The 50,851-nt window shown below is 72.2% G+C and carries 51 protein-coding genes and 1 pseudogene; 30 read left to right on the top strand and 22 right to left on the bottom strand.

The genetic code is table 11. The features are described 5' to 3' along the window. Positions 1-127 precede the first annotated feature (127 nt). Complete coding sequence (locus tag ACZ4NT_RS33735) at positions 128-1,024, top strand: MaoC/PaaZ C-terminal domain-containing protein (RefSeq protein WP_467728890.1); 897 nt, start codon at positions 128-130, stop codon at positions 1,022-1,024. Here the strand turns inward: ACZ4NT_RS33735 and ACZ4NT_RS33730 are convergent. The 8 genes and pseudogenes from ACZ4NT_RS33730 to ACZ4NT_RS33695 all read right to left on the bottom strand — a co-directional run bounded on the left by ACZ4NT_RS33730 (position 1,021) and on the right by ACZ4NT_RS33695 (position 7,541). Continuing rightward, entirely contained in the window at positions 1,021-1,665 is a 645-nt protein-coding gene (locus tag ACZ4NT_RS33730) for a TetR/AcrR family transcriptional regulator (protein WP_121405406.1), read from the bottom strand. The two genes, ACZ4NT_RS33735 and ACZ4NT_RS33730, sit on opposite strands and share 4 nt — an antisense overlap. A gap of 51 nt (positions 1,666-1,716) precedes the next feature. Then, positions 1,717-2,019 carry a DUF4229 domain-containing protein gene (locus tag ACZ4NT_RS33725; protein WP_121405405.1) on the bottom strand — a complete coding sequence of 101 codons (303 nt, stop codon included), beginning with the start codon at positions 2,017-2,019 and terminating at the stop codon, positions 1,717-1,719. A 130-nt stretch (positions 2,020-2,149) separates the two neighbouring features. Continuing rightward, positions 2,150-2,671, bottom strand: a pseudogene (locus tag ACZ4NT_RS33720) (GNAT family N-acetyltransferase); the annotation flags it as partial. Positions 2,672-2,678: 7 nt separating this feature from the next. Beyond that, positions 2,679-3,842: an aminofutalosine synthase MqnE gene (mqnE, locus tag ACZ4NT_RS33715; RefSeq protein WP_121405403.1), complete on the bottom strand. Its 1,164-nt coding sequence runs from the start codon at positions 3,840-3,842 to the stop codon at positions 2,679-2,681. A gap of 86 nt (positions 3,843-3,928) precedes the next feature. Continuing rightward, positions 3,929-4,384 carry an Lrp/AsnC family transcriptional regulator gene (locus ACZ4NT_RS33710; protein ID WP_121405402.1) on the bottom strand — a complete coding sequence of 152 codons (456 nt, stop codon included), beginning with the start codon at positions 4,382-4,384 and terminating at the stop codon, positions 3,929-3,931. Positions 4,385-4,469: 85 nt separating this feature from the next. Next, a complete protein-coding gene (locus ACZ4NT_RS33705) occupies positions 4,470-5,156 on the bottom strand; it encodes a UbiX family flavin prenyltransferase (protein WP_121405401.1) in 687 nt (228 codons plus the stop codon). Positions 5,157-5,187: 31 nt separating this feature from the next. Next, positions 5,188-6,090: a menaquinone biosynthesis prenyltransferase MqnP gene (gene mqnP / locus ACZ4NT_RS33700; protein ID WP_121405400.1), complete on the bottom strand. Its 903-nt coding sequence runs from the start codon at positions 6,088-6,090 to the stop codon at positions 5,188-5,190. Then, positions 6,087-7,541 (bottom strand): menaquinone biosynthesis decarboxylase, encoded by a 1,455-nt coding sequence (locus ACZ4NT_RS33695; protein WP_467728886.1) that lies wholly within the window; start codon positions 7,539-7,541, stop codon positions 6,087-6,089. The genes mqnP and ACZ4NT_RS33695 overlap by 4 nt, the downstream gene beginning before the upstream one ends. A 189-nt stretch (positions 7,542-7,730) precedes the next feature. On the opposite strand from ACZ4NT_RS33695, the gene ACZ4NT_RS33690 reads away from it, so the two are divergent. The 6 genes from ACZ4NT_RS33690 to ACZ4NT_RS33665 all read left to right on the top strand — a co-directional run bounded on the left by ACZ4NT_RS33690 (position 7,731) and on the right by ACZ4NT_RS33665 (position 13,649). Then, positions 7,731-8,123: a PLD nuclease N-terminal domain-containing protein gene (locus ACZ4NT_RS33690; protein ID WP_121405398.1), complete on the top strand. Its 393-nt coding sequence runs from the start codon at positions 7,731-7,733 to the stop codon at positions 8,121-8,123. Beyond that, positions 8,120-8,317, top strand: a complete 198-nt coding sequence (locus ACZ4NT_RS33685) for a hypothetical protein (RefSeq protein WP_183116976.1) — start codon at positions 8,120-8,122, stop codon at positions 8,315-8,317. The genes ACZ4NT_RS33690 and ACZ4NT_RS33685 overlap by 4 nt, the downstream gene beginning before the upstream one ends. 31 nt (positions 8,318-8,348) lie before the next feature. After that, the gene (locus ACZ4NT_RS33680; RefSeq protein WP_467728883.1) at positions 8,349-8,807 is read left to right on the top strand and encodes a nucleoside deaminase; all 459 of its coding nucleotides are present in this window, start codon (positions 8,349-8,351) and stop codon (positions 8,805-8,807) included. 61 nt (positions 8,808-8,868) lie between these two features. Next, a complete protein-coding gene (locus ACZ4NT_RS33675) occupies positions 8,869-9,819 on the top strand; it encodes an isopenicillin N synthase family dioxygenase (RefSeq protein WP_467728892.1) in 951 nt (316 codons plus the stop codon). A gap of 162 nt (positions 9,820-9,981) precedes the next feature. After that, a complete protein-coding gene (locus ACZ4NT_RS33670) occupies positions 9,982-12,099 on the top strand; it encodes a hypothetical protein (RefSeq protein WP_467728881.1) in 2,118 nt (705 codons plus the stop codon). Next, positions 12,099-13,649, top strand: coding sequence for a hypothetical protein (locus tag ACZ4NT_RS33665; protein ID WP_467728879.1), 1,551 nt, complete (start codon positions 12,099-12,101; stop codon positions 13,647-13,649). The genes ACZ4NT_RS33670 and ACZ4NT_RS33665 overlap by 1 nt, the downstream gene beginning before the upstream one ends. Position 13,650: 1 nt before the next feature. On the opposite strand, the gene ACZ4NT_RS33660 is transcribed toward ACZ4NT_RS33665, so the two are convergent. From ACZ4NT_RS33660 to hemL, 8 genes are all read right to left on the bottom strand, one after another. Then, positions 13,651-14,049: an SRPBCC domain-containing protein gene (locus ACZ4NT_RS33660; RefSeq protein WP_121405393.1), complete on the bottom strand. Its 399-nt coding sequence runs from the start codon at positions 14,047-14,049 to the stop codon at positions 13,651-13,653. A gap of 83 nt (positions 14,050-14,132) precedes the next feature. Further along, a complete protein-coding gene (ccsB, locus tag ACZ4NT_RS33655; protein ID WP_121405392.1) occupies positions 14,133-15,209 on the bottom strand; it encodes a c-type cytochrome biogenesis protein CcsB in 1,077 nt (358 codons plus the stop codon). Further along, the gene (gene resB, locus ACZ4NT_RS33650; protein ID WP_467728876.1) at positions 15,206-17,071 is read right to left on the bottom strand and encodes a cytochrome c biogenesis protein ResB; all 1,866 of its coding nucleotides are present in this window, start codon (positions 17,069-17,071) and stop codon (positions 15,206-15,208) included. Before resB ends, ccsB begins: the two co-directional genes overlap by 4 nt. A gap of 3 nt (positions 17,072-17,074) precedes the next feature. Next, complete coding sequence (locus ACZ4NT_RS33645; protein WP_467728874.1) at positions 17,075-17,866, bottom strand: cytochrome c biogenesis CcdA family protein; 792 nt, start codon at positions 17,864-17,866, stop codon at positions 17,075-17,077. A 1-nt stretch (position 17,867) separates the two neighbouring features. Next, positions 17,868-18,500 carry a TlpA disulfide reductase family protein gene (locus ACZ4NT_RS33640; protein WP_121405390.1) on the bottom strand — a complete coding sequence of 211 codons (633 nt, stop codon included), beginning with the start codon at positions 18,498-18,500 and terminating at the stop codon, positions 17,868-17,870. 66 nt (positions 18,501-18,566) lie between these two features. After that, the gene (locus tag ACZ4NT_RS33635; RefSeq protein ID WP_467728872.1) at positions 18,567-19,844 is read right to left on the bottom strand and encodes a polysaccharide deacetylase family protein; all 1,278 of its coding nucleotides are present in this window, start codon (positions 19,842-19,844) and stop codon (positions 18,567-18,569) included. 227 nt (positions 19,845-20,071) lie between these two features. Then, positions 20,072-20,773: a histidine phosphatase family protein gene (locus tag ACZ4NT_RS33630; RefSeq protein WP_121405388.1), complete on the bottom strand. Its 702-nt coding sequence runs from the start codon at positions 20,771-20,773 to the stop codon at positions 20,072-20,074. Then, a complete protein-coding gene (hemL, locus tag ACZ4NT_RS33625) occupies positions 20,770-22,086 on the bottom strand; it encodes a glutamate-1-semialdehyde 2,1-aminomutase (RefSeq protein ID WP_467728869.1) in 1,317 nt (438 codons plus the stop codon). The genes ACZ4NT_RS33630 and hemL overlap by 4 nt, the downstream gene beginning before the upstream one ends. 364 nt (positions 22,087-22,450) lie before the next feature. On the opposite strand from hemL, the gene ACZ4NT_RS33620 reads away from it, so the two are divergent. The 5 genes from ACZ4NT_RS33620 to ACZ4NT_RS33600 all read left to right on the top strand — a co-directional run bounded on the left by ACZ4NT_RS33620 (position 22,451) and on the right by ACZ4NT_RS33600 (position 26,022). Then, complete coding sequence (locus ACZ4NT_RS33620; RefSeq protein ID WP_003974483.1) at positions 22,451-22,888, top strand: hypothetical protein; 438 nt, start codon at positions 22,451-22,453, stop codon at positions 22,886-22,888. A 325-nt stretch (positions 22,889-23,213) separates the two neighbouring features. Continuing rightward, the gene (locus ACZ4NT_RS33615; protein WP_003974279.1) at positions 23,214-23,417 is read left to right on the top strand and encodes a cold-shock protein; all 204 of its coding nucleotides are present in this window, start codon (positions 23,214-23,216) and stop codon (positions 23,415-23,417) included. Positions 23,418-23,699: 282 nt separating this feature from the next. Beyond that, positions 23,700-25,268 (top strand): DEAD/DEAH box helicase, encoded by a 1,569-nt coding sequence (locus ACZ4NT_RS33610; protein ID WP_121405385.1) that lies wholly within the window; start codon positions 23,700-23,702, stop codon positions 25,266-25,268. A gap of 58 nt (positions 25,269-25,326) precedes the next feature. Then, positions 25,327-25,704, top strand: coding sequence for a CBS domain-containing protein (locus ACZ4NT_RS33605; protein WP_467728866.1), 378 nt, complete (start codon positions 25,327-25,329; stop codon positions 25,702-25,704). 6 nt (positions 25,705-25,710) lie between these two features. Beyond that, positions 25,711-26,022 carry an SCO5918 family protein gene (locus tag ACZ4NT_RS33600; protein ID WP_467728864.1) on the top strand — a complete coding sequence of 104 codons (312 nt, stop codon included), beginning with the start codon at positions 25,711-25,713 and terminating at the stop codon, positions 26,020-26,022. Between the two features lie 72 nt (positions 26,023-26,094). Here the strand turns inward: ACZ4NT_RS33600 and ACZ4NT_RS33595 are convergent, their stop codons facing one another. Next, positions 26,095-26,469 carry a hypothetical protein gene (locus ACZ4NT_RS33595; protein WP_467728862.1) on the bottom strand — a complete coding sequence of 125 codons (375 nt, stop codon included), beginning with the start codon at positions 26,467-26,469 and terminating at the stop codon, positions 26,095-26,097. A 482-nt stretch (positions 26,470-26,951) separates the two neighbouring features. Between ACZ4NT_RS33595 and ACZ4NT_RS33590 the strand changes: the two genes are divergently transcribed. Beyond that, on the top strand, positions 26,952-27,290 hold the full coding sequence (locus ACZ4NT_RS33590; RefSeq protein ID WP_121405382.1) for a MerR family transcriptional regulator: 339 nt from the start codon (positions 26,952-26,954) through the stop codon (positions 27,288-27,290). A 28-nt stretch (positions 27,291-27,318) separates the two neighbouring features. On the opposite strand, the gene ACZ4NT_RS33585 is transcribed toward ACZ4NT_RS33590, so the two are convergent. The 5 genes from ACZ4NT_RS33585 to ACZ4NT_RS33565 form a co-directional block, all read right to left on the bottom strand. After that, a complete protein-coding gene (locus ACZ4NT_RS33585; protein WP_467728860.1) occupies positions 27,319-28,845 on the bottom strand; it encodes a sensor histidine kinase in 1,527 nt (508 codons plus the stop codon). Positions 28,846-28,857: 12 nt separating this feature from the next. Continuing rightward, entirely contained in the window at positions 28,858-29,589 is a 732-nt protein-coding gene (locus tag ACZ4NT_RS33580; protein ID WP_183116975.1) for a response regulator transcription factor, read from the bottom strand. Between the two features lie 196 nt (positions 29,590-29,785). Beyond that, complete coding sequence (locus tag ACZ4NT_RS33575; RefSeq protein ID WP_121405381.1) at positions 29,786-30,421, bottom strand: CE1759 family FMN reductase; 636 nt, start codon at positions 30,419-30,421, stop codon at positions 29,786-29,788. After that, positions 30,418-31,515 (bottom strand): LLM class flavin-dependent oxidoreductase, encoded by a 1,098-nt coding sequence (locus ACZ4NT_RS33570; protein ID WP_121405380.1) that lies wholly within the window; start codon positions 31,513-31,515, stop codon positions 30,418-30,420. Before ACZ4NT_RS33570 ends, ACZ4NT_RS33575 begins: the two co-directional genes overlap by 4 nt. 166 nt (positions 31,516-31,681) lie before the next feature. Further along, positions 31,682-32,779 (bottom strand): LuxR C-terminal-related transcriptional regulator, encoded by a 1,098-nt coding sequence (locus ACZ4NT_RS33565; protein ID WP_147464381.1) that lies wholly within the window; start codon positions 32,777-32,779, stop codon positions 31,682-31,684. A 154-nt stretch (positions 32,780-32,933) separates the two neighbouring features. On the opposite strand from ACZ4NT_RS33565, the gene ACZ4NT_RS33560 reads away from it, so the two are divergent. The 17 genes from ACZ4NT_RS33560 (at position 32,934) to ACZ4NT_RS33480 (ending at position 50,743) form a co-directional block, all read left to right on the top strand. Next, positions 32,934-33,113 carry a hypothetical protein gene (locus tag ACZ4NT_RS33560; protein WP_121405378.1) on the top strand — a complete coding sequence of 60 codons (180 nt, stop codon included), beginning with the start codon at positions 32,934-32,936 and terminating at the stop codon, positions 33,111-33,113. Between the two features lie 143 nt (positions 33,114-33,256). Then, a complete protein-coding gene (locus ACZ4NT_RS33555) occupies positions 33,257-34,369 on the top strand; it encodes an N-acetylneuraminate synthase family protein (protein WP_121405377.1) in 1,113 nt (370 codons plus the stop codon). Continuing rightward, positions 34,359-35,162: an SDR family oxidoreductase gene (locus ACZ4NT_RS33550; RefSeq protein ID WP_121405376.1), complete on the top strand. Its 804-nt coding sequence runs from the start codon at positions 34,359-34,361 to the stop codon at positions 35,160-35,162. The genes ACZ4NT_RS33555 and ACZ4NT_RS33550 overlap by 11 nt, the downstream gene beginning before the upstream one ends. 28 nt (positions 35,163-35,190) lie before the next feature. Further along, complete coding sequence (locus tag ACZ4NT_RS33545) at positions 35,191-37,140, top strand: transketolase C-terminal domain-containing protein (RefSeq protein WP_121405375.1); 1,950 nt, start codon at positions 35,191-35,193, stop codon at positions 37,138-37,140. 34 nt (positions 37,141-37,174) lie between these two features. Further along, on the top strand, positions 37,175-37,849 hold the full coding sequence (locus tag ACZ4NT_RS33540) for an RraA family protein (protein ID WP_467728854.1): 675 nt from the start codon (positions 37,175-37,177) through the stop codon (positions 37,847-37,849). Beyond that, positions 37,849-38,844 (top strand): dTDP-4-dehydrorhamnose reductase, encoded by a 996-nt coding sequence (gene rfbD / locus ACZ4NT_RS33535; protein ID WP_467728852.1) that lies wholly within the window; start codon positions 37,849-37,851, stop codon positions 38,842-38,844. Before ACZ4NT_RS33540 ends, rfbD begins: the two co-directional genes overlap by 1 nt. Continuing rightward, positions 38,841-40,166, top strand: a complete 1,326-nt coding sequence (locus ACZ4NT_RS33530) for a D-arabinono-1,4-lactone oxidase (protein ID WP_121405372.1) — start codon at positions 38,841-38,843, stop codon at positions 40,164-40,166. Before rfbD ends, ACZ4NT_RS33530 begins: the two co-directional genes overlap by 4 nt. 4 nt (positions 40,167-40,170) lie before the next feature. Then, on the top strand, positions 40,171-40,848 hold the full coding sequence (locus ACZ4NT_RS33525) for an HAD family hydrolase (RefSeq protein ID WP_467728850.1): 678 nt from the start codon (positions 40,171-40,173) through the stop codon (positions 40,846-40,848). Next, on the top strand, positions 40,845-41,828 hold the full coding sequence (locus ACZ4NT_RS33520; RefSeq protein WP_121405370.1) for a branched-chain amino acid transaminase: 984 nt from the start codon (positions 40,845-40,847) through the stop codon (positions 41,826-41,828). The genes ACZ4NT_RS33525 and ACZ4NT_RS33520 overlap by 4 nt, the downstream gene beginning before the upstream one ends. Then, on the top strand, positions 41,828-42,805 hold the full coding sequence (locus ACZ4NT_RS33515; protein WP_467728847.1) for a quinone oxidoreductase family protein: 978 nt from the start codon (positions 41,828-41,830) through the stop codon (positions 42,803-42,805). The genes ACZ4NT_RS33520 and ACZ4NT_RS33515 overlap by 1 nt, the downstream gene beginning before the upstream one ends. Positions 42,806-42,836: 31 nt before the next feature. Continuing rightward, positions 42,837-43,697 carry an aldo/keto reductase gene (locus ACZ4NT_RS33510; RefSeq protein WP_121405368.1) on the top strand — a complete coding sequence of 287 codons (861 nt, stop codon included), beginning with the start codon at positions 42,837-42,839 and terminating at the stop codon, positions 43,695-43,697. Then, on the top strand, positions 43,694-44,956 hold the full coding sequence (locus tag ACZ4NT_RS33505) for an ATP-grasp domain-containing protein (RefSeq protein ID WP_121405367.1): 1,263 nt from the start codon (positions 43,694-43,696) through the stop codon (positions 44,954-44,956). Before ACZ4NT_RS33510 ends, ACZ4NT_RS33505 begins: the two co-directional genes overlap by 4 nt. Positions 44,957-44,970: 14 nt before the next feature. Next, a complete protein-coding gene (locus ACZ4NT_RS33500; protein WP_121405366.1) occupies positions 44,971-45,933 on the top strand; it encodes a TauD/TfdA family dioxygenase in 963 nt (320 codons plus the stop codon). Between the two features lie 134 nt (positions 45,934-46,067). Further along, on the top strand, positions 46,068-47,315 hold the full coding sequence (locus ACZ4NT_RS33495; protein ID WP_467728844.1) for an ATP-grasp domain-containing protein: 1,248 nt from the start codon (positions 46,068-46,070) through the stop codon (positions 47,313-47,315). 25 nt (positions 47,316-47,340) lie between these two features. Beyond that, positions 47,341-48,615 (top strand): MFS transporter, encoded by a 1,275-nt coding sequence (locus tag ACZ4NT_RS33490; RefSeq protein WP_467728842.1) that lies wholly within the window; start codon positions 47,341-47,343, stop codon positions 48,613-48,615. Next, positions 48,612-49,388, top strand: a complete 777-nt coding sequence (locus ACZ4NT_RS33485) for an SDR family oxidoreductase (RefSeq protein ID WP_467728840.1) — start codon at positions 48,612-48,614, stop codon at positions 49,386-49,388. The genes ACZ4NT_RS33490 and ACZ4NT_RS33485 overlap by 4 nt, the downstream gene beginning before the upstream one ends. Beyond that, a complete protein-coding gene (locus ACZ4NT_RS33480; protein ID WP_121405363.1) occupies positions 49,388-50,743 on the top strand; it encodes a hypothetical protein in 1,356 nt (451 codons plus the stop codon). The genes ACZ4NT_RS33485 and ACZ4NT_RS33480 overlap by 1 nt, the downstream gene beginning before the upstream one ends. Positions 50,744-50,851 lie beyond the last annotated feature (108 nt).

Below are 50,851 nucleotides of genomic sequence, written 5' to 3'. Positions count from 1 at the left end.
CCGTCGAGACGGGGCCACACCCCACCGAGGAACGCTGGTGACGGACGGAGGTGCCCGACCAGCGACGGGCGGATGTACCGGCACGGCCCCGACCCCCACCCCACCGACAGCGCACCCTAGGAGACCCGTGCAGAACCGCACCGTTCTCGCCACTCCCCCCGCCCTCACCCCGCTCCTCGCGCGCGGCGCCGCCCTCTCCCTGGTGAAGCGGCGCCCCCACCCGGGGGCGCCCTTCCCGCCGACGCGCCTCGTGCTGCCCGGCGTCCGGATCGACCTCGCCCGGCTCGCCGCGTACGAGCGGGTGTGCGGGTTCCCGACCGGCGCCGACGCGCTGCCCGTCACCTACCCCCACGTCCTGGGATTCCCGCTCGCCATGCGGCTCATGGCGGCCCGCGCGTTCCCCCTCCCGCTCCTCGGGCTGGTGCACACCTCGATCGAGATCACCCGGCGGCACGACCTCACCGCCACGGGAGAGTACGAACTGTCCGTGCACGTACAGGAGTTGAGGCCGCACCGCCGCGGCACCGAGGCGATCGTGGTGACCGAGGCCCGAGCCGGCGACACCATCGTCTGGACATCGGGCAGCAGCTATCTGGCCCGGCACCGCACACACCGGCAGGCCCCACCCGAGACGTCACCCGACAGGGGACGGCTTCCCGTGACGGCCACCTGGAACCTCGGCGCCGACGTGGGCCGCCGCTACGCCGCCGTCTCCGGCGACCGCAACCCCATCCACCTCCACCCCCTCACCGCCCGCCTCTTCGGCTTCCCCCGGGCCATCGCCCACGGCATGTGGACGGTCGCGCGCTGCCTGGCGGAACACCCCGCGGAGGGATCGGTGCACGTACGCGCCGAGTTCAGGGCCCCCGTCCTGCTCCCGAACACCGTGACGTACGCGTCGAAGGGCCCCGCTTTCGAACTCCGGGGCGGCGACCGCCTGCACCTCGCGGGAGAGGTGCACCCCCTCACCACCGACCGCGACCCGGACCCCGACCCCGACCCCGCCCCCGACTCCGACCGCTAGTGCTCCGGCGCCGACCAGGGGCGCCCTTCCATCAGCTCCCCGAGCCCAGCCCAGGCGAAGTTCATGAGGGTCGCCGCCGCCTGCCTGGCGGAGACACCCGGCGTGGCGTTGGCCCAGGCCGCGAGGGACTCGGCGGCGCCGACGAGCGCCTCGGCGAGCCCGGCGACCTCGCGCTCGGCCAGCGACGGATCCCGGTGCGCCTCCCGCGCGGCGATCACGATCAACTGCGTGACGAACGCGACGAGTTCCTCCCGCATCGCGGTGACCTCGGCGGCGAACGGCTCACCGTGCGTCCGGGCCTGCCGGTGCAGCACGGACCACCCGTCGGGGTTCTCCGCGGTGTGCGTGAAGAACGCCCGCAGCCCCTCCCAGAGTTGGCGGTCGGCGGCCAGCCCCGGCCGCACCCCCGCGCGCACCGCCGCGGTCAGCGCCTTCGCCTCACGCCGGATGCATGCCGTGAACAGGTCTTCCTTGGAGTTCAGGTACAGATAGACCAACGGCTTGGACACACCCGCCAGATCGGCGATCTCGTCCATCGACGCGGCCCGGTACCCCCGCTGACCGAAGGTCCGTACGGCGGCGTCGAGCATCTGCTGCTCCCGCACCGCACGCGGCATCCGCTTGTTCTTCACAGCACCCATACGGGCAAGCGTACGATCGCGGCGCTCGGCCGGGCGGCACGGAACGGAACGTCAGGAAGCCCGGCCCTGCGCACCGCGGGCGGCGTCGTCGACGACGTCCTCCTGGTTGCGGTTGCGCTCCAGGTTGGCCTTGGCACGGTCGACCCGGGCCACCACCTGCGCGGAGGCGCGGTCGCGCTCGCCGCGCAGGACGACGAAGCTGATCGGCGCGGAGATCACCAGGGCGAGCAGGACGACCCACATGTAGTTGGAGTCGCCGAGGCCGCGCGGGGCGATCCCGGAGTAGACGAGGCCCCAGACGACCACGAGGCAGCCCACGAAGATCCCAAGGCGCATCAGTGTGTAGCGGAGCATCTCAATCCACTCTTTCGTTCCGTGCACGTCCCCGCCCGGCGGACCCGGGACCGCGGGGGACTTCCGCTGGGGCACTGTCCAGTGAAGCACGGCCCAAAGCGGATCTTTCGGCGGGGGCCGCCCCCCGGGGCGCGAGCGGCAGCAGCATCGTGATGTCGTCCCGGTCGTCGCCGGGCGCGACCCGGATCGCGGCGGGCACCCGGCCGACCTCTTTGTAGCCGCAGGAGGCGTAGAAGCGCTCCAGGCCCTCCCCGCCCCGGCAGGTGAGCCGTACCGCCTCGATCCCGGGGCAGGAGCCGGCGGCCTCCTCGACGGCGGCCAGCAGGTCCCGCCCGTACCCCCTGCCCTGGTGCCGCGGGTGCACCATCACCGTGTACAGCCACAGCCAGTGCCGCATCAGCCGGTGCGTGTTGAAGGCGAGGAAGGCCGTGGCGGCGACGGCGCCGTCCTCGTCGACGCCGACGAGGAGGCGCGTGCGCCGCTCGGTCATCGCGGCGAGGTGCTTGAGCCACTCGGGCCGGATGTCCTCGGCCGTCACGGGGGGCACGAACCCGACGGAGCCGCCCGCGTTGGAGACGTCCGTCCACAGCGCGAGGACCCCGTCGCGGAGTTCCGGACCCAGGGGCGGGTCCAGTCGGAAGGTCAGTCCCATCGAACGGTCAGACCCGCATCGGCTGGGGGGCCTCACGACGCGCCGGGTCGGGGCCGTCGTACTCGCGGATGATCTCGTACCGCGTGTTCCGTTCGACCGGGCGGAAGCCGGCGTCGCGGATCAGGTCCAGCAGGTCCTCGCGGGTCAGCTTGTTCGGCGTGCCGTAGTTGTCCGCGTCGTGCGTGATCTTGTACTCGACGACGGAGCCGTCCATGTCGTCGGCGCCGTGCTGCAGGGCGAGCTGGGCGGTCTGCACACCGTGCATGACCCAGAACACCTTCACGTGCGGCACGTTGTCGAAGAGCAGCCGGGAGACCGCGAACGTCTTCAGGGCCTCCGCACCGGTCGCCATCTGCGTGCGCGCCTGGAGCCGGTTGCGGACCTTGCCGTCCTTCACGTCCACGAAGTCGTGCTGGTAGCGCAGCGGGATGAAGACCTGGAAACCGCCGGTCTCGTCCTGGAGTTCGCGCAGGCGCAGCACGTGGTCCACGCGGTGGCGCGGCTCCTCGATGTGGCCGTACAGCATCGTGCACGGGGTCTTGAGACCCTTCTCGTGCGCGAGGCGGTGGATGCGCGACCAGTCCTCCCAGTGGGTGCGGTGGTCCACGATGTGCTGGCGGACCTCCCAGTCGAAGATCTCGGCGCCACCGCCGGTCAGCGACTCCAGGCCGGCGTCGATCAGCTCGTCGAGGATCTCCGAGGCGCTCAGCCCGGAGATGGTCTCGAAGTGGTGGATCTCCGTCGCGGTGAACGCCTTGAGCGAGACGTCCGGCAGGGCCTTCTTCAGCTCGCTCAGGGAGCGCGGGTAGTAGCGCCACGGCAGGTTCGGGTGCAGGCCGTTCACGATGTGCAGCTCGGTGAGGTTCTCGCCCTCCATCGCCTTGGCGAGGCGGACGGCCTCCTCGATGCGCATCGTGTACGCGTCCTTCTCGCCCGGCTTGCGCTGGAACGAGCAGTACGCGCAGGACGCGGTGCACACGTTCGTCATGTTCAGGTGCCGGTTGACGTTGAAGTGGACGACGTCGCCGTTCTTCCGCGTCCGCACCTCGTGCGCGAGACCGCCGAGCCAGGCCAGGTCGTCCGACTCGTACAGCGCGATGCCGTCCTCGCGGGTCAGCCGCTCACCGGCCCGGACCTTGTCCTCCAGCTCGCGCTTGAGCCCGACATCCATGCGTGTACCTCTCCCTGTGACGAACCGTGTCCACGGTACTCCCCCGCACTGCGCGGGCGAGCGGCCCCCATCAGGCGCTTCGCGCCCTACTCCTCCTCCGGCAGCTCACCGACGCGGTTCTCCCACTTGGTGGAGAGCACGATGGTGGTCCGGGTCCGGGAGACGCCCTTCGTGCCGGACAGCCGGCGGATGGTCTTCTCCAGACCGTCCACGTCGCTGGAGCGCACCTTGAGCATGAACGAGTCGTCGCCGGCGATGAACCAGCAGTCCTCGATCTCCGTGAGGTCCTTGAGCCGGCGTGCCACGTCCTCGTGGTCGGCGGCGTCGGAGAGCGAGATGCCGATCAGGGCGGTGACGCCGAGACCGAGCGAGGCGGAGTCGACCGTCGCCCGGTAGCCGGTGATGACACCGGCGGCCTCCAGCCGGTTGATGCGGTCGGTGACGCTGGGTCCCGACAGTCCGACGAGGCGTCCCAGCTCCGCGTAGGAGGCCCGGCCGTTCTCCCTCAGGGCCTGGATGAGCTGCCTGTCCACCGCGTCCATGCGATCGATAGCCTTCCGCTGAAGAGATCCTGAAAGTACTGAGGTGCTGTGTTCGGGTGGTGCCGTGCTCGGGGTGCTGCCGTGCTCAGGTGGCGCCGCGGGAGCCGCCGCCGAGTTCGCCCTCCCAGCGGCGGTAGAGCCGGTGCTCGACGCCCGCCGCGTCGAGGACCCGGCCGGCGACGAAGTCCACCAGGTCCTGGATGTGGGTGGCGCCCGCGTAGAACGCCGGTGAGGCGGGGACGACGGCCGCGCCCGCGTCGTCCAGCGTGACGAGGTGGCGCAGCGTCTGCCCGTTCAGCGGGGTCTCGCGGACCGCGACGACCAGCCTGCGCCCCTCCTTCAGGGTGACGCTCGCCGCCCGCTGGAGCAGATCCTTGGAGAGGCCGAGGGCGACTCCGGCGACGCAGGCGGTCGAGGCGGGCACGATGATCATGCCTTTCGAGGCGTACGAGCCGGAGGACGGCCCGGCGGCCAGGTCCCCGGCGCTCCAGTGCCGCACGGCGTCGATGCGGTCCTCGAAGGCGTCGAAGGTGCCGGGCTTGCCGTCGGCCCCGCGGGCCAGCCAGGCCCGCAGGTCGTCCTGCCAGTGGGCGTCCCGGAAGGCGAGCCCCGTCTCGTCGAGCAGGGTCAGCCGGGAGGCGCGGGACACCACCAGGTCGACGCTCTCGCCCGCCGCCAGCAGCGCCCGCAGCACGGCGGCCGCGTACGGCGTACCGGAAGCGCCCGAGACCCCCACGATCCAAGGCCGGCGCTGCGTCTGTCCTGGCTTCATGATGTCGAGCCTATCCGGCGACCGCGCGGAATCAGACCGTGAGCCCGCGCACCAGCAGGTCCAGCAGGGCGCAGACGAAGAGCGCGATGCCGATGAAGCCGTTGACTTGGAAGAACGCGCGGTTGAGGCGGGACAGGTCGTGCGGGCGCACGATGGAGTGCTCGTAGAGGAACGCGCCCGCCACGATCACCAGGCCGAGCCAGAAGAAGGCGCCGGCACCGGTGGCCACCCCGTACCAGACGAAGAGGGCGGTGGTGACGGCGTGACAGACCCGGGCACCGTGGATCGCGGCCGGGATGCCGAAACGCGCCGGCACCGACTTCACCCCGACCTCGCGGTCCGTCTCGACGTCCTGGCAGGCGTAGATCAGGTCGAAGCCGCCGATCCAGATGCCGACGGCGAGGCCGAGGATCACCGCGTCCCAGGACCACTGGCCGGTGATGGCCAGCCAGCCGCCGATCGGACCCATCGCCTGGGCCAGACCGAGGATGGCCTGCGGGAAGTTCGTGAACCGCTTGCCGTACGGGTAGACCACCATCGGGACGACGGCGATGGGGGCGAGCGCCAGGCAGAGCGGGTTGAGCAGTGCCGCGGCCCCCAGGAAGAAGACCAGGGCGACCAGCGCGCCGGTCCAGGCGTGCTTGACCGACATGGCACCGGTGACCAGTTCGCGGTGCGCCGTACGGGGGTTGCGGGCGTCGATCTCGCGGTCGATGATCCGGTTCGCGGCCATGGCGAACGTCCGCAGCCCGACCATCGCGACGGTGACGAGCAGCAGCCGCCCCCAGTGGATGTTCCCGTCCAGCTCGAACATCGCCGTCAGCGCCGCGATGTACGCGAAGGGCAGCGCGAAGACGGAGTGCTCGATCATGACGAGGCGCAGGAACGCCTTGGTGCGCCCCGGCTGCGGGATCGCGGCTGATGCGCTGCTCACGAGAGTCCGTACTCCTTCCAGCGGCGGTCGACCTTCGCCGCCGTCTCCGGGTCCGACAGCACCATCTCGGGCCAGCCGCCGTCCCGGGTGTAGCCCTCCTCGGGCCACTTCCTCGTCGCGTCGATGCCCGCCTTGCCGCCCCAGAACTGCTGGTACGAGGCGTGGTCGAGGTGGTCGACCGGGCCTTCGACGACGGTGAGGTCGCGGGCGTAGTCCGTGTTGCCGAGGGCGCGCCAGGCGACCTCGTGCAGGTCGTGGACGTCGCAGTCGGAGTCGACGATCACGATCAGTTTGGTCAGGGACATCATGTGGGCGCCCCAGACGGCGTGCATCACCTTCTGCGCGTGCTTCGGGTACTTCTTGTCGATCGAGACGATCGCGCAATTGTGGAAGCCGCCCGCCTCGGGGAGGTGGTAGTCCACGATGTCCGGGACGATGATCTTGAGGAGCGGCAGGAAGAAGCGCTCCGTGGCCCGGCCGAGCGGACCGTCCTCGGTGGGCGGCCGGCCGACCACGATCGACTGGAGCAGCGGCCGCTTGCGCATGGTGACGCAGTCGATGGTCAGCGCGGGGAACGGCTCCTGCGGGGTGTAGAACCCGGTGTGGTCGCCGAACGGCCCCTCGGGCAGCATCCGGCCCGGTTCCAGCCAGCCTTCGAGCACGACCTCGGCCTGGGCCGGCACCTGGAGCGGCACGGTCTTGCAGTCGACCATCTCGATCCGCTTGCCCTGCACGAACCCGGCGAAGAGGTACTCGTCGATGTCGCCCGGGAGCGGGGCGGTGGAGGCGTACGTCACGGCGGGCGGGCAGCCGAAGGCGATCGCGACCGGCAGCCGCTCGCCCCGCCGGGCCGCCACCTGGTAGTGGTTCCGGCTGTCCTTGTGGATCTGCCAGTGCATGCCGATGGTGCGCTTGTCGTGCCGCTGGAGGCGGTAGAGCCCGAGGTTGCGGATGCCGCTCTCCGGGTCCTTGGTGTGGGTCAGCCCGAGGTTGAAGAACGAGCCGCCGTCCTGGGGCCAGGTGAAGAGGGCGGGCAGCGCGTCGAGGTCGACGTCGTCACCGTGCAGGACGACCTCCTGGACGGGGGCGTCCTTCACCTTCTTCGGCGGTACGTGGGTCATCGCGCCGAGCTTGCCGAAGGCCTCGCGCACACCGACGAAGCCCTGCGGCAGCTCGGGCCGCAGCAGTCCGCCGATCTTGTCGCTGATGTCGGCGTACGACTTCAGGCCGAGGGCCTTGAGCAGGCGCCGGTCGGTGCCGAAGACGTTCATCGCGAGCGGCATCGCGGAGCCGCGCACGTTCTCGAAGAGGAGCGCCGGACCCTGGGCCTTCTGGACCCGGTCGACGATCTCCCCCACCTCCAGGTACGGATCGACCTCGGCCTTGATGCGCTTGAGGTCGCCCTCGCGCTCCAGCGCCCGGAGCAGGGAGCGAAGATCGTCGTAAGCCATGTGTCCCAGTATCGCCGAGGCCCCTGTCCCGCCCGCGCGCGCCCCACCCGGCGCGGGGCGGAGCGTGTCGGCGCGGTGCGCGGGAACCGGGGGCAGCGGCCCCGGCGGCACGGCGGCCACCCGCTACCCTGTGGCCGTCACCGGGGCCCCGCGTCGCCCCGCCGTCGTTCAGTGGGGGATCGTCCGGCCATGCTGAGGTATCTGCCGTTCCTGTTGGTCCTGGCGTTGTGGATCTACGCGTTCATCGACTGCCTGAACACGCCGGAGGAGGAGGTCCGCGGTCTGCCGAAGGTCGTCTGGGTCATCATCATCCTGCTCTTCGGCGAGGTGCTGGTCGGTCCGATCGCCTGGCTCGTGGCCGGCAAGGTGCGCCACTCCCCCGCGAACGGCTCCACCCCCTCCCAGTGGCACCGCAACCACCGCCCCCGGCAGCTCGCGCCCGACGACGACCCCGAGTTCCTGGAGTCGCTCAGGGCCGACAGCGGGAAGGACGAGGCGCTCCTGAAGGACTGGGAGGCCGACCTGCGGCGCCGCGAGGAGGAACTGCGGCGGCGCGAGCGCGAGGAGGACGGCAGGCAGTGACGGGCCCGGGGGCGGACGTGCACCGGGAAGACCGCGGCCGCCGTGCGCCCGGCGGCTGCCGGGCCGAGCGCCGCCGCGCCCCGAAGGGCCCGCGGCCCAGGGGCGGCGTCGTCGCGCAGGACGAGGGCGAGGAGACCCGGGAAGCGGGCGTCGGACTCCGCCCGGCGCAGACGGGGCGGGCGCGGCGCCGCTGACAGCGCCGCCGGGGCCGGGGAGAGTGGACGTATGCAGCGCATCGACCGGGCACAGGCCCGCGCCTGGCTCGCCACCGCCGTCGAGGAGGCCCGCGCCGGGCTCGCCGAGGGCGGCATCCCCGTAGGCGCGGCCCTGTACGGCGCGGACGGCACCCTCCTCGGACGCGGCCGCAACCGCCGCGTCCAGGACGACGACCCGTCCGTGCACGCCGAGACGGCGGCGTTCCGGGCCGCCGGACGGCAGCGGACGTACCGCGGTACGACGATGGTGACCACCCTCTCGCCGTGCTGGTACTGCAGCGGCCTGGTGCGCCAGTTCGGGATCTCGCGGGTGGTGGTCGGCGAGGCGGAGACCTTCCACGGCGGTCACGACTGGCTCGCGGAGCACGGCGTGCGGATCGTCCTCCTCGACGACCCCGAGTGCGTCGCCCTGATGCGCGACTTCGTCCGGCACCACCCGGCTCTGTGGAACGAGGACATCGGTGAGTGACCCCCGGGCCGTCGAGCCCCCGCACACGTCCCCCGCGACCGGGGCCCGCGGCGCCCCGCGCATCCCCACGATCGACCTGCGCCCCTGGCTCACCGGGGACGCGGACACCCGCGCCCGGACCGCCCGCACCGTCGACGAGGCCCTGCAGACCGCCGGCTTCCTCCTGGTCACCGGGCACGGCGTCGACCCCGGTCTGCGCGCCCGGATCCGCGAGGAGGCCCGCGCGTTCTTCGCGCTGCCCGCCGCGGTCAAGCAGCCCTACGCCGCCCGGGTCGGGGGCCGCGGCTGGCTGGGCCCGGGAGCAGAGGCCAACGGCCACGCGGAGGGCACCGCGACCCCGCCCGACCTCAAGGAGTCCCTGACGTTCGCGACCCACGAGCCGTTCGGCGACCCGGCTCTCGACGCGGAGTGGTGCGCACCGAACGTCTGGCCCGCGGAGGCCCCCGGGCTGCGGGGGCCCTGCGAGGAGTACCTCGCCCGAATGGGGGAGCTGGAGCACCGTCTCCTGGTTCTCCTCGGTCAGGCGCTGGGCCTGGAACCGGACTTCTTCACCCGGCACATGGCGCACCCGACCTTCGGGTTCAACATCAACTGGTACCCGGGCACGGAGGTCGTCGGCGAGCCCGAGCCCGGCCAGTTCCGCATCGGCCCGCACACCGACTTCGGCACGGTCACCATCCTGGACCGCGAGGCGGGCCGGGGCGGACTCCAGGTCTTCACGGACGAGGGCGGCTGGGAGGACGCGCCCTTCGACCCGTCGGCGTTCACCGTCAACATCGGCGACCTGATGGCGCGCTGGACGGGCGACCGGTGGCGCTCCGGCCGGCACCGCGTGCTGCCCCCGCCCGCCGACGCCCCGGCGGAGGAGCTGATCTCCCTGGTGTACTTCGGCGAGTGCACTCCGGGCACCCGGGTCGAGTCGGTGCCCGCCCCCGTGGGCCGCGTCGCCCACGACCCCGTCGACTCCCACGTGTACCTGCGGGAGAAGCTGAACTCGATCACAGTCGGTTGATCGGCGAAAGCATTTCGTGACCCAACGGACATCAGGCGCCCTAGTCCGAAACAACTCCCCCTTTTTACACTGCTGTTGATACACCTCACTTCAGCTATGACTGGAACAGCAGCGGGTTCGACGGCGACCGGTGGGGCTTGGACCGCAACAGGGGGAGATGCGGTGCACAGAGGGCTGCACGGGCGGGGGGCGCTCTTCGACGCGGAACCACCCGGGCTCGCGCCACGGCTGGTCGGCCTGCGGCCGTACCAGCACCGCTCGACACCGCCGGAGCATCCGCGGGACCTCCCGTTCGTGGTGCTGGCGGGCGGCCGGGGGCTCGGCAAGAGCGCCGTCCTGGGCGAGCTGCGGGCCTCGTACCGGGGGCACACCCCGGTCGCGCTGATCGACGGGGAGGAACGGCAGTTCGCCGCGCCGCCGCCGGAGCGCCCGCCCGAGTCCTGGTCGCCGGTCGCGCACGCCCTCACCACCGTCGCCGAGCAGCTCGCGGAGCCGGTGACGGGCGCCGGCCGGATCATCTTCCCGCGCCTGGCCTCCGGGCTCCTCGCGGTGGCGGCGGGCGGCTGGAGCGACCGCGACGTGACGCGCATCCGGCAGGAGGCCGAGCGGATCCTGCTGCTGAACGACTCGGGTTCCTGGCTCTCCGGGTTCGCCGGACGCTGGGTCAGCAAGGTCGTCGCCAAGCTGATCGCCTCGATGTCCGGCACCGGACCGGTCGTGGAGCCCATCATCGAAGCCACCCTGGAGGCCTTCTCGGAGGGTGTCTCCCCCACCCACCTGCGGCTGCGCAAGGGCGCCACCTGGTACCGGGACTACCCGAACGCGGGCGGCAACCCCAAGCTCGGCCTGATCCTGCTCTCCGGGCACTTCCGGGCCGGCGGCGACTCCCGCACCCACGCCGAACGCCATCTCGTACGGGCCCTGCTGGCCGACCTCGACGACGCCTACGCGGGACCGCTGCAGCGCTCCAAGCGGATCGGCCGGCCCGTCGTCCTCGTCGACAACGTGCAGGCGCCGCCGGGCCGCGGGCTGATGGAGGCGGTACTGCGCGACCGCGCCGACGGCATCACCGACCACACCGTCTTCTTCGCCGCCCTGCGCGGCGGCGCGCACCCGGCCCTGCGCAACGCCGTACGCCGGACGCTCCCGGAGCTCGCCCGGCACAGCGACTGGACGCCCGGCACCTCGCCGTCCTCCCGCGCACTGCTGGTCTCCCTGCCGCCCCTGACGTCCGACGACACCCTGCACATCGTGGGCGCCGCCTGCCGGGAGGTCCCGGTCCCGCCCCAACTCCCGCACGCCACCCACCGGCTGACCGGCGGCAGCCCGCTGGGCATCGCCCTGCTCGCCGAGTCCGCCCGGCAGAACCTGCCCGCCGCCGCCTCCCTGGGCGCGCTCCTGACCGCCGACGTCGCCGTGCACGAGGACCACGCCGGCCGCCCCGCCTACCAGGAGCTGCTCGACCGGCTCGTGCCCGGCGGACGGCTCGACGAGCTCACCGTGCTGGCCGCCGCCCACGACCGGGACTCGGCCCGTGTCCTCGCCGATGCGCGGCTGCCCGACGACTTCGGCGCCGCCGGCGTGCTCGACCTGGAGGAGCGGCTCGCCCGGGAGGGCAGGCCCGCGAGCCCCGGACAGTTCGTCGGCGACCCGTTCCTGCGGGCGCTGCTGCTCCTGCGGCTGCACCACCGCGACCCCGACCACGCCGAGTGGCGGGCCACCCACCGCACACTCGTCGACCACTACACCGACCCGCCCGGCGACGAGGACGAGCCGGGGCGCACCGGCCGCGCCCGCTGCCGGCTGCACCACGAACTCGCTCTGGGCGACGCGGGACCGGCGGTCGCCCACCTGCGCGACACCTTCCACCACGCCGACACCCGGGGCTGGCTGGCCTCGCTGGTGTTCATCGCCTCCGCGCCGTACTACCACGCACACGATCCGGACGGACGCGACTTCGACGGCCACGACCACCGCACGTCGGTCGCGCTCGGCCGCACGGACGCCGCCGAGCGCCCGCCGGACGGGGCCGACGCCACCCTGCACCTGCGGGTCCGGCGGCTGCTGCACGCCGTCTGGCAGTCGACCGACCCGCTGGTGCTGCCGGACCCGAAGGTGACCGAGCGGCTGCGGTTCGAGCTGGAGCAGCTGTCGAACCTGCGGCCCGCGGGCAACGCCCTGCTGTGGCAGGCCTCGCGCGACTGGCCCGCGGACGCCCTGGCCGGCCGCCCGTTCCGTATCCCGGGCGCATCCGACGACGACGGGGACGGAGACCGGTGATGGCGCGCATATGGGTGTGGCTCCGCGAGGACGTCTGGGAGATACGTTTCCGGAGGTATCTCGCCCTGACTCTCGCGGCCGTTCTGGTGGCCCTCGGGATCTGGGGCGGCCGGACGCTCGCCCACGAGGACCGCTCCTGCGCACCGGGCGTCGTCCGGCCGGAGGGCAGCGACGAGTGCGTGGGCGTCTCCGCCACGGCCTACGCCTTCGGCCGTCCCCAACTCGCCGAGACCGTACGGGCGATCGACCGTGAGAACCACCGGCTGCGGCCCGGCAGCCAGGTGACCGTCGCCCTGTTCGAACCGTTCACGGCGACCGACGCGGACAACCTGGGCGACGTCCTGCACGAGCTGCAGGGCGCCTATCTGGCCCAGTACCGGGCCAACCACGACTCCAACGACCGGACCCCGAAGATCCGGCTCGTGCTCGCCAACCCCGGCGCCGACGGCACCCACTGGAGACACACGGTGGACCAGCTGGCGCGGATGACCGAGGGCCCGGACCTGCTGCGCGCGGTCACCGGGGTGGGGCTGAGCACCGACAACAACAAGAAGGCCGTCAAGGAGCTGACCCGGCGCGGCATCCCGGTGATCGGCACGTCCATCACGGCCGACGACCTCGCCAACGGCGGGCAGGGCGGGGAACCCTACCCCGGGCTGGCCCGGGTCTCCCCGACCAACACCGACGAGGCCCGCGCGCTCGCCTCCTTCGCCAAGGTGTCGGCCGACCGGGCGTTTCTGGTCTACGACAAGTCGGGCGACCCCTACACGCGCACGCTGCAGACGTCGTTCGGGAAGCTGCTGAAGGGCTCGCCGTACGAGCCGCAGCCCTTCACCCCGCCCCACGACCGCAGCAAGGAGGGCACCACCGCCAACACCTTCGAGCAGATCACGCACGTCCTGTGCGACACCGCGCGCGGCACGGACACGGTGCTCTTCGCCGGCCGTCACACCCAACTGCGCCAGTTCATCAACGCCTTGGGCGACCGCGGCTGCCAGGACCGCCGCTTCACGCTGCTCACCGGCGACGAGGGCTCGTACCTCACGGGCGACCGGGAACTGGACCGCAGTGCTCTCGGCCCGCGGCTGTCGGTGCGCTACACGGCCCTCGCCCACCCGGACGCCTGGCCGGAGGACTCCGCGCGGACCGGCGGCAGCGCCGCGGACGCGAAGGAGCTGGAGGGGACGCTGCGCAGCAGCGCGGGCGCGCCGGTCGGCCCGATCGGCCCGATCGCCCTCGACGACGGACAGCTGATCATCGCCTACGACGCCATGCGGCTGGCCGTGCACGGCATCCGCGCGGCCACCCCCGAGGGGAGGAAGGTCCCGGCGCTGCGGGACGTGGGACTGCAGTGGCCGCAGGTCAAGGGCCGGCAGCTGAGGGTGAACGGCGCGAGCGGCTGGATCTGTCTGGACGTCCACGGCAACCCGTACGACAAAGCCGTGCCGATCGTGGAACTGACTCCGGACGCGACCTCCCGCTTCGTGCGGATCGCCTGGCCGGAGGGGAAGCCGCCGGCCAAGGAGTGCCTGCCGCCCGGCTCGGGGTGAGTCATCGGCCCCGGTCGAGGGCGGCCACGAGCCGTTCGAGGCGGGGGCGCCAGCCGGGCTCCTGGCCGCCCTCGGACTCGTGGGTGAATCGCACCGTGGTGCCGCCCTCCGGTGCCGCCTCCAGGTGGAACCGGATCCGCCCGCGCCCCTCCACCGTGTACTCGGCGACGCGCTCCACGTCCCACGCCGTGACGTGCCCGGCGCCCGGCTCGCCGAGGTCGACCGCTCCCCCGAGCCGCGGCTCGACGGCCTCGGCGCCGGTGAGCCATTCCCGCAGACCCTCCGCGGTCGCCACCGCGGCCCAGACGTCCTCCACCGGCCGGGGGAGACGCAGCAGGTAGTGCAGCAGACGCAGACCGTCCCGGGTCTCGGGGGTGCCCTCTTCGATGACGTCGCTCATGACACCAGCCTGGCGCGGGACCGGGGGATCCGCACCCCCCGGGCACCCGCCGGCCGGTTCCGCCGGGCCGGGGCCCGGGGCGGTCAGACTCCGGCGTAGGAGTGCTTGCCGGTGACGAAGATGTTGACCCCGTAGTAGTTGAACAGCCAGCAGGCGAAGGCGATCAGCGCGATGTAGGCGGCCTTGCGGCCCTTCCAGCCGGCGGTGGCCCGGGCGTGCAGGTAGCAGGCATAGGCGACCCAGGTGATGAACGACCAGGTCTCCTTGGGGTCCCAGCCCCAGTAGCGGCCCCAGGCGTCGCCCGCCCAGATCGCGCCCGCGATGATCGTGAACGTCCACAGCGGGAAGACGGCGGCGTTCACGCGGTAGGAGAACTTGTCGAGGGAGGCAGAGGCGGGCAGCCGCTCCAGCACGGAGGTCGCGAAGCGGCCGGGCTTGCCGCCGCTCGCCAGCTTGCTCTCGTAGGAGTCCTTGAACAGGTACAGCAGGGTGCCGACGGCGCCCACGTAGAAGACCGCGCCGCAGAAGATCGCGGTGGAGACGTGGATGTACAGCCAGTACGAGTGCAGCGCGGGGACCAGCTGGTCGCTTGCGGTGTACAGGACGGTGACGGCGAGACCGAGGTCGAGCAGGACCGTCGTGACCAGCGGCAGGCCGAGCCAGCGGATGTTCTTCTTCAGCGCCAGCAGCCCGAGGTACACCCCGACGGCGACGGTGGAGAAGGTGATGTTGAACTCGTACATGTTGCCCCACGGCGCCCGCTCCACCGACAGGGCGCGGGCGAGCACGCCCGCCGCCTCGACGGCGAAGGCGAGCACGGTGAGGGAGACGGCGATCCGGCCGTAGAGGTCGCCCTGCTCGTCCCCGCCGTGCGCGCCGGGGCCGTCCGGGACGTCGCGGGCGCCGGCCGCCGAGCGGACGACGACCTTGGGCCGCTCCAGGACGGCGGTGCCGCCGGCCGACTGCACGGTGACCGCGGGCGCCTTCGCGCCGCTCTGCCGCGTGAGCGCGGCGGCGGTGCGGCCCACCTTGCTGCGGCTGCCGAAGAGCCATTCGGCGATGTACGCGAAGAAGGCCAGGGTGTAGACGGCCATCGAGGAGTAAATCAGCGTATTGCTGATGCTGGCGAGGTTTTCGTTCGTTGCGGCGGCGAGAGTCACTGCTTCTCAGCCCCTTCGGCGGCAGGTGCGGCGTGAGGTTCGGGGGTGCCCGGATCGGGCCGGTGGGTGTCGGGGTCGGGTGCGGTCGGTGCCCGGTCGTGCACGAGGGCCGCCAGTTCGCCGAGTTCCTCGGGGAGCTTCGCGGACTCGCTGCGGCCGAGCCCGGCCATCTCGACGACCGTCACCCCGTCCGCCCCGGTGGTGGCGCGCACCCAGACGCGGCGGCGCTGGATGAACAGGGAGGCGGCGAGACCGAGGATCGCGGCGATCGCGCCGGCCAGCGCCCAGTCGCTGCCGGGCTGCTGGGTGACCTGGAAGCCGGCCCACTCCTTGATGTCCTTCTCGAAGGTGATGGACCCGGCGCCGTTCGGCAGCTTCATGGTCTCGCCGGGCATCAGCCGCTGCTTGAGGATGTCGCCCTTGGCGTCCTTGAACTGCTTCAGCTTCGAGGTGTCCAGCTGGTACACGTTCTGCGGGATGCCCGAGTCGACGCCGAGGCTGCCGTGGTACGCGGACAGCGCGAGCACGGGATAGTCCAGCGCGGGGAACTGGGAGAACATCGTGCCCTTGCCGGCACCCGCGAAGGTCGGCACGAAGAACGCGGAGAAGCCGAGCTGCTCCTTGCCGCCCTTGGCGTCGCGGTAGCCGTCGAGCACCTTGATGGCGCCCTGCGAGGTGACGTTGGAGTCGAGCGGCAGCATCGGCACCGGCTGGTGGAAGACGACCCGGCCCGTGCCGTCCCGCACGGTGACGACGGGCGCATAGCCGTGGCTGACGAGGTAGACCTTCGAGTCGCCGATGACCAGCGGCTCGTTGACCTGGACCGAGGTCCGCCGGGTCGCGCCGTCGGCGCCCTCGCTGTAGGTGAGGTCGGCCTGGTAGGTGCGGGGGGTGCCCTTGTTGGGGCCGGTCCGCTCGTAGGTCCCCGTGAACTTCTTCAGGTCGAAGCTGAACGGGGTCAGGTCGTCGACGTCGAAGAGGCTGCCGGACTTGAAGTCGTCGTACTGCAGCAGCGTGTTGGAGAAGCCGTCGCCCTCGACGACCAGCTTGTTGCCCTCGGACTTGAAGAGCTGCCCCCAGGCGAAGGCGACCAGCATCACGATCAGGGCGACGTGGAAGAGCAGGTTGCCCGCCTCGCGCACGTAGCCCTTCTCCGCGGCGACGGCGTCCCCGGCGACGTGCGCCCGGAAGCGCCGCTGCTTCAGCACCGTGAGCGCGGCCTCGCGGACCTGCTCGGGCTCGGCCTCGGTGCGCCAGGTGGTGTGGGCGGGCAGCCGGGTCAGCCGCTTCGGCGCACCCGGCGGACGGCTGCGCAGCTGACCCACGAACTGCCAGGTGCGCGGCACGATGCAGCCGATGAGCGAGACGAACAGCAGGATGTAGATCGCCGAGAACCACACCGAGCTGTAGACGTTGAAGAGGCCGAGCTTCTCGTAGACCGGGGCGAGCGTGGTGTGCGCCTGCCGGAACTCGGCGACCTTCGTCGCGTCGGACGCGGTCTGCGGGATCAGCGAGCCGGGGATCGCCCCGAGCGACAGCAGGAAGAGCAGGATCAGCGCGACCCGCATCGAGGTCAGCTGCCGCCAGAACCAGCGGATCCAGCCGATGACCTCACGGCCGGTCCAGGCGAGCCACCCGGCGGCGCCGGGGCCCCTGGTGCCGCCGAAGGAGCCGGGGACCACCGTCTCGGTCGGGGCGGTGGACAGCTGCGAGCCGGCCTCGCCGAGGTCGCGCGCGTCCTGCGCGGCCTCCGTGCCGCGCGCGTCCGCGTCGCCGCGCTCGTCGCCCGCCGGACCGGTCGTCCCACTGGTACCGGTCGTGCTCGGGGCACCGGTGCCGGTGTCGGTTTCGGCCTTGCTCATGGATCAGATCCCCACCGTGAAGCCGTCGGACCAGGTCTGCATCTCCTGCACGATGCTGTCCCACGCGCCGGTCAGCAGGAGCAGCCCGGTCGCGATCATCATGCCGCCGCCGATGCGCATCACCCACGCGTAGTGGCGCTTGACCCAGCCGAAGGCGCCGAGCGCCTTGCGGAAGGCGATCGCGGCCAGGACGAAGGGCACCCCGAGGCCGACGCAGTACGCGACGGTCAGTATGGCCCCGCGCCCGGCGCTCGCCTGGTCGAGTGCGAGGGCCTGCACGGAGGCGAGGGTCGGACCGATGCAGGGGGTCCAGCCGATTCCGAAGAGCGCGCCGAGCACCGGGGCCCCGGCCAGGCCGGCCACCGGCCGCTTGTGGAAGCGGAACTCGCGCTGGGTCAGCCAGGGCATGAGCCCCAGGAAGAAGACACCCATGAGGATCATGAGTCCGCCGAGCACCGAGGTCAGCGTGTCCTGGTACTCCCGCAGGGTCGAGCCGAAGTAGCCGAAGAGCGCTCCGCCGGAGACGAACACGGCCGTGAAGCCGAGCACGAACAGGGACGCGCCGGCGGCCATCCGCCCGCGTCTCGCCTCCGCGAGGTCGGTGCCGCTGACCCCGGTGACGTACGAGAGGTAGCCGGGCACCAGCGGCAGGACGCACGGGGAGAAGAAGGAGACGAGCCCGCCCAGCAGCGCGACCGGCACGGCGAGCAGCAGCGCGCCGTTCAGGACGGTGTGGTTCACGCCGTCGGACGCGGCGAGGGCCGTGGAGGCATGGAGGAGCGTGGCGTGGCTCACGTCACTTCTCCGCGAGGATCGGCTTGAGCATCTTGCGCAGCTTCTCCTCGCTCAGCGGCGACAGGGAGCGCGCCGCGATCTTCCCGTCCCGGTCGAGGACGACGGTGGAGGGGATGGCCTGCGGGTTGAGCGAGCCCTTGGGGAAGCGCAGCATCAGCTTGCCGGTCGGGTCGTACAGGCTCGGGTACGGCACCTCGTAGTCCTTCTCGAACTCCTTGGCCGGACCCGTGCTGGTGTCACGCGTGTTGATGCCGACGAACTGCACGCCCTGCGCGTCGAGGTCGTTCGCGACCTTGCTGAAGCCGGGGGCCTCGGCGCGGCAGGGCGGGCACCAGGAGCCCCAGACGTTGAGGACGACGACCTTGCCCTCGTAGTCGGCGACGTCGAGCCTCTTGCCGTCGACGGTCGGTCCCGACAGGTCGGGAGCGGCGGCCCGTTCGCCCTTCGCGGCGGTGGCGACGCCGTCGGTGCCGGTGACGAAGTTGGTGTTGCCCGACCCTCCGTGCGTGCCTCCGGAGCCGCACGCGGTCAGGGCGAGTGCCGCGAGGGCCGCCCCGGCGGTGAGCAGGGCGGCACGGCTACGGGTGCGGTTCGCGCGGTCGAGGCGCTGGGGGGCGCGGCAGGCGGCACTCATGTGAAAAGTTTCGCATGTCCGTTCCGGGGATCTTGCCCACCCCCCTTGCGGGTGGAAACCCGCATTTCAGGCGGCCTTTCCGTCCCTGCCCGACGCGCCCTTGCCGGACCGGCCGGCGAGCCCCTTCCAGCCGCCGGCCGGCTTCTCCGCCACGTCCAGCGACTGCAGCCCGGCCAGCACCTCGGGGCGCTGCACGTCCAGCCAGTCGACGAACTGCCGGAAGGAGACGAGACGCACGTCCCCGCCCTTCTCCTTCTCCCGCGCCATGTGCTTGAACGCGGTCTCGACGGCGTCCATGTAGATGCCGCCGTTCCACTCCTCGAAGTGGTTGCCGATGAAGAGAGGTGCCCGATTTGTCTCGTACGCCCGCTTGAATCCCGCGATGTACGCCCCCGCGGACTGGGTGCGCCAGCCCGGGTAGTTGTACGAGGGCGCCTTGGTCGAGTTCACCGACTGGTTGGCGAGCATGTTGTAGTCCATCGAGAGCACCTCGAAGCTGCGCCCCGGGAACGGGACCGCCTGCAGCGGCAGGTCCCACACGCCCCCGGTCCTGCGGGGCCAGCGCTGGCGGCCGCCGGGCGAGGAGGCGTCGTAGCGCCAGCCCAGCTCGCGGGCGGTCGGCAGCAGGTTGTTCTGGCCCAGCAGACACGGGGTGCGGCCGCCGACCAGTTCCTTGTCGTAGTCGAAGGGCAGCGAGGGCAGGTCGGTCCAGCCCGTGTTGGTGCGCCACTCCTTCACGAAGGACTTCGCCTGGTGGATCTCGCTGCGCCACTGCCGGGACGTCCAGTTGGCGACGGAGCCGTAGCCGGCGCAGAAGTGGCCGTTGAAGTGCGTGCCGATCTCGTGCCCGTCGAGCCAGGCGCGCCGGACGGACTTCAGCGTCATCCGGATGTGCTCGTCGGTCAGATAGCCGATGTCGGAGGCGCCCGGCGCGTTGTTCGGCGGCAGGTACAGGCGCTTCTTCGACTCGGGCAGCAGGTAGAGGCCGGAGAGGAAGAACGTCATGTGCGCCTCGTGGGCCTCGGCGAGGTCGAGGAAGCGCTCGAAGAGACCGGTGCCGACCTCGCCGGCGCCGTCCCAGGAGAACACCACGAACTGCGGTGGGGTCTCCCCGGGCTCCAGCGGCACCGGCTGCCCGGGCTGCCTGGGCTGCTTGCCGGTGAACGCCGTCGACCCGTCACCGAGCGGGCGTACGGGGGTCTTGGGAGCGCCCGGGTCTCCGCTGCGGGAACCGCCCGGGGTGCTTCCGCCCTCTTGCTCGGCAGTACCGCAGGCGGCGAGGCCCAGCGCGGCCGCGGCACCCGCCCCCATCCCGATCACTCCGCGTCGGCTGACGTCCCGCATGTCGTCCCCATTTCGTCGCACCCTCTCAGCCGGCTCTCAGCCGGCACCTCATGAGAGGGCGCGACGACGACGGGGGTTCCGCCAAACTCGCGCATATTTATATTATTTTACGAAGATGAGCACGAATGGTCCGGATGTGCACGCTTTGTGACGGTGCGTACGCGGCGCCTCCACCCGGATCCGGGCGCGAGTCCGCCCCCGGATCCGGGTGAGGTCCAAGGCCGCTCTCAGGCGCCGAAGGCCTTGCCCTGCCCCTGCACCGGCTTGGCGCCCGCGAGGAGATGAGCGGGCACCAGGTCCCGGGCGGGCTCGCTGTACCCCACCGAGACGATCCTGTCCCCGCGGTAGGTGAAGGTCGTCAGCGAGGCCAGCGTGCACTGCCGCTTGCGGGGGTCGTGCCACAGCCGCCGCCGCTCCACGAAGGACCGCAGGATCCAGATCGGCAACTGGTGGGAGACGCACACCGCTTCGTGCCCGCGCGCCGCGTCCTTGGCGGCGTCCAGCGCCCCCTTCATCCGGACGACCTGCTCCACGTACGGCTCGCCCCAGGACGGCTTGAACGGGTTGACCAGGTGCTTCCAGTTCTCCGGGCGGCGCAGCGCACCGTCCCCGACCCCGAAGGTCTTGCCCTGGAAGACGTTCTCCGCCTCGATCAGCCGGCCGTCGGTCGCCAGGTCCAGCCCGTGCGCCTTGGCGATGGGCGTCGCGGTCTCCTGCGCCCGCTCCAGCGGCGAGGAGACGACGTGCGTGACGTCGCGCACGGACAGGTGCTCGGCGACCCGGTCCGCCATCCGCCGGCCCAGGTCGGACAGGTGGTAGCCGGCCAGCCGCCCGTACAGGACCCCGTCCGGGTTCTCCACCTCGCCGTGCCGCATCACATGGACGACGGTGATGTCGTCGTCGCTCTTCTCGGCTCCCGTGCCGGTCATGCCGTGGCCTCCGCCGCTGCCCGTGCCGCCGCCGGAAGGGCGTCGGCGATCCGCTGGATTGCCCGCTCGTCGTGCGCCGTGGACACGAACCACGACTCGAACGACGAGGGCGGAAGATACACGCCCTGCGCGAGCAGGGAGTGGAAGAACGCGGTGTAACGGAAGGACTCCTGCGCCTTGGCGTCCTCGTAGTCCCGCACCTCCCGCTCGGTGAAGAAGACCGAGAACATGTTGGACGCGCTCTGCAGCCGGTGCGCCACACCCTCCTTGGCCAGCGCCTCCGTCACCAGCGTGCGGATCTGCAGGGAGACCGCGTCGATCGTCTCGTACGCGGCGTCGTCCAGGAGCCGCAGCTGCGCGAGTCCGGCGGCGGTGGCCACCGGGTTCCCCGACAGCGTGCCCGCCTGGTAGACCGGCCCCGCGGGGGCGAGATGCCCCATCACGTCGGCCCGGCCGCCGAACGCGGCGGCGGGGAAGCCGCCGCCCATGACCTTGCCGAAGGTCATCAGGTCGGGGCGGACGCCGTCCACGCCGTACCAGCCGGCCCTGCTGGTGCGGAAGCCGGTCATCACCTCGTCGGAGATGTACAGGGCGCCGTTCTTGGCGCAGGCGTCCTTCAGGCCCTGGTTGAACCCGGGCCGCGGCGGCACCACACCCATGTTGCCGGGCGAGGCCTCGGTGATGACGCAGGCGATCTCACCGGGGTGCGCGTGGAAGGCGGCGTGCACCGCCTCCAGGTCGTTGTAGGGCAGGACGATGGTGTCCCCGGCCTGCGCGCCGGTGACACCGGGGGTGTCCGGCAGGGCGAAGGTGGCCACTCCGCTGCCCGCGGCGGCCAGCAGGGAGTCGACGTGCCCGTGGTAGCAGCCGGCGAACTTGATCACCTTGGTGCGGCGGGTGAAGCCGCGCGCCAGACGGATGGCGGACATGGTCGCCTCGGTCCCGCTGGAGACGAGGCGCACCTGCTCCACGGGCTCGACGCGCGCGACGATCTCCTCGGCGAGCGCGACCTCCCCCTCCCCCGGCGTGCCGAAGGAGGTGCCGCGCGCCACGGCCTCCTGGACGGCGGCGATGACCTCGGGGCGGGAGTGCCCGAGGATCATCGGCCCCCAGGAACACACGAGGTCGACGTACTCCCTCCCGTCGGCGTCGGTCAGATAGGGACCGCTGCCGGACACCATGAAACGGGGCGTACCGCCCACGGCGCGGAACGCGCGCACGGGCGAGTTCACACCGCCCGGTGTGACGGCAGCCGCACGGTCGAAAAGAGTCTGCGAAACTGGGGCTTCGTACGGATAGCTCACACAAGCCATGGTGTCAGAGGCCGCGAAGATCCTGCGGACAGGTGTTTCAGCCCACGTTTCGCCGAGCGGCCGTGGGGGAGGTCACTGACACGATGATCGGGTTGCGCGGCGGGGGTCGCGCGGCCTAGAACAGCAGTCGGGTGGAGATATGCATCGCGGTGGCGGACTGGGCGAGGGGACCGATGACCTCGGTCCTCGGCGTGCCCGGCGGGGGAGGCACCGGCGCGAGGCGGAGGAAGCCGCCGAGACACGGCAGGCGCAGGGTTCACAGGGCGAGCCTGAGCGGATCGAGCAGTCGGCCCGTATGGACGGTATGGACTACACGGACCGTGGAGCAGACCGGCTCAGGGCAGGGAGCGGGAATGGTGGCCGGGTGGGGGTGACGTACAAATACTTCGGCGCGCCCGACGGCGCGACGGCAGCGCGTGTCCCGATCTCGATGCGCCCCGAGGAACTCGGCGGCGACGAGCTCGGGATGAACGGCATGTTCACCAAGATCAAGCCGGAGACGATGGCCGCGATGGTCCTCACCGGCATCGAGGGCGTCCCGCTGCACAAGGTGCCGCCGTTGGAGCTCGTCGTCCTCCACCCCGACTACGCCGTCGTCAAGCTCCCCATGACGGTCGTCGACCCGCTGCGCGGCATAGGCGAGGAAGCGGTGGGCGCCGCCGCCTTCATCTGGTCGACCGTCCCGGACCGCGGCGGCCCCCGGGACGCCTTCAACGTCTACCAGCTGCTGCACGAGTGGCAGGACTTCTCGCACCGGCTGCACGAGGCCGGCCACCAGCCGTACTGCCTGGTCTGGCCCTGAGCCGCGCCCGGCCCCGATCCGCGAAGACAGTGTTTCGCCGCGACAATATCTGTGCTCGCGGAATAAGAAATGGCCGTAACACGCCATGAGTATTTCAGCTGCGCCGGAGCGAACGGAATTACTTACCGTGCACGCACGGGCCGGGCGTGCTACTGTCGGTCAAAGTTGCAGTTGTGATTCCCAAAACTTCAAGCGCCCCCGGCGGTTCACTGCGCCGGGTAGGAGTGCTTTTGTATTTCCGGCCTTTTCCGGACGGGGCGATCATCGCGACGACGCGGAGTCCGCACAGTGTGGATTCCGGGGAATGCCCCGAAGGAGATATGACATGGCTACTGGCACCGTGAAGTGGTTCAACGCGGAAAAGGGCTTCGGCTTCATCGAGCAGGACGGCGGCGGCGCCGACGTCTTCGCCCACTACTCGAACATCGCCGCCCAGGGCTTCCGCGAGCTGCTGGAAGGCCAGAAGGTGAACTTCGACATCGCGCAGGGCCAGAAGGGCCCGACCGCCGAGAACATCGTTCTCGCCTGACGCGACGCTCACTTCGCAGCCGGGGCCCGCACCTTGGGGTGCGGGCCCCGGCTCGTTGCCGCCCGCTCCGGCGGGCGTTGATTCACGTACGAATCCTCCGGCCGGCCCCGGGTTCTTCCACCCGGACCAGGCGCGAGGACTGTTATCGAAAAGGCGCAGGTCCCGGGTTTTCTCCGCGGCTGGATTCGCCTCCGTATTTCACTGGGCGCGTCCCTGCGATTCTCCGTGCTGCTTCTCATGCCGGGAATTCCTTGATGCGTGCCGCGTCGAGGAAGGTTCCCCTTGAACCGCACACGTACGAACACCCGCTCCACCACTTCCCGGAATCGCTCCGGCGCTTCCGCCGCCGGCCGGGGCAGCGGGCGTTTCAACTCCTCCTATGCCGGCCGCGGCGGCTCGCCGTCCGGCCGCTCCGGCGCCCCGAGCCGCTCCGGCGGCTACGGCCGGCGTTCGGCGCCGCAGGGCGAGTTCGCCCTGCCGGTGACCGTCACCCCCGCCCTCCCCGCCGTCGAGGCGTTCGCCGACCTCGACATGCCGGCGGCCCTGCTCGCCGCGCTCACCGCGGAGGGCGTGACCACCCCGTTCCCCATCCAGGGGGCGACCCTGCCGAACTCCCTCGCCGGCCGTGACGTGCTCGGCCGCGGGCGCACCGGCTCCGGCAAGACGCTCGCCTTCGGCCTCGCGATGCTGGCCCGCACCGCCGGACAGCGCGCCGAGCCGCGCCAGCCGCTGGCCCTGGTCCTCGTGCCCACCCGTGAGCTCGCCCAGCAGGTGACGGACGCCCTCACCCCGTACGCCCGCGCCGTGCGGCTGCGGCTGACGACGATCGTCGGCGGCATGTCGATCGGCCGGCAGGCCGGCGCCCTGCGCTCCGGCGCGGAGATCGTCGTCGCCACCCCGGGACGGCTCAAGGACATGGTCGACCGCGGCCACTGCACCCTGGACCAGGTCGCCGTCACCGTCCTCGACGAGGCCGACCAGATGACGGACATGGGCTTCATGCCGCAGGTGACCGACCTGCTGGACCAGGTGCGTCCCGAGGGGCAGCGGATGCTGTTCTCGGCGACCCTGGACCGCAACGTCGACCTGCTGGTCCGGCAGTACCTGTCCGACCCGGTGGTCCACTCCGTCGACCCGTCGGCCGGCGCGGTGACCACCATGGAGCACTACGTCCTGCACGTGCAGGGTGCCGACAAGCAGCGCACGACCACCGAGATCGCGGCCCGCGACGGCCGGGTGATCATGTTCCTGGACACCAAGCACGCCGTGGACCGGCTCACCGGCCACCTGCTGGAGAACGGCGTCCGCGCCGCGGCCCTGCACGGCGGCAAGTCCCAGCCCCAGCGCACCCGGACCCTGGCCCAGTTCAAGTCCGGCCACGTGACGGTGCTGGTGGCGACCAACGTGGCGGCACGCGGGATCCACGTCGACGACCTCGACCTCGTGGTGAACGTCGACCCGCCCAGCGACCCCAAGGACTACCTGCACCGCGGCGGCCGCACCGCCCGGGCCGGCGAGTCCGGCAGCGTGGTCACCCTGGTGACGCCCAACCAGCGCCGCGAGATGAGCCGGCTGGTGACCGCCGCGGGCATCGTCGCCCACACCGCGCAGGTGCGGTCCGGCGAGGAGGAGCTGAGCCGGATCACCGGCGCCCAGGCCCCCTCCGGCATTCCGGTCACCATCACGGCCCCGCCCTCGGAGCGCTCCCGGCGCGGCCCCTCCTCCTCGCCCCGTGGCCGGCGCGGCCGCCCCGGCCAGGACGGCCGCGGCGCCCAGGGCGGGCGCGGACAGGCTGCTCCCCGCCGCTCGTCGGCCCAGCGCCCGCCGTCGGCCTTCGACGCGGCCGCCTGAGCTCCCTCGGCACCCGCAGGCGCAGTGACCCCCCTTCCCCGCATCGCCGGAGGCACCTTTGACGCTGGTTCAGACGCAGTCGCGACCGACGGATTCCGCCGGCAGGGACGCGACCGCCTCCCCGGAGGCGTCCGCACCGCACGTCCGTGACGACATGACCGTCGAGGTCGCCCTGTCCGTCATGGCGAGCGCCCGCACCGGCCATCTGCTCCTGTGCGACGAGGACGACCAGCTCACCGGCCGGGTCACCCGTGCCCGGCTCACCGCCGTCCGCGACAGCCCGGGCTACACGGACCGGGTACGCCTGCGGGACGTCCGCGAGGACCACGCGGTCCACGCACAACCCGGGGATCGCCCCGACCGCGGAGCGCTCCCGGCCTCCGCGACCGCTCGGCGCCGCCCGATCGGACCGTTCTCCCTCTCCCTCTCCCTGTGAGGCCTCATGCGCTGCATCATCGCCCGCTTCCCGTTCGACCTCACCAAGGCCGGCGTGCTGGAATCGATGAAGGGCGTCAAGCCCGAGCCGATCACGGGTGAATCGGTGATCATCGGCCGTCGGCACTACCCCGTCAAGCAGGTGGGCCAGGTCGTCACCCGGCAGGACCGCCGCGACTTCACCGCCGCCGAGGTCACCCGGGCCATGACGCAGCTCGGCTTCACCTGCCGCCCGTACCTGCCCGAGGCCGCGTCCGACCGCGCCCTCTCCCCGTTCGAGAACGCGTCGGTGCTGCTGGGCGCGCCCGCGGGCGTGTAGACCGGGAACAGACAGCGAGGAGGGCCCTGCCGGCGCGCGCCGGCAGGGCCCTCCTCGCTGTGTCCGGGGCGCTCAGTGGTCGGAGTAGCTGAAGTCGCCCACCGTCCAGGCGGTGACGTCCTGGATGGCGACGCGGTACATCCCCCCCGTCTCGGGGATCCCCATGCTGCCCTGCAGGATGCGGGCCACGTGGAAGTGCAGGTGGGTGGGCGTCCCGCCGCCGCCGGAGGCGGGCCGGCTCTCGCCTCCGGTGAAGATGCCGGAGAACGGGCCCAACCGGTCCGAGTCCACCAGGACCTCCGCCACCCGCTCCCGCCATACCGCCTCGGGGGCCAGCCGGCCCGTGATGACGGCGCCGCCGGAGACCACGGTCAGGGACATCTGCGTGCTTTTCTCGGCCTCCACCATGGCGGCGATGCCGATGAGCAGTTCGTCAGGGTTCGACATGAGTGCGGATTCTATGCAGCGGGCCGGCCGCGCCCCCACCCGCGGTCACGGGGAACGTACGCGGCCCAGAAAACCATGACCGCGAGCTATCCAAAATCTACTCCGGCGAGAGTAGACATTGAACAGCTGGGTGGCTACGATTTCTCTCGTAGTCACGTCGAGCACGACTCGGCGGGCAGGGACCGGCCGGCTCGTCGCACCGGTTCCGACACAGGCAAGGATCCAGCGGACGGACGGAGGAGACGCCATCAGGATCGCCCGGGCGCGAGCGGCATTCGCCCCGGGTACCACAAGACCCCGGAACGGAAGGTGGTCCCCGGTCACGCATCCGCGATCCCCGCTCCTCCGCCCCTCTCCCGGGCCGGACGGCGGAAACAGAAGGTCGGCACTGCAATAGGGCCGACAGATGGTGTTGAATTTCCTTCGGGGCCCTGGTGCCGTACGGCACCAGGGCCCCTCGAGGCGTTGTACTACGAGGTGAAATGACAGCAGATAACCCGCTCAGCAATCGTCTGGACGACGACGACTATCCCGCGTACACCATGGGACGGGCCGCCGAGATGCTCGGTACGACGCCCGGGTTCCTCCGTGCCATCGGGGAGGCCCGCCTGATCACGCCGCTCCGCTCGGAGGGCGGGCACCGCCGGTACTCGCGCTACCAGCTGCGAATCGCCGCCCGCGCGCGCGAGCTCGTCGACCAGGGCACGCCCATCGAGGCCGCCTGCCGCATCGTCATCCTCGAGGACCAGCTCGAGGAGGCACAGCGCATCAACGCGGAGTACCGCCGCGCGGCGACCGAGGCACCGAACAGCACCCGCTGACCCCGGGGCCGTCGGCCGCACGGGCGCCTCAGCCGCGGTCGTCGTCCTCGGGGCCACCGGCGTCCACCGTGAACCCGATCACCGCCCCGCCCCCGTCCCGCAGGCGGGCGAAGGGTGCCCCGCCGTGCGAGGTGGCGACCTCCCGCACGATGGACAGCCCGAGCCCGGAACCCGGACGGCTGCGGGCCTCGGCAGCCCGGTAGAACCGGTCGAAGACCCGCTCCTGGTCGCCCTCGCCGATCCCCGGCCCCCGGTCGAGCACCTCGACCCGCACCGCGCCCCGCCCGGTACCGGGCCCCCTCCCCGCGCGCCCCTCCGCCGGGCCGCGCCCGGGATCCGGATCCCGGCCCGCGTCCGGGCCGCCACCGGACCCGCCCGGACGCCCCGTCACCGCGATCCCGATCGCCTCCGCCCCGCCCGGATCGAACTTCGTCGCGTTCTCCACCAGGTTCGTCAGCGCCCGCTGCAGTGCCGAGGGGCGGCCGAGCACCCTCGTGTCACCGCTCGCCCGGACGTCGATGCCGCGTCCGGTGCGCCGCCGGGCCCGGGCCGCCACGTCCTCGGCGACCTCGGCCAGGTCCAGGGGCCGCACCGGTTCGGTGTCGGACTGCCCCGCCGCCAGCTCCACCAGCTCGTTGACCAGGTCGGTCAGTTCGCGGGACTCCAGGGCCAGGTCGGCGACCAGCTCCTCGCGGGCGCCGGGCGGCAGTTCGTCGACGCGGCGCAGCAGGGAGATGTTCGTCCGCAGGGAGGTCAGCGGCGTACGGAGTTCGTGGCCCGCGTCCTGGACCAGGCGGCGCTGGTCCTCCTCGGACCGGGCGAGCCGGCCGAGCATGCGGTCGAAGGAACGCCCGAGGCGCGCGACCTCGTCGTGCCCGGCGACCGGCACCTGGATGCCGAGGCGGCCGGTGCGTGCCACGTCCTCGGCCGCCCCGGCGAGCCGCACCAGCCGCCGGGTGATGCGGCGGGCCAGCCACCAGCCGAACACCCCGGCCGAGACCACCACGGCCGAGACCAGCAGCACGGTCCGCTGCTGGAGTTCGCGGAGCAGGTCCTCCGTGTCGCTGAACTCCTGCGCGACCTGCACGGCGCCGCGGCCGCCGCCCAGCGCGACGGTGGCCACCCGGTAGCGGTCGCCGGCGACCTCGACCTCCTCGTGTTCCAGCAGGCCGCCCGCCGCGGGGGCGTCTGCGGCCAGGCGGTCGTCGGCGCCGACGGGGAGCGGCGGGCTGCCGCGGTCGACGACCGTGCCACCGGGGCCCAGCACCTGCACGTCCGTCCGGCTGGAGCGGATGATGCCGTCGCGCGGGCCGTCGTGGTCGGGGTCGGTGGTCGCGAAGTCCGCCGCGGTCAGCGCGCGCCCACGTGCCTGCTCCCGCAGGTTCTGCACGACCTGGGCGAAGACGGTCTGCTCGTCCACCCTGACCAGCCGGGCCGCGGCGTCGTAGCTGAGGAAGCCGACGAGGACGGTGACCACGGCGGCCACGGCGGCGAAGGAGACCGTGAAGGTCGCACGCAGCGAGGACAGCCGCCGCCGGGACCGCGGCCCGCTCACGCCCCGGACCACTCAGCCCTCCCGCAGGACGTATCCCACGCCCCGCACCGTGTGGATCGGGGCCGGCGCCCCCGGCTCGTCGAGCTTGCGGCGCAGGTAGCCGACGTACACGGCGAGGTTCTTGGAGCCGGGCCCGAAGTCGTAACCCCAGATGCGGTCGTAGATCGTGCGGTGGTCGAGGACGACGCCCGCGTTGCGGAGGAGGAGTTCGAGGAGCTCGAACTCGGTCCGGGTCAGCTCCAGCTCGCGTCCGCCCCGCCAGGCGCGGCGGGCCTGTACGTCCATGCGCAGTCCGGCTCCGGCGAGCTGCCCCGGCGGCTGCCGGTCCGCCGGTTCCGGTACGGCGTCGGCGGCACCGGACGCAGGGGGGTGCCCGTTCCCCGTGCGGCGCAGCAGGGCGCGGAGCCGGGCGAAGACTTCCTCGACGTCGAACGGCTTGACCACGTAGTCGTCGGCGCCCGCGTCCAGGCCCGCGATGCGGTCGGCCGTCTCGACGAGCGCGGTGAGCATGAGGACCGGCGTGCGGTCGCCCTCCGCGCGCAGCGCGCGGCAGACCTGGAGGCCGTCGATGCCGGGCATCATCACGTCCAGGACCAGCACGTCCGGCGGATCGCGGTGGGCCCGGGCCAGCGCCGCGGTCCCGTCGGCCACGGCCGTCACCGCGTACCCCTCCAGCGTCAGCGCGCGCTCCAGGGCGTGGCGGATGGCACGGTCGTCCTCGGCGAGCAGCACGGTGTGGGGCACCCTGCCAGTCTGCCAAGGCCACCCGGGCGCACCGCCCGCCGCCGGCGGCAGCGGGCCCTCTTCTTACCCGGCTCTCACCTCGCCGGGCCGCGCGCGACCGCGGCCACCGGCGGCCGCCGCTGCCGTCGCGGAACCGGTACGGCGGCGGGCGGCACCTCCTCGGGGGAGGTGCCGCCCGTTTCCGCCGGGGCCCGCGTCAGTGCGGGCGCAGGGCGGCGAGGCGCTGCTCGAAGGGGATCACCGGGGCGGGCTCGGTCGCCCGCACCGGGCCGGGGTCCGCGGGCCGCGCCGAGGCGGGGACCGCCGGGCCGGCGGTGGCGGCCATGAGCCCGGCCAGTTCGGCCGCCGCCCGCTCGATCCGCTCCGCGAGGCCCTCGGCGCCCCAGTCCTCCGAGGCCGCGTACACCCCGGTGGGGACGACCACGGCCCGCAGGTACGCGAAGAGCGGGCGCAGGGCGTGGTCCAGCACCAGCGAGTGCCGGGCGGTGCCGCCGGTCGCCGCGACGAGGACCGGCTTTCCGGCGAGCGCGTCCTGGGCGCCGGCGCTCAGCACGTCGAAGAAGGACTTGAACAGGCCGCTGTAGGACGCCGAGAAGACGGGGGTGACGACGATCAGTCCGTCCGCCGCCGTCACCGCCTCGAAGGCGGCGCCGAGCGCGCGCCCGGGGAACCCGTTGGTGAAGTTGTGGGCGATCTCCACGGCCAGGTCGCGCAGTTCGACGAACTCGACCTCGGCCGCGGTCCGCCCCGCGGTCGCGGCGGCCAGCCGGTCGGCCAGCAGCCGCGTGGACGACGGGACGCTCAGTCCCGCCGAGACGACGACGAGCCTCATGCGCTCGGCACCTCCTCCCGGGTGCGGGCCGCGGCGAGACGCGCGGCGTGGGTCGGCGCGTCCGGCACCCCGGCCGGGCGGCCCTTGGCGAACTCCTCGCGCAGCACCGGCACGACCTCCTCACCGAGCAGGTCGAGCTGCTCCAGGACCGTCTTGAGCGGCAGCCCCGCGTGGTCCATGAGGAACAGCTGGCGCTGGTAGTCACCCGCGTACTCGCGGAAGGCGAGCGTCTTCTCGATCACCTGCTGCGGCGAGCCGACGGTCAGCGGGGTCTGGTCGGTGAAGTCCTCCAGGGACGGCCCGTGCCCGTACACCGGCGCGTTGTCGAAGTACGGCCGGAACTCGCGCACCGCGTCCTGCGAGTTGTGCCGCATGAACACCTGGCCGCCGAGCCCGACGATCGCCTGTTCCGGTGTGCCGTGCCCGTAGTGGGCGTACCGCTGCCGGTAGAGCTCGACCATGCGCTTGGTGTGGTCGGCGGGCCAGAAGATGTTGTTGTGGAAGAACCCGTCGCCGTAGTACGCGGCCTGCTCGGCGATCTCGGGCGAGCGGATCGATCCGTGCCAGACGAACGGGGGAACGCCGTCCAGCGGGCGCGGCGTGGCGGTGAACGACTGGAGCGGCGTGCGGAACTTGCCCTCCCAGGTCACCACGTCCTCGCGCCACAGGCGGTGCAGCAGCGCGTAGTTCTCCACGGCGAGGTTGATGCCCTCGCGGATGTCCTTGCCGAACCAGGGGTAGACCGGGCCGGTGTTGCCGCGCCCCATCATGAGGTCCATCCGCCCGTCCGCGAGGTGCTGGAGCATCGCGAAGTCCTCGGCGATCTTCACCGGGTCGTTGGTGGTGATCAGGGTGGTGGAGGTGGAGAGCACCAGCTTCTCGGTGCGCGCGGCGATGTAGCCGAGCATCGTGGTCGGCGACGAGGGCACGAACGGCGGGTTGTGGTGCTCGCCGGTCGCGAAGACGTCCAGGCCGACCTCCTCGGCCTTCTGCGCGATGGCGACCATGGCCTTGATGCGCTCGTGCTCGGTCGGCGTACGGCCGGTCGTCGGGTCCGGTGTGACGTCGCCGACGCTGAAGATCCCGAACTGCATGGTCGCTCACCCTCCGCAGGTTGTTTACGATTCAACTATACCCGCAAACGGTGGGACCCCCGCCGGTATTCCACGCCCGGTCCGGCGACTGCACGGGGCGGGCCCCCGGGCCCCCGTGGAGCCCGCCCCGAACGGCATCCGCGCGGGGCCGGAGCCCCGGCCGGCCCTACCCCTCGCCCCGCCGGACGCCGCCGGCCGTCCCGGGAGCGGCCGCCACGCCGTCGCCCGCGGCCACCGGCGCACCCTCGCCCCCCGCCGCACCCGGTGCACTGTCGTCCGGAAGCAGCCCCCGCCGGCCGACGATCAGTCCCGCCTGGAAGCGGCTGTTGGCGTCGAGGTCGTCCATCAGCTCCGTGATGTACCGCCGGCAGGTCCGGGTGGCCATTCCCAGCCGCCGGGCGATGACGTCGTCCTTCAGCCCCGCGGCCATGAGCCGGAGAATGTTCGTCCGCAGCTCTTCGGCGGTTTCCTGGTATTCGACGCGGTCCGCGTCGAATACCTGGGCCGACTGCCAGATATTCTCGAACGTGCGGTACATGAAATTGACAAGGGTGGGTTCGGACACAATGGCGGCCCCCGGCGCCTGCCGCCCCTGGCGTTCCTGGGAGACGACCGCGATACGGCCGTCGAAGAAGAAGACCCTTTCGAACGGCTCGCCCGTCGTCCGCACCTCCGCCCCCTCCGCGACCACCTGCCGCACGAAGGCGCGCGTGGCGAGGCTGGCCCGGGCCGTGTGCTGGTAGAGGGTCCGCATCTTCACCCCGCGGGCCAGCATGTCCAGCGTGGGGTCGATCACCCGGCGCACCGACTCCGAGCTGCGGCCGCCCCCGGGCTGCACGGTGACGGTCTCGCGCTCACAGGTGTGCATCAGCATGCCCACCTCGCGCTTCACCTCGGCGGGATCGTCCAGGACCCGGATCTGGTCGTCGCACCTGCTGGAGCGGGTGCCCTCGCGATAGAGGGGCACCAGCGCGCGCAGTTCGCCGTGGAGATTGGCGAGACGTTTCTGCGATTCCTGGATGGACCGCTCCACCGGCGACCGCAGCTCCATCTCGGCGATGAGCGGGTCCACCGGCACGGGTGGTCCGGCCTCCGCACCCGGCGCGAGCAGCCGCAACTCCAGCAGGGTCTCTCTCAGCTCCGCCGCGGCCCGAACGTCGACGCCGAGCTTTTTCGCTATCTCGGCATCCCGGAATGCTCCATTCCGAAGTGCGCACTCGTAGCCGGCGACGGCAAATTGTGTCAGCAGTGGTTCGTTTCCCACGCCATCCCCACCCGTTTGTCCGGTTTTGCCGGAATCCCCTTGTAGCCAGAAAAGATTAGGACACCGTCCGGGGCAACACAACAAGTTCCCGTCCTGCCACAGTCAGTGAAGCGCACCGGCAAAGGGCCGGAGCAGCTATGGGGGGAAATCAGAAATGAAGAACGCTCGCAGAGTCCTCGCCGCCGGCATCGCCACCGGCGTCCTGTCCGCCACCGTCGCGACCCTCGGCGTCGCGACCAGCCCCAAGGACCCCGACTGGGACGCGGTTCAGGCCGACGCCCAGCCGAGCCTCGTGATCACGTCGGCGACGCCCGACGACCACGCCTGGGACTGACCGGACGCGAGGGTTCCCGCCCTTCCGGCCCCTTTCTCGCAGCGCTCTCTTTCGGCACCCGCACGCCCGGAGCGTAGCGATTCATGCGCTTTTGCCAGCAAATACAACCTCCGTCTTCAGGTTCAAGGATGGTGTGAGACCCCATGCGCGAAATCCGTATAGCGGAACGTCGAGTCGCCGACGACACGGCTCCCTATGTGATCGCCGAGATCGGTCACAACCACGGCGGCAGCCTCGAGCAGGCCGAAGAGCTCTTCCGGCAGGCCGCCGCCGCCGGCGCCAGCGCCGCCAAGCTCCAGAAGCGGGACAACAAGTCCCTGTTCACCCGCGCCATGTACGACCAGCCCTACGAGGGCCGCAACAGCTACGGCCCGACGTACGGGAAGCACCGCGAGGCCCTGGAGTTCGGCCGTGCCGAGTACGTGCACCTCGCCAAGGTCGCCGCCGAGGTGGGCATCGACTTCTTCTCCACCGCGTTCGACCTCGCCAGCGTCGACTTCCTGGTCGAGCTGGGACTGCCGGCCATCAAGATCGCCTCGGCCGACGTCACCAACACCCCGCTGCTCAGCTACGCGGCGAAGACCGGCAAGACCCTCATCGTCAGCACCGGCGGTGCCTCCATGGACGAGGTGCGGCTGGCCGTGGACACCGTCCTGCCGCTCAACCCCAACCTGGCGCTGCTGCAGTGCACCGCCGTCTACCCGGCCGCGCCGTCCGACCTCAACCTGTCGGTCATCGAGACCTACCGCAACGAGTTCCCCGACGTGGTCGTCGGCTTCTCCGGTCACGACCTGGGCCCCGAGCTGAGCTTCATCGCCCACGCCCTGGGCGCGCGGGTCGTCGAGAAGCACTTCACCCTCGACCGGTCGCTCCCCGGCACCGACCATGCGTTCTCCCTCGACCCGGGCCAGCTGACCGAGCTCGTGTCGGGACTGGAGCGCACCCGCCAGTCCATCGGCTCCCCCGTCAAGGTGTGCAGCGACACCGAGGCCCCGGCCGTCCGCAAGATGGGCAAGAAGCTGGTCGCCGCGCGCGACCTGCCGGTCGGCCACGTGCTGACCGAGCAGGACATCGTCTGCAAGTCCCCGGGTGACGGCCTCAAGCCGTACCAGCTCGACCTGGTCCTCGGCCGCGCGCTGCTGCTGCCGCTGACCGCCGACGACAACATCCGGCTGCAGGACCTCGCCGAGTCCTCCGACTTCGAGCCGGTCGGCCGACGGCCGGTCCCGATCGGGGAGGGCTTCGTTGCCTATTGATCTGACCGGCGAAGTGGCCGTGGTGACCGGTGTCGCGGGAAAGCTGGGCGGCGTCTGGGCGTGCGCCCTGCTGGAGGCCGGCGCCGACGTCCTCGGTCTCGACCTGGACGAGGCCCCGCCGGACGACGTGCTGAAGGTCTCCGAGCGTGAGGACACCGGCACCTACGTCGGAGCCTGGGCCGACGTCACCCACCGCCGCTCCCTGGAACAGTCCCTGAGGACCTGTCAGGACCGGTTCGGGGTGCCGACGATCCTGGTCAACAACGCGGGCATCGACCAGCCGCCCTCGGCGTCCGGCGGCAGCTGGTACTTCGAGGAGGTCCCCGAGGAGCTGTCCGCGGTCACCCTCGACGTCAACGCCCTCGGCGCCCTGCGGGTCTGCCAGGTCTACGGCTCGGCGATGGCCCAGGCGGGCCGCGGAAGCGTCATCAACATCGGTTCCCTGTACGGGAACGTCGCCCCGTACCCCCCGCTGTACGAGCACATCGACCTCGACCCGCCCTTCCTGAAGCCCCCCGCCTACGGCATGTCCAAGGCGGGTGTCTCCGCCCTCAGCCGGTACCTCGCCGCGCTGTGGGGACCGCGCGGCGTGCGGGTCAACACCCTCTCGCCCGGCGGAGTGCTGGGCGACCAGGACGACGAGTTCAAGCGGAAGTTCACAGCCCGCGTCCCGCTGGGCCGGATGGCGGAGGCCGCGGATCTCACCGGCCCCCTCCTCTTCCTGGCATCCGGACTCAGCAGCTACCTCACCGGCCAGGAGCTGATCCTCGACGGCGGCTACGTCTGCTGGTGACCGCCCTTCCACTCCGGGAGTCAAACGCATGGACGTCCCTCTCAGCCGAGTGGAGGTCGCGGAGTTCGACCGCGTCCTCACCGGTATCGAGAACCCCTACGACCGGGCCGGCGCCTTCTCGGCCCTGACCAGGATCAACACCCTCTACATGGTGATGCGCGCCGGCTCGGGCCATCTCGGTTCCAGCTTCAGCGCCGCCGACGTCGTCAGCCACCTCTTCCTGCGGGAGATGGACCGGCCCTTCGAGGACGACGGCGACCTCTACTTCTCCTCCAAGGGGCACGACGCCCCCGGCCTGTACGCGGCGCTCATCGGCCTCGGCCGGCTGCCGGAGGAGTACGTCCACAAGCTGCGCCGGATCGACGGCCTGCCCGGGCACCCCGACGTGCACACCCCGCACATGCCCTTCAACACCGGCTCGCTGGGCATGGGCATCTCCAAGGCCAAGGGCGTGATCCTCGCGGACCGGCTGCGGGGGGTGAGCCGCCGCGTCTTCGTGATGACCGGCGACGGCGAGCTCCAGGAGGGCCAGAACTGGGAGGCCCTGGCCAGTGCCGCACACCGCGGCATGGGCGAGCTGACCGTGATCGTCGACCACAACAAGATCCAGTCCGACACCTACGTCAGCGATGTGAACGACCTCGGTGACCTGGTGGCGAAGTTCGAGAGCTTCGGCTGGGGCGCGCTGCGCGTCGACGGGCACGACCAGCAGGAACTGGAGGCCGTCTTCCGCAAGCGGGCGGAGGCCTTCCCCGACCGGCCCGCGGTCGTCATCGCGGACACCGTCAAGGGCGCCGGCTGCTCCACCTTCGCCGCGACCTCGATGGGCGAGGACGAGTGGCGCTACCTGTTCCACAGCGGGGCACCCGCCGCCGCGCACTACCGCACCGCCCACACCGAGCTGACCGCCGCGGCGGACGCCCTCCTCGGCCCGGCCGGCCTCGGTGCCGTACGGCTGGTCCCGGAGCCCCCGCGGACCGAGCCCGCACCCGGCGGACCCCGCCTGTTCGAGGTGTACGGCGAGGAGTTGACCCGAGCGGCCGCCGACCGCGAGGACATCGTCGCGCTCGACGCGGACCTGGTGCTGGACACCGGACTGATCCCGTTCTCCCGGCGCTTCCCGGAGCGCTTCGTCGAGTTCGGCATCGCCGAGCAGGACATGGTCTCGGCGGCGGGCGGCCTCGCCTCGCGCGGCATGCTGCCCTTCGTCCACTCCTTCTCCTGCTTCCTGCACGCCCGGCCCAACGAGCAGATCTACAACAACACGACCGAGGGCCACCGCGCGGTGTACGTGGGCTCGCTCGCCGGTCTGCTGCCGGCCGCCCCCGGCCACTCGCACCAGGCCGTACGGGACGTCAGCGCGGTCGGCGCCATGCCCGACCTGGTCGTGCTGGAGCCGGCCAACGCCGACGAGGTGCGCGCCGCCGTGCGCTACTGCCTCGACAGCCCGTACAGCGTGTACCTCCGCCTGGTCAGCGCCGCCGTCCCGGACGAGGTCACCGCGCTGGGCGCGGAGCCGCTGCGCACCGGCCGGGGCCGCGTCGTGCGCGAGGGCGGCCGGACCGTGGCCGTCGGCTCGGGCCCGGTGGTCCTCGGCCAGCTGCTCCGCGCCGCCGGGGAGCTGGCGGCGCAGGGCGTCGACCTCACCGTGGTCGAGCTGCCCTGGCTCAACCGGGTCGACCCGGACTGGCTGGCCGAGCTCGCCGCCGGTGCCGACCAGCTGCTGGTCGTGGAGAACCACTACACCAAGGGCGGTCAGGCCGACACCGTCGCCCGCTCCCTCATGGAGCTCGGCGGCCCCCTGCCGCGGTTCCGCGGCATCGGACTCACCGAGGTGCCCCGCTGCGGCACCGAGGAGGAGGCACTGCGCGCCCACGGGCTGCACGCCGAGCAGCTCGCCGCCACGATCCGCGCCGCGGTGGGCGGGGACGCCGCCCCGCCCGCTCCCGCCGTCGACATCGCGCTGCGCGCGCACTGATCCCGACCGGACAGAAAAGAAACAGGAGAAGCAGATGAAGACCGTCTACAACGACGTCACCCGCCCACCGCAGGAGCTCGTCGACGCCTTCCGCGAGGTCACCTCCGAATACAGCCCGAGCTGCCTGGTCACCGACGCGCGCGGCCGGGACGGCGCGATCGGCGGACTGCTGCCCGCCAAGCCCCACCAGAAGGTGGCCGGCCCCGCGCTCACCGTCTCGCTGTCGATCGACGACCTGGTCGACTGCATGCCCCTGCTCAGCCGGGCCAAGCCGGGCGACGTCATCGTCGTCGCCTGCCACGAGACCAAGCGGACGGCGATGTGGGGCGGACTGATGTCCACCCTGTCGATGAAGGCGGGGATCGCCGCGGGCATCGTCGACGGCGCCATCCGCGACGTCGACGAGATACGCGACCTGGACTTCCCCGTCTGGTACCGCAGCACCGTCCCGCGGCCCTCGCCCAGCGCGGTCCACGACCGCACCGAGCCGGTGCAGTTCAACGTCCCGGTGGTGATCGACGGCCAGGTCATCAACCCCGGCGACATCGTCGTGGCCGACGAGAACGGCATCGCCGTGGTCCCCAGGGACGACGCCGAGCAGGTGCTGGAGGGCACCCGGTTCCAGATCGGCAAGGAGAAGCTGATCCGCGACAAGATCAACTCGGGCGCCTCCCTGCAGGAGCTGCTCACCGAGTTCGGTCACCTGTGATGGGCGCGGGCAGCCGGCGGGTCTATCTGACCGGGGCCGACGGGATGCTCGGCCGGGCTCTGACCGCCGCTCTGGCAGCCGACCCGGTCACCGCCGGCTGGCCGCTGCGGGGGGTCTCGCTCGCCGACTTCGACATCACCGACGCCGACGCGCTGCACGCCTCGGTCGCGGAGTTCCGCCCGGACATCGTGGTGCACACCGCGGCCCACGCCATCGTCGACGACTGCGAACTCGACCCCCGGCTGGCGCTCCGCGTCAACATCGAGGGCGTCCGCAACGTCGCCGAGGCCTGCCGCAGGAGCGGCGCCCGGCTGGTCTACATCTCCAGCGACTACGTCTTCGACGGGCTCTCCACGCCCGCCGACGGCTACCGGGAGAACGACCTGCCCAACCCGGTGAGCGTGTACGGGCTGACCAAGGTGGCGGGCGAACGCATCAGCGAACTGGTCCCGGACCACCTGGCCATCCGCACGTCCTGGCTGTTCGGCGGCACCGACGAGCGGGTGGACACCGTCCTGGACACCGTCCGGCGGCTGCGCCGCGGCGAGGCCGCCCGGCTCGTCCACGACCAGTACAGCAAGCCCACGTACACCGTGGACCTGGCCCGGGCGATCGTCTTCCTGCTGACCCGGGAGCAGCCGGTCACCGGCGTGGTCCACGTGGCGAACGCCGGGACGGCGAGCTGGTACGAGGTCGGGCGGGCGGTCCACGCCCTGCTCGGGCCGCCCGGCGCACCCGAGCCGCTGGCCCTCGACGAGTGCGGCTTCCTCGGGGGCCGCCCGGTCGACTCCTCGCTGCACACCGGCCGGCTGGCCGACCTGGGCCTGGACATGCCGCACTGGCGCGACGCCGTACGCAGGTATCTCACCGGCCTCGACGCCGTCGGTGAGCCCGGTGGCCTCGCCGCGGCGGACCCGCTCGGCACGCCGGGCGCCGGGACCGCGGTGGCGGCGGCCGCACCATCGACCGCACTCACCAAGGACGCACTGCGATGAGCGCACGACCGATCTGGAAGACCTGGTCGGGTGTGGCCAGTTGCTCCCCCCGGCATCTGGTCGCCCCGACCACCGAGGACGGCATCGCCGATGCCGTCCGGCTGGCCGCCCGCGAGGATCTCGTCCTCCGGGCGGCGGGCACCGGCCACTCCTTCAACCCGCTGGCCACCACCGACGGTGTCCTGGCCGACCTGACCCGCTACACCGGCATCGTCTCGGTCGACCACACCACCCCCTCGGTGACCGTCCGGGCCGGCACCCTCCTCGACGACCTCACCGCGGCCCTGCACCGGCAGGGCCTGGCGCTGCCGAACGTGGGCACCCTCGGCGGGCAGACCGTCGCCGGCGCGGTCTCCACCGGCAACCACGGCACCGGCCTCGCCCACCCGCCGCTGTCCGGCGAGATCCTGGCCATGAACCTGGTCGACGCGGACGGCAAGGTGCGCACGCTGGACCGGGAGTGCGAGCCGGAGCTGCTGCGCGCGGCCCGCACCGGTCTCGGCGCGCTCGGCGTCGTCTCCACCGTCACCCTGCGCTGCGTGCCCGCCTTCAACCTGCGGGTCACCCAGGGCGGCGAGCCGCTCGACGCCCTGCTGGAGCGGTTCACCGGCTGGGCGGGGAGCGCGGACCACGTCACCTTCACCTGGCAGCCCTGGAGCGACCGCGCGGGCACCCGGTCCCTGCACCGCACGCAGGAGCCCGCCACCCGCACCGGCGACCGCAAGCGGTACGGCACCACCCTCGGCGAACTGTGGTGCGGGGTGCTCGGACACGCCGGGCGCATCTCCCCGGCGGCCGTGCCCCGGCTGTCCGGCCTCTTCGACGGCGGGGCCCCGGCGCAGGAGTTCACCGGCGCCGGCCACCGGGTCTTCACCTTTCCGCAGCCCGTACGGTTCATCGCCCTGGAGCACTGCCTGCCGCTGGCGAACGTCCCCGACGCACTGCGCGAACTGCGGCCGGCCCTGCGCCGGTCCGGACTGCAGTCGCCGTACTCGGTCCTCGGCCGGGTCGGTGCCGGTGACGACTCCCCGCTCAGCCCCGCCCACGGCACCGGCCCGGTCGGCTACCTCAATCTCACCGTGCCGCGCATGTCCCCCTACCTGGAACTGCTGCGCACGGTCGAGCACGTCCTGCGCGAGCACGGCGCCCGCCCGCACTGGGGCAAGGCGCACACCGCGACCGCCGAGGTGCTCGCGCCGCGCTATCCCGAATGGGAGACCTTCCAGCGCGTGCGCGCCGAACTGGACCCCGAGGGCCGGTTCACCAACGACTATCTGCGCCGGGTGCTCGGCCCCGTGCGGGTGCCGGCCGGGAACGGGTGACGCCATGACACCCCGGGCGCTGTTCCTGGACTTCGACGGGCTGATCTGCGACACCGAGGACGCCGCCCGCCGCTCCTGGTCGCTGCTCTACGCCTCCCTCGGACTCGCTTTCCCGCCCGCGCTCTGGCAGCGGATGCAGGGCCGCTCGGACGGCGAGAAGGCCGCGCTGGCCGACCTGGGTCGGCGGCTCGGCCGTCCGGTCGGGCCCGACGTCCGGGCCCGACGGCTGCGTACGAAGACGGAACTGTGCCGGGCCGAGCCGCTGCGGCCCGGCGTGGACCTGCTGCTCCGGGCCGCGGAGCGGCACGGCATCCCCGCCCTGGTGGTGTCGAGTTCGCCGCGCGACTGGGTGGAACCGCACCTGGTCCGCCTCGGCGTGCGGCGGTACTTCGCCGAGCTGGTCACCGGCGACCTGACCCCGCGTCACAAGCCGGCTCCCGACCTGTATCTGCTCGCGCTGCGGCACGTCGGCCTGGCCGCCGAGGAGGTGTGCGCCTTCGAGGACTCGCCGACCGGGGTGAGCGCCGCCCGGGCGGCGGGCGTGCGCTGTGTCGCGGTGCCCTCCGCCGCCGGCGACCCCGCCACGCTCACCGGCGCCGTCCAGGTCCTGCCCTCCCTGGGCGACTTCCGCCTCGACCGCTTCTCCCTGCCCGAACCGACGAAAGGAAGCCTGCCGCGATGACCACCACCCTGGAGCCCACTGTCCGGGCCGAGCTGGACACCCTGGCCAGCCCCGGCCAGGACGTTCCCGAGTGGATCTGGCGCAACGGCGCACTGGTCCCGTGGGAGCAGGCCACGATCCATGTGAACGCCGTCGGCCACGCCTCGGTGGCCGCCGTCTTCGAGGGCATCAAGGCCTATCTGGCGGCGGACGGCGAACGGCTGCTGCTCTTCCGGCTGGACGAGCACCTGGACCGGCTGTACCAGTCGGCCCGGATCTGCCGGCTGAGCCTGCCGTACGGGCGCGAGGAACTGCGGGCGGCCGTGCTGGAGGTCGTCCGGGCCAACGGATACCGCGCCGACGCCTACATCCGCCCCTGGGCCTTCCCCACCGGCATCATCCGCGAGCAGATGGTGCCGGCCGGCACGGAGTGCGAGGTCGTCGTCGACACCTGGCCCTTCCGCAGCGGGCTCGACGAGAAGCGCGGCTGCCGGGCCGCGGTCAGCTCCTGGCTCCGGGTCAGCGACGCCTCGACGCCACCGAGGGTCAAGGCGTTCTCGAACTACCACAACGGCCGGCTCGCGCTGATGGAGGCGCGGGAGAACGGCCACGACTGGCCGATCCTGCTCAACGAGCAGCACAAGGTCGCCGAGGGGCCCGGTGCCTGCATCGCCCTGGTCCGGGGCGGCACGGTGATCACCCCGTCGGTCACCAGCGGCGTGCTGGAGAGCATCACGCGCGCCACCGCGATCGAACTCCTGGGCGAACTCGGTATGCCGGTGGTCGAGCGCGAGGTGGACCGCAGCGAGCTCTACCTCGCCGACGAGGTGTTCTTCATGGGCACCGCCTGGGAGATCCTCCCGGTCACCACCGTGGACGGGCTGCAGGTCGGCGACGGCACGCCCGGACCGGTCACCGGGCAGCTGGCGGCCGCGTACACCCGGCTGGTGCGGGGCGAGTCGCAGGACCACCCGGACTGGCTCACGGAGGTCCGGCTCTGATGCGCGCGATCACGGTCCGCAGGCACGGCGGCCCCGACGTCCTGACCCCGGCCGCGCTGCCCGACCCCCGCCCCGGCCCCGGTGAGCTCCTCATCGCCGTCGAGGCGGCCGGCGTCAACTTCATCGACGCGCACTTCCGGGCCGGCCGCTACCCGGTGCCGCTGCCCTACGTCCCCGGACAGGAGGGCGTGGGGCGGGTCCTGGCGGCCGGTCCCGGCGTCACCGGACCGCGTACCGGCGACCGCGTCGGCTGGGTCAACCTCCCCGGCGCCTACGCCGAACTCGCCGTGATCCCCGCCGACCGCGCGGTGCCGATCCCCGACGAGGTCGGCACCCGCACCGCCGCCGCCGTCCTGCTGCACGGCATGACGGCGCACTACCTGGTGCACGACAGTTGCGCCGTCCGGGCCGGCGACGCGGTGCTCGTGCACGCGGCCGCCGGAGGCATGGGCCTGCTGCTCACCCAGTGGGTCAAGCTCCTCGGCGGGACGGTGATCGGGACCGTCTCCTCCGCCGCGAAGGAGGAGCGGGCCCGCGCCGCCGGCGCCGACCACGTGATCCGGTACGACGCGCTGGACCCGGCCGCCGTCGCCTCCGCCGTCCGGAACCTGACCGGCGGGCCGGGAGTGGCCGCGGTCTACGACGGCATCGGCGCCCCCACCTTCGACGGCTCCCTGGCGGCACTGCGCCCGCGCGGCACCCTCGTGCTGTACGGCCAGGCGGGCGGCCCCGTACCCCCGTTCGACCTCGGGCGGCTCAACCAGGGCGGGTCGCTGCGCATCACCCGCCCCAACCTCGACCACCACATCGAGTCCCGTGACGAGCTCACCGCCCGCGCCGCCGAGGTGCTGCGGCTGGTGGCGTCCGGCGCCCTCGCCCCGCACATCGGTTCCGTCCGCCCCCTGGAGGAGGCGGCCGGGGCCCACGCCGACCTCGAAGGCCGACGCTCCATCGGGAAGCTCCTGCTGACCGTCTGACACCTGCCCACCCTCGCCAAAGGAGCCGGGAATGACTTCCCCGACCACCCTGACCATCGGCGGCGACCTGACCGTCAACCGCCTCGGATTCGGCGCCATGCGCCTCACCGGACCCGGGATCTGGGGCCCGCCGGCCGACGTCCCCGGCGCCCTCAAGCTGGCCCGGCGTGCCGTCGAACTCGGCATCACCTTCATCGACACCGCGGACTCCTACGGCCCCGGGACCAGCGAGGAACTGCTCGCCGAGGCGCTGCACCCGTACGCCGACGACCTGGTCGTCGCCACCAAGGCGGGTCAGAGCCGCCCCTCGGCGAGCCAGTGGATCCCGCTCGGACGGCCCGAATACCTGCGCCAGCAGGCCGAGTTGAGCCTGCGCAGGCTGCGCCTGGACCGGATCGACCTGTTCCAGCTGCACCGGATCGACCCCAAGGTGCCCGTCGCCGAGCAGCTGGGCGCGCTCAAGCAGCTCCAGGACGAGGGGAAGATCCGCCACATCGGGCTCTCCCAGGTCGGCGTCGAGGAGCTGGAGCAGGCGCGGCGCGAGGTCGAGGTCGTCAGCGTGCAGAACCTCTACAACCTCACCGAGCGCACCGACGACGACGTCGTCGACTACTGCGAGCGCGAGGGCATCGCCTTCATCCCCTGGCTGCCGATCGCCCGGGGCGCCCACGCCGCCGCCGACGGCGTGCTCGCCGAGGTCGCGGCCGAGGTGGGGGCCACCCCCACCCAGGTCTCGCTGGCCTGGCTGCTGCGCCGCTCCCCGGTCGTGCTGCCGATCCCGGGCACGAGCTCGGTCGCGCACCTGGAGGAGAACACCGCGGCCGCCCGCGTCGAGCTCACCGACGAGCAGTTCACCCGGCTGTCCGCCGTGACCGGAAAGGACCGGACATGAGCATCCTCATCCTGCACAAGAAGAACCTGAGCCGGCGCCGGCACCTCGCCCGCGCCCAGCAGTACGCGGCCGAGCACGGCGAGCAGCTGCTCCTGGTGATGAAGGACCCGACCTGGGAGTCGCAGTACGTCGACCGGGTCGCGATCGCCGACACCTCGGACCTCGCCGAGACCACGGCCGCCGTGAAGGAGCTCCAGGCCGGCGACGAGGAGCCGATCCGCGCCGTCGTCACCTTCATCGACAGCGGTGTGCCCATGGCGGCCCGGGTGGCCGCCGACCTCGGGCTGCCCTCGGTGAGCGAGCGGACGGCCTACCTCGCGCGGGACAAGTACGCCATGCGCGAGGCGATCGCGCGGGCGGGCGGGGTGGCGCAGCCGCGGTACGGCCTGGCGCGCACCCTGGAGGAGGCCCGGACGGAGGCCGCCCGGATCGGCTACCCGCTGGTCCTCAAGCCGTTCATCGGCAGCGGCAGCATGTACGTCCGCAGCGTCGACGACGAGGCGGAGCTGGACCGCTGGTTCGAGGAGACCCGCCGGGGCGCCTGGGAGGGCTTCGAGTGGGACCCGCTGTACGACGAGACGTACCGGCTGTACGAAGGCGCCCTGCTGCTGGAGGAGTTCGTCCCCGGCGAGGAGGTCAGCGTCGAGTCGCTGGTGTCGGGTGACGAGACCCGGGTCGTCGCCGTGCACGACAAACCGCTGCCCACCGGGCCGACGTTCGAGGAGGTGTACGCCTGCACGCCCACCCGGCTCGCCCCGCACATCGTGGCGCGGCTGACGGAGGCGACCGCGGCGGCGCACCGGGCGCTGGGCATCCGCACCGGCGGGACCCATGTGGAGTTCCGGCTGCGCGGCGAGGAGCCGGTGATCCTGGAGGCGGCCGCCCGGCTGGGCGGCGGGCCGATCTGCCGTTCCGTGCAGCTGAGCACCGGAGTAGACATGGTCGAGGCGGTCCTCGACCTGGCGACCGGCCGCACCCCCGACGTCCGGCCGGTGCCGCAGCCGCGGGCCGTCGGCTTCTGGAACATCTTCCCCGAGCAGGCCGGGGTGCTCACCGAGGTCAGCGGCCTGGACCGGGCCGGCGCGGACGACCGGGTCGACGAGATCCAGATCTACCGCGAGCCGGGCGAGTTCCTGGACGTCCCGCCGCACACCTTCCAGAGCCACGGCCACCTGATCTTCACGGTGGACGGCACGGACCGGCTCGACGCCGTCTTCGACGAGATGGTGCGCACGGTCCGGCTCGAGACCAAGCCCTGACGACGGAGGAGTTCATGAGCGAGCACATACGTCTGCACGAGCACCGTCTCGACGACGGGGTCCGTGACCTGCTGGGCAAGGAGATCACCGAGCGGCTCTCCGCGGCCGCCTACGATCCGGACCGGGACAGCGCGATCCTGGCCCGGATCGGGGCGTACGCACTGGAGAAGCTGCTGCCCGCGGAACTCCTCTTCGCCGTCCGGCAGTTCACGGGTTCGGACGCGCACGCCCTGCTGCTGGACAACATGCCCCGGCAGCCGGCCCCGCGGACACCGGTGACGGGATTCGGCGGCGAGGCGGAACTCGCCGTCACCAACGCGCTGCACCTGGGCCTGATCCAGTTGCTCGGACTCACGCCGTTCGCGGTCGCGTACGAGAACTCGGGCCGGCTGATCAGAAACGTCGTCCCGAATCCCGCGGCGGCCGGAAAGACGAGTTCCTGGGGATCGGACTCCGAGTTCTTCTGGCACACCGACAATCCGCACCTGCCGTTCGGTGATCCGGGCTGCGATCCGCGTCCCTGCATTCCGCGATATCTGACCTTCTGCGTGATGCGGAACTCCGAGCGCGTACCGACCGAGATCATGTCGGTCGAGGCCGCCGTCGACCGACTGCCCGCGGACACCGAGCAGTTGCTGTCCTCGACCGCCTTCCGGATCGCCGCGCCCGACTCCAACGACGCGGCCGAGGACGGGCGCCGGCTCACCCTCGACGAGGCGTCCGTCCTGGAGCGCCGGGCCAGCGGCCTGCGCGTCCGCTTCGACCAGGGCACCACCCGCGCCGTCACCCCGCAGGCCGCCGACGCCCTCACGACCTGGGCGGAAACCCTGCCGACCGCACCCTGCTGGCAGCCCGTACTCGCCCCCGGCCAGTTCCTGGCCTTCGACAACTACCGGGTGCTGCACCGCCGCCAGGCCTTCACCCCGGCGCCGGACGACGCCGAGGCGCGGTGGCTCCGCCGCTGCTACGCCAGCTGAACGGAACGTCCCGCTATGCCGGAATCAGCTTCCGGCCGTGCCACATCCGGACACCGCGGGACGCACCGGCCCGCACCGGGCCCGTGCCACTGTATTCGCAGTCTCTTTCGCGTATTTCCGAACGGAGAACACTCATGCCTCGAATAGTCCTCATCGGCGGAAAGCCGCAACCCGTCACGACGGCCCGGGAATTCGGGGTCGAGATCGTTCTCGTCCACGAAGAGGGCAAGTACGAGAGCGAATTCGCCGACCACTGCGCGCAGATAGTCCACGCCACGGTCAACGACAGCGAGTCCATTCTCGCCGTCCTGCGCCCGCTGCACGAGGAGAAGCCCTTCGACCGGGTTCTCTCGGCCACCGAGGAAGCCGCCATCGCGGCCGGCGAGGTCGCCGACGCCCTGGGCATCCCCGGCACCAGCGCCTTCACCGCCCGGGCGCTGAAGGACAAGGCGATCACCCGCAAGCTCCTCGACGAGCACGGTGTCAGCCCGGTCCGCCACGCGGTGATCACCAGCGCGGACGACGCGGCGGAGTTCGCCCGCTCGGTCGGCGGCCGGATCGTCGTCAAGCCCTCGGACGGGGTCGCCAGCATCGGCATCCACGTCGCCGAGACCCCCGACGAGGCCACCACCGCGTTCAAGAAGCTGGCGGAGGCCGGGCACCGCGACGCCATCGCCGAGGAGTACCTCGACGGACCCGTGGTCAGCGTGGACACCTTCTCCCACCGCGGCCGCCACGTCGTGTTCGGCATGTCCGAGTACCAGATGAACGACCTCTTCGTGGAGTGGGAGGTCCGCACCCCCAGCCCGGTCGCCGAGACCTGGCGGGCCGAGCTGACCGAGCTGGTGGGACGCCTGCTGGACATCGTCCAGCTCACGGACGGGCCCGCGCACAGCGAGTTCATCCTCACCCCCGACGGACCGCGCGTGCTGGAGTCGCACAACCGCTTCGCCGGCAGCGGCGCCCCCGACCTCGTCCGCCGGGCCACCGGCGCCGACCTCTACCGGATGTTCCTCGCCGTGCAGCTCGGCTTCGAGGAGCTGCCGCAGCAGTCCCCCACGCCGACCGGCGGCGCCGCCATCCGCTTCTTCACCCCGGAGCCGGGCACCATCACCGCCATCACCGGCCTCGACGAGGTCGACGCCCTGGTCCTCCGGGTCCCGCCGGGCGGCGCCCGCGGAAACATCGTCCCGATGCTGGCCGGGACCAGGGAGGCCGACGTCGCCGTCGTCCTGTCCAAGCACGTGGGCGACGTCGTACCCCCGCTGCGGTCGGTCAAGGACTGCAGCTCGGGCTACGTCATCGCGACCGGACGGGATGCCGCCGACGCCTCGGCCAGGTGCGAGCGCGTGATCGAGCAGATCCGCTTCCACGTCGGGTGACCGAAGTCCACCCAGGAGAGACGACATGACAACCCTCGAGACACCCCGGGGCGCCGAGCCCGACGCCCCGCCACCGCTGATGCGCGACCGCCAGTTCCGGCGCTTCATCACCGCGGCGGCGGCGGGGAAGCTCGGTACCCAGATCGGCTACGTCGCGATCCCGCTGCTGGCCGTCACCACCCTGGACGCCGACGCGGGACAGGTCGGCCTGCTCGCCACGCTCAGCACCCTGTCCTTCCTGCTCATCGGCCTCCCCGCCGGGGCCTGGGTGGACCGGGTCCGGCGACGCAAGGTGATGATCGCGGCCGATCTGGCCCGCGGACTGCTGCTCGCCTCGGTCCCGGCCGCCCATCTGGCCGGGCACCTCACCATCGGGCAGCTGTACGCCGTCGTCCTGCTCACCGGCGTCGCGACCGTCTTCGCCGACGTCGGCCAGCAGAGCTTTCTCCCGCACCTGGTGGGCCGCGAACAGCTGCCGGCCGCCAACTCCACGCTCGTCGGCATGGACGCCCTCAACCAGATCGCCGGGCGCAGCGCCGGCGGCTTCCTGGTGCAGCTGATCTCCGCCCCGGCGGCCATCGCGGTGAACGCCGTCGGCTACCTCTGGTCGGCGGCCTGGCTGACGGCCATCCGCAAGCCCGAACCCGCGCCCGTCCGCAAGCCGGGCCAGAACCTGGTCAAGGAGATCAAGGAAGGCCTGGTCTTCGTCACCGGCCGGCCGGTGCTGCGCGCCATCGCCCTGGCGAGCGCCTTGAACAACCTGTCCATCCAGGTCAGCGTCACGATGCTGCCGGTGCTCTTCGTGCACGACCTCGGGTTCTCCGAGGGCATCCTGGGCCTCTACCTCGCCGTGGGCGGTCTCGGCGTCCTCATCGGCTCGCGCGCCGCGCGGCGGATCGGCCCGCGCCTCGGCCAGGGCAGGACGCTGTGGATCGTCGGCCTCGCCGTCGCCCCGTTCGGCTTCCTCGTCCCGCTGGCCGGTACCGGCTGGGGACTGTGGCCCGCCGTCCTGGGCTGGCTGCTCACCACCTTCCGGGTCGGCGTCAACAACGTCATCCAGGTGAGCTTCCGCCAGCGCTGCACGCCCGACGCGCTGCTCGGCCGGATGAACGCCACCATGCGGTTCGTCCTCACCGGAGCCCTCGCCGTCGGCTCGGCACTGGCCGGGGCGATCGGCGAGTTCTCCGGCGCGCGCGCCGCGCTCTGGGTGGGCGCCGTCGGCCTCGCCCTGGTCTGGATCCCCATCTACCTGTCCCCCTTGCGCACCATGCGCGACTGGCCCCGAGGTGAAGCCCAGTGACAACCACACCCCCCACCGCGGTGCCCCGCACCGCGGTCGTGACCGGCGCCAGCAGTGGCATCGGGGCCGCGACCGCGCGCCGGCTGGCCAAGGAGGGCTACCACGTGGTCGCCGTCGCCCGCCGCGCCGACCGCCTCCGGGCCCTCGCCCTGGAGATCGGCGGCGAGGCCTACCCGCTCGACGTCACCGACCCGGCGGCCGTCCGGGAGTTCGCCGCCACCCTGGGCGGCTGCGACGTCCTGGTGAACAACGCCGGCGGCGCCTTCGGCTCCGAGCACGCGGCGGCCAGCGACCCCGAGGACTGGCGGCACGGCTTCGAGGTGAACGTCATGGGGTCCCTGCACATGACGCAGGCGCTGCTGCCCCTGCTCCGCGGCTCCGGCGGCGGCACCGTGGTCGCCCTGACCTCCACCGCCGCGTTCGTCAACTACGAGGGCGGCGGCAGCTACAGCGCGGTCAAGCACGCCGCCCACGCCCTCGCGGAGACGCTCCGCCTGGAGCTGTCCGGCGAACCCGTCCGGGTCGTCGAGATCGCCCCCGGCATGGTGCGCACCGAGGAGTTCGCCCTCAACCGCTTCCGCGGGGACGCCGAACGGGCCGAGGCCGTCTACGCGGGCGTGGACCGCCCGCTGACCGCCGAGGACGTCGCCGAGTGCGTCCACTGGGCGGTCGGTCTGCCCCAGCACGTCAACGTCGACCGGCTCGTGGTCCGCCCGCTCGCCCAGTCCGCGCAGCACAAGGTGCACCGCGGCCCGATCTTCGAGGAGCGCTGATGACCGACGACGTCACCCGCGCCTATCTGCGCGCGAGCACACCCGAGGACAGCGGACTGCGGACGGCGGTCGCCCGCTCCGTGCTGCCGCCCGCGCTCGCCGCGTCCTGCGCGCACCGGCTGCTGCCCCGGCCGTTCTTCGCGGCCGAGGACGAGATGAACGCGATCCACGGGGACCTCACCCGGCTCTTCGACATCCTCGTCTCGCTGCCGCAGCGGCTCTTCGGCGGCGATCTCGGCCGCTTCTGCGAGGCACTGGGCATCGACGCCCGCAAGGCCGCCTTCATGCGGCGGCTCGGCGGCGGCCCGCCCCCGCTGCACGGACGCGCCGACATGTACCACGACGGCGAGTCCCTCAAGCTCCTGGAACTGAACCTCGGCAGCCAGCTCGGCGGCACCGACCGCGCCGAACTCAGCCGCTGCCTGCTGGAGGTGGACGCGTTCGCCGCGTTCGCGGAGGAGCACCGGCTCCGCTACATCCACACCGGCGAGGTGATCGCGGGTGTGCTGCGCGAGGCGGCGGCACCGGTGACGAACGGGGACGCGCCGGTCATCGCGCTGCTGGAGGCCGACGGCGGCCTCGCCCCGTACCTGCCCCTGGTCCGCTCCTTCCAGGAGATGATGCACCGGCTCGGCCTCGACCTGCGGATCGGGGAACTCGGGCAGGTGCGGGAGCGCGGCGGGAAGCTGTACCTCGACGGCACGCCCGTCGACCTCGTCCTGCGGTACTTCTCCGTGGACCAGCTGTGCGCGACCCCGGGCGGGGAGGCCGCCGTCGACCCGGTGTACCGGGCGCACCAGGCCGGCGGCACCGTCCTCTACACCCCGCTGGAGAGCTTCCTCTACGGCAACAAGGGGACGCTGGCGCTGCTCTCCGACCCGCTCCACCGTGCGGCGTTCTCCGCCGAGGAGGCCGCGCTGATCGACCGCGTGCTGCCGTGGACCCGGGTGCTGACCGACGGTCCGGCCCAGGCCGAGGACACCACAGTCGACCTGATCGAGTACTGCCGCGAGCGGCGCGAGCAGCTGATCCTCAAGCCCCGCGGCGACTTCGGCGGCGCCGGCATCGTGGCCGGCTGGGAGTGCGGCGAACAGGACTGGAAGGAGCGGCTCCTGGACTGCCGGGACAACGGCTACGTGGTCCAACGCCGGGTGGTGCCGCGCAACGAACCGGTCCTCGACCCGCAGACCGGCCGGACCGAGGACTGGATCGCGGTCTGGGACGCCTTCCTCACCCCGCACGGGCACGCGGGCGGCCACATCCGCGCCGTCCCGGTGGGCTCGGGGGAGATCGTGAACATGGGCACGAACCCGCTGTGCCGCACCTCGGGAGTGTTCCAGTACCCGGGGGCGTGACAGCACCGGGGGGGGGGGGGGGGGGGGGGGGGGGGGGGGGGGGGGGGGGGGGGGGGGTCGGGGGGGGGGGGGGGGGGGGGGGGGGGCGCCCCCCAGCGCGTGGGGTCC

The sequence above is a fragment of the Streptomyces sp. NPDC026417 genome (assembly GCF_055567695.1).
The sequence above is the reverse complement of the archived record's forward strand: the minus strand, read 5'-3'. Positions and strand labels throughout refer to the sequence as shown.

Excerpts from the sequence above, each read along its gene's own strand:
- ACZ4NT_RS33520 (WP_121405370.1), top strand. The coding sequence starts at position 40,845 with ATGACCACCACCCTGGAGCCCACTGTCCGGGCCGAGCTGGACACCCTG.
- ACZ4NT_RS33515 (WP_467728847.1), top strand. The coding sequence starts at position 41,828 with ATGCGCGCGATCACGGTCCGCAGGCACGGCGGCCCCGACGTCCTGACC.
- mqnE (WP_121405403.1), bottom strand. The coding sequence starts at position 3,842 with ATGGATGTCGGGCTCAAGCGCGAGCTGGAGGACAAGGTCCGGGCCGGT.
- ACZ4NT_RS33695 (WP_467728886.1), bottom strand. The coding sequence starts at position 7,541 with ATGGCTTACGACGATCTTCGCTCCCTGCTCCGGGCGCTGGAGCGCGAG.
- ACZ4NT_RS33595 (WP_467728862.1), bottom strand. The coding sequence starts at position 26,469 with ATGTCGAACCCTGACGAACTGCTCATCGGCATCGCCGCCATGGTGGAG.
- ACZ4NT_RS33600 (WP_467728864.1), top strand. The coding sequence starts at position 25,711 with ATGCGCTGCATCATCGCCCGCTTCCCGTTCGACCTCACCAAGGCCGGC.
- ACZ4NT_RS33480 (WP_121405363.1), top strand. The coding sequence starts at position 49,388 with ATGACCGACGACGTCACCCGCGCCTATCTGCGCGCGAGCACACCCGAG.
- ACZ4NT_RS33490 (WP_467728842.1), top strand. The coding sequence starts at position 47,341 with ATGACAACCCTCGAGACACCCCGGGGCGCCGAGCCCGACGCCCCGCCA.
- ACZ4NT_RS33665 (WP_467728879.1), top strand. The coding sequence starts at position 12,099 with ATGGCGCGCATATGGGTGTGGCTCCGCGAGGACGTCTGGGAGATACGT.
- ACZ4NT_RS33500 (WP_121405366.1), top strand. The coding sequence starts at position 44,971 with ATGAGCGAGCACATACGTCTGCACGAGCACCGTCTCGACGACGGGGTC.
- ACZ4NT_RS33560 (WP_121405378.1), top strand. The coding sequence starts at position 32,934 with ATGAAGAACGCTCGCAGAGTCCTCGCCGCCGGCATCGCCACCGGCGTC.
- ACZ4NT_RS33570 (WP_121405380.1), bottom strand. The coding sequence starts at position 31,515 with ATGCAGTTCGGGATCTTCAGCGTCGGCGACGTCACACCGGACCCGACG.
- rfbD (WP_467728852.1), top strand. The coding sequence starts at position 37,849 with ATGGGCGCGGGCAGCCGGCGGGTCTATCTGACCGGGGCCGACGGGATG.
- ACZ4NT_RS33495 (WP_467728844.1), top strand. The coding sequence starts at position 46,068 with ATGCCTCGAATAGTCCTCATCGGCGGAAAGCCGCAACCCGTCACGACG.
- ACZ4NT_RS33705 (WP_121405401.1), bottom strand. The coding sequence starts at position 5,156 with ATGAAGCCAGGACAGACGCAGCGCCGGCCTTGGATCGTGGGGGTCTCG.
- ACZ4NT_RS33660 (WP_121405393.1), bottom strand. The coding sequence starts at position 14,049 with ATGAGCGACGTCATCGAAGAGGGCACCCCCGAGACCCGGGACGGTCTG.
- ACZ4NT_RS33510 (WP_121405368.1), top strand. The coding sequence starts at position 42,837 with ATGACTTCCCCGACCACCCTGACCATCGGCGGCGACCTGACCGTCAAC.
- ACZ4NT_RS33725 (WP_121405405.1), bottom strand. The coding sequence starts at position 2,019 with ATGCTCCGCTACACACTGATGCGCCTTGGGATCTTCGTGGGCTGCCTC.
- ACZ4NT_RS33555 (WP_121405377.1), top strand. The coding sequence starts at position 33,257 with ATGCGCGAAATCCGTATAGCGGAACGTCGAGTCGCCGACGACACGGCT.
- ACZ4NT_RS33590 (WP_121405382.1), top strand. The coding sequence starts at position 26,952 with ATGACAGCAGATAACCCGCTCAGCAATCGTCTGGACGACGACGACTAT.
- ACZ4NT_RS33575 (WP_121405381.1), bottom strand. The coding sequence starts at position 30,421 with ATGAGGCTCGTCGTCGTCTCGGCGGGACTGAGCGTCCCGTCGTCCACG.
- ACZ4NT_RS33680 (WP_467728883.1), top strand. The coding sequence starts at position 8,349 with ATGCAGCGCATCGACCGGGCACAGGCCCGCGCCTGGCTCGCCACCGCC.
- ACZ4NT_RS33545 (WP_121405375.1), top strand. The coding sequence starts at position 35,191 with ATGGACGTCCCTCTCAGCCGAGTGGAGGTCGCGGAGTTCGACCGCGTC.
- ACZ4NT_RS33635 (WP_467728872.1), bottom strand. The coding sequence starts at position 19,844 with ATGCGGGACGTCAGCCGACGCGGAGTGATCGGGATGGGGGCGGGTGCC.
- ACZ4NT_RS33540 (WP_467728854.1), top strand. The coding sequence starts at position 37,175 with ATGAAGACCGTCTACAACGACGTCACCCGCCCACCGCAGGAGCTCGTC.
- resB (WP_467728876.1), bottom strand. The coding sequence starts at position 17,071 with ATGAGCAAGGCCGAAACCGACACCGGCACCGGTGCCCCGAGCACGACC.
- ACZ4NT_RS33730 (WP_121405406.1), bottom strand. The coding sequence starts at position 1,665 with ATGGGTGCTGTGAAGAACAAGCGGATGCCGCGTGCGGTGCGGGAGCAG.
- ACZ4NT_RS33525 (WP_467728850.1), top strand. The coding sequence starts at position 40,171 with ATGACACCCCGGGCGCTGTTCCTGGACTTCGACGGGCTGATCTGCGAC.
- ACZ4NT_RS33530 (WP_121405372.1), top strand. The coding sequence starts at position 38,841 with ATGAGCGCACGACCGATCTGGAAGACCTGGTCGGGTGTGGCCAGTTGC.
- ACZ4NT_RS33710 (WP_121405402.1), bottom strand. The coding sequence starts at position 4,384 with ATGGACGCGGTGGACAGGCAGCTCATCCAGGCCCTGAGGGAGAACGGC.
- ACZ4NT_RS33630 (WP_121405388.1), bottom strand. The coding sequence starts at position 20,773 with ATGACCGGCACGGGAGCCGAGAAGAGCGACGACGACATCACCGTCGTC.
- hemL (WP_467728869.1), bottom strand. The coding sequence starts at position 22,086 with ATGGCTTGTGTGAGCTATCCGTACGAAGCCCCAGTTTCGCAGACTCTT.
- ACZ4NT_RS33690 (WP_121405398.1), top strand. The coding sequence starts at position 7,731 with ATGCTGAGGTATCTGCCGTTCCTGTTGGTCCTGGCGTTGTGGATCTAC.
- ACZ4NT_RS33640 (WP_121405390.1), bottom strand. The coding sequence starts at position 18,500 with ATGAGTGCCGCCTGCCGCGCCCCCCAGCGCCTCGACCGCGCGAACCGC.
- ACZ4NT_RS33615 (WP_003974279.1), top strand. The coding sequence starts at position 23,214 with ATGGCTACTGGCACCGTGAAGTGGTTCAACGCGGAAAAGGGCTTCGGC.
- ACZ4NT_RS33505 (WP_121405367.1), top strand. The coding sequence starts at position 43,694 with ATGAGCATCCTCATCCTGCACAAGAAGAACCTGAGCCGGCGCCGGCAC.